The 56,798-nt window shown below is 65.1% G+C and carries 49 protein-coding genes and 2 tRNA genes (1 of these 51 only partly in view); 27 read left to right on the top strand and 24 right to left on the bottom strand.

Features of this window, described 5'->3' with window-relative positions; genetic code table 11:
* The 4 genes from QX124_RS14005 to QX124_RS13990 all read right to left on the bottom strand — a co-directional run.
* Positions 1-518 carry the 5' portion of a cysteine synthase A gene (locus tag QX124_RS14005; protein ID WP_315797454.1) on the bottom strand. It extends 517 nt beyond the left edge of the window, so only the first 518 of its 1,035 coding nucleotides appear in the window; its start codon is at positions 516-518; its stop codon lies off the left edge, out of view.
* An 81-nt stretch (positions 519-599) separates the two neighbouring features.
* Complete coding sequence (locus QX124_RS14000) at positions 600-1,832, bottom strand: cyclopropane-fatty-acyl-phospholipid synthase family protein (RefSeq protein WP_315797453.1); 1,233 nt, start codon at positions 1,830-1,832, stop codon at positions 600-602.
* A 109-nt stretch (positions 1,833-1,941) separates the two neighbouring features.
* The gene (locus QX124_RS13995) at positions 1,942-2,787 is read right to left on the bottom strand and encodes a DUF1365 domain-containing protein (RefSeq protein WP_315774825.1); all 846 of its coding nucleotides are present in this window, start codon (positions 2,785-2,787) and stop codon (positions 1,942-1,944) included.
* 7 nt (positions 2,788-2,794) lie between these two features.
* Entirely contained in the window at positions 2,795-4,108 is a 1,314-nt protein-coding gene (locus QX124_RS13990) for an NAD(P)/FAD-dependent oxidoreductase (protein WP_315738044.1), read from the bottom strand.
* 367 nt (positions 4,109-4,475) lie between these two features.
* On the opposite strand from QX124_RS13990, the gene QX124_RS13985 reads away from it, so the two are divergent.
* The 6 genes from QX124_RS13985 to QX124_RS13960 are packed head-to-tail and all read left to right on the top strand — an operon-like array spanning position 4,476 to position 14,577.
* Positions 4,476-5,930: an efflux transporter outer membrane subunit gene (locus QX124_RS13985; RefSeq protein ID WP_315797452.1), complete on the top strand. Its 1,455-nt coding sequence runs from the start codon at positions 4,476-4,478 to the stop codon at positions 5,928-5,930.
* Positions 5,920-7,314 carry an efflux RND transporter periplasmic adaptor subunit gene (locus QX124_RS13980; RefSeq protein ID WP_315797451.1) on the top strand — a complete coding sequence of 465 codons (1,395 nt, stop codon included), beginning with the start codon at positions 5,920-5,922 and terminating at the stop codon, positions 7,312-7,314. The genes QX124_RS13985 and QX124_RS13980 overlap by 11 nt, the downstream gene beginning before the upstream one ends.
* Before the next feature lie 29 nt (positions 7,315-7,343).
* Positions 7,344-10,472 carry an efflux RND transporter permease subunit gene (locus tag QX124_RS13975; protein WP_315797450.1) on the top strand — a complete coding sequence of 1,043 codons (3,129 nt, stop codon included), beginning with the start codon at positions 7,344-7,346 and terminating at the stop codon, positions 10,470-10,472.
* Positions 10,472-13,576: an efflux RND transporter permease subunit gene (locus QX124_RS13970; RefSeq protein WP_315797449.1), complete on the top strand. Its 3,105-nt coding sequence runs from the start codon at positions 10,472-10,474 to the stop codon at positions 13,574-13,576. Before QX124_RS13975 ends, QX124_RS13970 begins: the two co-directional genes overlap by 1 nt.
* A 39-nt stretch (positions 13,577-13,615) precedes the next feature.
* Entirely contained in the window at positions 13,616-14,353 is a 738-nt protein-coding gene (locus tag QX124_RS13965) for a tRNA-uridine aminocarboxypropyltransferase (RefSeq protein WP_315797448.1), read from the top strand.
* Between the two features lie 50 nt (positions 14,354-14,403).
* Complete coding sequence (locus QX124_RS13960; RefSeq protein ID WP_315797447.1) at positions 14,404-14,577, top strand: hypothetical protein; 174 nt, start codon at positions 14,404-14,406, stop codon at positions 14,575-14,577.
* A gap of 50 nt (positions 14,578-14,627) precedes the next feature.
* Here QX124_RS13960 and QX124_RS13955 read toward each other — a convergent pair.
* A tRNA-Cys gene (locus QX124_RS13955) sits at positions 14,628-14,701 on the bottom strand.
* 451 nt (positions 14,702-15,152) lie between these two features.
* Between QX124_RS13955 and QX124_RS13950 the strand changes: the two genes are divergently transcribed.
* A complete protein-coding gene (locus tag QX124_RS13950; RefSeq protein WP_315797446.1) occupies positions 15,153-15,728 on the top strand; it encodes a ubiquinol-cytochrome c reductase iron-sulfur subunit in 576 nt (191 codons plus the stop codon).
* 92 nt (positions 15,729-15,820) lie between these two features.
* Positions 15,821-17,563, top strand: a complete 1,743-nt coding sequence (locus tag QX124_RS13945; RefSeq protein WP_315797445.1) for a methanol/ethanol family PQQ-dependent dehydrogenase — start codon at positions 15,821-15,823, stop codon at positions 17,561-17,563.
* 120 nt (positions 17,564-17,683) lie between these two features.
* Here the strand turns inward: QX124_RS13945 and QX124_RS13940 are convergent, their stop codons facing one another.
* The 6 genes from QX124_RS13940 to QX124_RS13915 all read right to left on the bottom strand — a co-directional run bounded on the left by QX124_RS13940 (position 17,684) and on the right by QX124_RS13915 (position 20,914).
* A complete protein-coding gene (locus QX124_RS13940) occupies positions 17,684-17,863 on the bottom strand; it encodes a hypothetical protein (RefSeq protein WP_315711867.1) in 180 nt (59 codons plus the stop codon).
* A gap of 364 nt (positions 17,864-18,227) precedes the next feature.
* Positions 18,228-18,632, bottom strand: a complete 405-nt coding sequence (locus QX124_RS13935) for a response regulator (protein WP_315797444.1) — start codon at positions 18,630-18,632, stop codon at positions 18,228-18,230.
* The gene (locus tag QX124_RS13930) at positions 18,610-19,074 is read right to left on the bottom strand and encodes a response regulator (RefSeq protein ID WP_315797443.1); all 465 of its coding nucleotides are present in this window, start codon (positions 19,072-19,074) and stop codon (positions 18,610-18,612) included. Before QX124_RS13930 ends, QX124_RS13935 begins: the two co-directional genes overlap by 23 nt.
* Before the next feature lie 215 nt (positions 19,075-19,289).
* A complete protein-coding gene (locus QX124_RS13925; RefSeq protein ID WP_315797442.1) occupies positions 19,290-20,135 on the bottom strand; it encodes an EamA family transporter in 846 nt (281 codons plus the stop codon).
* 15 nt (positions 20,136-20,150) lie between these two features.
* Complete coding sequence (locus QX124_RS13920; RefSeq protein WP_315738032.1) at positions 20,151-20,873, bottom strand: NUDIX domain-containing protein; 723 nt, start codon at positions 20,871-20,873, stop codon at positions 20,151-20,153.
* Positions 20,840-20,914: transfer RNA gene (locus QX124_RS13915), tRNA-Asn, on the bottom strand. Before QX124_RS13915 ends, QX124_RS13920 begins: the two co-directional genes overlap by 34 nt.
* A 257-nt stretch (positions 20,915-21,171) precedes the next feature.
* On the opposite strand from QX124_RS13915, the gene QX124_RS13910 reads away from it, so the two are divergent.
* The 5 genes from QX124_RS13910 (at position 21,172) to QX124_RS13890 (ending at position 28,123) form a co-directional block, all read left to right on the top strand.
* Positions 21,172-21,357 (top strand): hypothetical protein, encoded by a 186-nt coding sequence (locus tag QX124_RS13910; RefSeq protein WP_315774806.1) that lies wholly within the window; start codon positions 21,172-21,174, stop codon positions 21,355-21,357.
* 132 nt (positions 21,358-21,489) lie between these two features.
* Positions 21,490-22,155: a protein-L-isoaspartate O-methyltransferase gene (locus tag QX124_RS13905; protein WP_315738030.1), complete on the top strand. Its 666-nt coding sequence runs from the start codon at positions 21,490-21,492 to the stop codon at positions 22,153-22,155.
* A 282-nt stretch (positions 22,156-22,437) separates the two neighbouring features.
* Positions 22,438-23,823: a TolC family outer membrane protein gene (locus QX124_RS13900; RefSeq protein ID WP_315797441.1), complete on the top strand. Its 1,386-nt coding sequence runs from the start codon at positions 22,438-22,440 to the stop codon at positions 23,821-23,823.
* 379 nt (positions 23,824-24,202) lie between these two features.
* Positions 24,203-24,949 (top strand): DUF2497 domain-containing protein, encoded by a 747-nt coding sequence (locus QX124_RS13895; protein WP_315797440.1) that lies wholly within the window; start codon positions 24,203-24,205, stop codon positions 24,947-24,949.
* Between the two features lie 309 nt (positions 24,950-25,258).
* The gene (locus QX124_RS13890) at positions 25,259-28,123 is read left to right on the top strand and encodes a valine--tRNA ligase (RefSeq protein ID WP_315797439.1); all 2,865 of its coding nucleotides are present in this window, start codon (positions 25,259-25,261) and stop codon (positions 28,121-28,123) included.
* 108 nt (positions 28,124-28,231) lie between these two features.
* On the opposite strand, the gene QX124_RS13885 is transcribed toward QX124_RS13890, so the two are convergent.
* Positions 28,232-28,855 (bottom strand): DNA-3-methyladenine glycosylase, encoded by a 624-nt coding sequence (locus QX124_RS13885; RefSeq protein WP_315779987.1) that lies wholly within the window; start codon positions 28,853-28,855, stop codon positions 28,232-28,234.
* Positions 28,856-28,990: 135 nt separating this feature from the next.
* Between QX124_RS13885 and lipA the strand changes: the two genes are divergently transcribed.
* Both lipA and QX124_RS13875 read left to right on the top strand, forming a co-directional pair.
* Positions 28,991-29,950, top strand: a complete 960-nt coding sequence (gene lipA, locus QX124_RS13880) for a lipoyl synthase (RefSeq protein WP_315738025.1) — start codon at positions 28,991-28,993, stop codon at positions 29,948-29,950.
* A 10-nt stretch (positions 29,951-29,960) separates the two neighbouring features.
* Entirely contained in the window at positions 29,961-30,434 is a 474-nt protein-coding gene (locus QX124_RS13875) for a type II toxin-antitoxin system RatA family toxin (RefSeq protein WP_315738024.1), read from the top strand.
* Positions 30,435-30,782: 348 nt separating this feature from the next.
* Here the strand turns inward: QX124_RS13875 and QX124_RS13870 are convergent, their stop codons facing one another.
* Entirely contained in the window at positions 30,783-32,045 is a 1,263-nt protein-coding gene (locus QX124_RS13870; RefSeq protein WP_315738023.1) for a methyl-accepting chemotaxis protein, read from the bottom strand.
* Positions 32,017-32,370, bottom strand: coding sequence for a hypothetical protein (locus QX124_RS13865; RefSeq protein WP_315738022.1), 354 nt, complete (start codon positions 32,368-32,370; stop codon positions 32,017-32,019). The genes QX124_RS13870 and QX124_RS13865 overlap by 29 nt, the downstream gene beginning before the upstream one ends.
* 228 nt (positions 32,371-32,598) lie before the next feature.
* Here QX124_RS13865 and QX124_RS13860 point away from each other — a divergent pair, with 228 nt between their 5' ends.
* The 3 genes from QX124_RS13860 to QX124_RS13850 all read left to right on the top strand — a co-directional run bounded on the left by QX124_RS13860 (position 32,599) and on the right by QX124_RS13850 (position 34,063).
* Positions 32,599-32,859 carry a hypothetical protein gene (locus QX124_RS13860; RefSeq protein ID WP_315738021.1) on the top strand — a complete coding sequence of 87 codons (261 nt, stop codon included), beginning with the start codon at positions 32,599-32,601 and terminating at the stop codon, positions 32,857-32,859.
* Between the two features lie 46 nt (positions 32,860-32,905).
* The gene (locus QX124_RS13855; RefSeq protein WP_315738020.1) at positions 32,906-33,463 is read left to right on the top strand and encodes an HD domain-containing protein; all 558 of its coding nucleotides are present in this window, start codon (positions 32,906-32,908) and stop codon (positions 33,461-33,463) included.
* Positions 33,464-33,712: 249 nt separating this feature from the next.
* A complete protein-coding gene (locus QX124_RS13850) occupies positions 33,713-34,063 on the top strand; it encodes a DUF1127 domain-containing protein (protein WP_315738019.1) in 351 nt (116 codons plus the stop codon).
* Positions 34,064-34,099: 36 nt separating this feature from the next.
* Here the strand turns inward: QX124_RS13850 and QX124_RS13845 are convergent, their stop codons facing one another.
* From QX124_RS13845 to QX124_RS13825, 5 genes are all read right to left on the bottom strand, one after another.
* Entirely contained in the window at positions 34,100-34,831 is a 732-nt protein-coding gene (locus QX124_RS13845) for an alpha/beta hydrolase family protein (RefSeq protein ID WP_409997700.1), read from the bottom strand.
* A 480-nt stretch (positions 34,832-35,311) separates the two neighbouring features.
* Positions 35,312-35,674, bottom strand: coding sequence for a hypothetical protein (locus QX124_RS13840; protein ID WP_315738017.1), 363 nt, complete (start codon positions 35,672-35,674; stop codon positions 35,312-35,314).
* 266 nt (positions 35,675-35,940) lie between these two features.
* A complete protein-coding gene (locus QX124_RS13835) occupies positions 35,941-36,450 on the bottom strand; it encodes a hypothetical protein (RefSeq protein WP_315738016.1) in 510 nt (169 codons plus the stop codon).
* A 159-nt stretch (positions 36,451-36,609) separates the two neighbouring features.
* Positions 36,610-37,221: a CinA family protein gene (locus QX124_RS13830; RefSeq protein ID WP_315738015.1), complete on the bottom strand. Its 612-nt coding sequence runs from the start codon at positions 37,219-37,221 to the stop codon at positions 36,610-36,612.
* A gap of 69 nt (positions 37,222-37,290) precedes the next feature.
* Positions 37,291-38,472, bottom strand: coding sequence for a bifunctional 2-C-methyl-D-erythritol 4-phosphate cytidylyltransferase/2-C-methyl-D-erythritol 2,4-cyclodiphosphate synthase (locus QX124_RS13825; RefSeq protein ID WP_315738014.1), 1,182 nt, complete (start codon positions 38,470-38,472; stop codon positions 37,291-37,293).
* A 449-nt stretch (positions 38,473-38,921) separates the two neighbouring features.
* Here QX124_RS13825 and dusB point away from each other — a divergent pair, with 449 nt between their 5' ends.
* The 7 genes from dusB (at position 38,922) to hflX (ending at position 48,338) form a co-directional block, all read left to right on the top strand.
* A complete protein-coding gene (dusB, locus tag QX124_RS13820) occupies positions 38,922-39,875 on the top strand; it encodes a tRNA dihydrouridine synthase DusB (RefSeq protein WP_315797538.1) in 954 nt (317 codons plus the stop codon).
* Positions 39,872-41,047, top strand: coding sequence for a nitrogen regulation protein NR(II) (locus QX124_RS13815; protein ID WP_315779974.1), 1,176 nt, complete (start codon positions 39,872-39,874; stop codon positions 41,045-41,047). The genes dusB and QX124_RS13815 overlap by 4 nt, the downstream gene beginning before the upstream one ends.
* 9 nt (positions 41,048-41,056) lie before the next feature.
* Positions 41,057-42,499: a nitrogen regulation protein NR(I) gene (gene ntrC / locus QX124_RS13810; RefSeq protein ID WP_315711890.1), complete on the top strand. Its 1,443-nt coding sequence runs from the start codon at positions 41,057-41,059 to the stop codon at positions 42,497-42,499.
* Between the two features lie 180 nt (positions 42,500-42,679).
* Entirely contained in the window at positions 42,680-45,025 is a 2,346-nt protein-coding gene (locus QX124_RS13805) for a PAS domain-containing sensor histidine kinase (RefSeq protein WP_315738012.1), read from the top strand.
* 17 nt (positions 45,026-45,042) lie between these two features.
* Positions 45,043-46,413 (top strand): sigma-54 dependent transcriptional regulator, encoded by a 1,371-nt coding sequence (locus QX124_RS13800; RefSeq protein WP_315738011.1) that lies wholly within the window; start codon positions 45,043-45,045, stop codon positions 46,411-46,413.
* Between the two features lie 269 nt (positions 46,414-46,682).
* A complete protein-coding gene (gene hfq / locus QX124_RS13795) occupies positions 46,683-46,931 on the top strand; it encodes an RNA chaperone Hfq (protein WP_006613906.1) in 249 nt (82 codons plus the stop codon).
* A 27-nt stretch (positions 46,932-46,958) separates the two neighbouring features.
* The gene (hflX, locus tag QX124_RS13790; protein ID WP_315738010.1) at positions 46,959-48,338 is read left to right on the top strand and encodes a GTPase HflX; all 1,380 of its coding nucleotides are present in this window, start codon (positions 46,959-46,961) and stop codon (positions 48,336-48,338) included.
* A gap of 64 nt (positions 48,339-48,402) precedes the next feature.
* On the opposite strand, the gene QX124_RS13785 is transcribed toward hflX, so the two are convergent.
* The 3 genes from QX124_RS13785 to QX124_RS13775 are packed head-to-tail and all read right to left on the bottom strand — an operon-like array spanning position 48,403 to position 53,227.
* Positions 48,403-50,136: a thiamine pyrophosphate-requiring protein gene (locus QX124_RS13785; RefSeq protein ID WP_315738009.1), complete on the bottom strand. Its 1,734-nt coding sequence runs from the start codon at positions 50,134-50,136 to the stop codon at positions 48,403-48,405.
* Complete coding sequence (locus QX124_RS13780; RefSeq protein ID WP_315797438.1) at positions 50,133-51,833, bottom strand: FAD-dependent oxidoreductase; 1,701 nt, start codon at positions 51,831-51,833, stop codon at positions 50,133-50,135. Before QX124_RS13780 ends, QX124_RS13785 begins: the two co-directional genes overlap by 4 nt.
* Before the next feature lie 20 nt (positions 51,834-51,853).
* Positions 51,854-53,227 carry an MFS transporter gene (locus tag QX124_RS13775; protein WP_315779964.1) on the bottom strand — a complete coding sequence of 458 codons (1,374 nt, stop codon included), beginning with the start codon at positions 53,225-53,227 and terminating at the stop codon, positions 51,854-51,856.
* Between the two features lie 128 nt (positions 53,228-53,355).
* On the opposite strand from QX124_RS13775, the gene QX124_RS13770 reads away from it, so the two are divergent.
* Positions 53,356-54,258, top strand: coding sequence for a LysR family transcriptional regulator (locus tag QX124_RS13770; RefSeq protein ID WP_315797437.1), 903 nt, complete (start codon positions 53,356-53,358; stop codon positions 54,256-54,258).
* Positions 54,259-54,281: 23 nt separating this feature from the next.
* Here QX124_RS13770 and mazG read toward each other — a convergent pair whose 3' ends face one another.
* The gene (gene mazG, locus QX124_RS13765) at positions 54,282-55,100 is read right to left on the bottom strand and encodes a nucleoside triphosphate pyrophosphohydrolase (RefSeq protein WP_315797436.1); all 819 of its coding nucleotides are present in this window, start codon (positions 55,098-55,100) and stop codon (positions 54,282-54,284) included.
* Positions 55,101-55,234: 134 nt separating this feature from the next.
* Between mazG and queC the strand changes: the two genes are divergently transcribed.
* A complete protein-coding gene (gene queC, locus QX124_RS13760; protein ID WP_315770720.1) occupies positions 55,235-55,951 on the top strand; it encodes a 7-cyano-7-deazaguanine synthase QueC in 717 nt (238 codons plus the stop codon).
* A 52-nt stretch (positions 55,952-56,003) separates the two neighbouring features.
* Here the strand turns inward: queC and QX124_RS13755 are convergent, their stop codons facing one another.
* Positions 56,004-56,771, bottom strand: coding sequence for a hypothetical protein (locus QX124_RS13755; RefSeq protein ID WP_315797435.1), 768 nt, complete (start codon positions 56,769-56,771; stop codon positions 56,004-56,006).
* Between the last annotated feature and the right edge of the window lie 27 nt (positions 56,772-56,798).

Genomic DNA, 56,798 nt, shown 5'->3' with positions numbered 1-56,798 from the left:
GTCTGCTCCCAGATCTCGGGTCCCGTGGACTCATAATGCGCCTTGGCGTTGTCGAGGTTGTTCCACTGGTCGGCGAACAGCACGCCGTTCGGCTCGGTCTTGCGCAATTCGTCGGCGAGCCTGCGCCCGACATGCTGATAGTTGTTGGGATTGCTGAACGGCAACGCCGGCACCTCGACCAGCTCCGCACCGCACAGCCGCAGCATGTCCTTCTTTTCCTGGCTCTGCGTCTCCGGGATCACGATCAGCGTGCGATAGCCGCGCGCGCTGGCGACCACGGCCAGACCGATGCCGGTGTTGCCGGCTGTGGCCTCCACCACGAGGCCGCCGGGCTTGAGATCGCCGCGCCTCTCGGCCTCCAGGATCATCCACTTGCCGGCACGGTCCTTGACCGACTGGCCCGGGTTCATGAACTCGGCCTTGCCGAGAATGGTGCAGCCCGTCGCCTCCGAGGCGCGATTGAGCTTGATCAGGGGCGTGTTGCCGATCGCCGCGACGACGTCGTTGTGAATGGTCATTTTGCAGATACCGTAGGAGTTTCCTCGAGCACACTTAAGAGGACCCTAGCCTGATATCCAGGGCAGCGTAAGCCGGCCGGATCAGCCCCCTGATTTCGCAAAGACGACCTGGCGAACATCGATGTTCCCAGAGAGGAAACCTGCTTCGCAGTAGGACAGATAATATTCCCAGAGCCGCCTGAAGCGCTCATCGAATCCTGCGGGCGTGAGGTCCGGCCAGGCCTCCCGGAAGTTCTTTCGCCAGATCGCGAGCGTCCTGGCATAATCTTCCCCGAAGATGCGCTCGCGGATGACGGGTATGCCAAAGCGGTCGCCGAGCGACTTCAGGATCTGCGGCGTCGGCAACATGCCTCCCGGGAAGACGTAGCGTTGGATGAAGTCGACCTCGCGGCGGTAGTGCTGGAACAGGCTGTCCTGGATGGTAATTGCCTGGACACCGGCCAATCCGCCCGGCAGCAGACGGTCTCGCAGTTGCGAGAAATATTTCGGCCAGAACTGTTCGCCGACCGCCTCGATCATCTCGATCGAGGCGATGCGATCGTAGCGGTCACGCTCGTCGCGGTAATCCTGCAGGCGGATTTCGACTTTCTCGGCGAGCCCGGCCTCGTGGATGCGGCGCTGCGCGAAGTCGCGCTGCTGTTGGCTGATCGTCAGCCCAACGACCTGGGCGCCGAACGTCTTGGCGGCATATTCGGCAAAGCCGCCCCAGCCGCAGCCGATCTCGAGCAGCTTCTGCCCGGGCTGGAGATCGATCGCCTCGGCCAGCCGCTTGTACTTGTTGGTCTGCGCGGCGGTGAGGTCGGTGGTGTCCTCCTCGAACAGGGCCGAGGAGTAGGTCATGCTCGGATCGAGCCACGCCGAGTAGAACGAATTCCCGATGTCATAATGGGCGTAGATGTTGCGCTTTGCCTGACGCTTGGTGTTGCGGTTGAACCAGTGCCGGACCAGCTGGGCAAACCGGATCAGCGGCTTGTCTTCCAGCATCGACTGCAGCAGGTGCTGGTTGACGCAGAACAGATAGAGAAACTGCGTCAGGTCCGGCGTGTCCCAGTCGCCATTCAGATAGGCCTCGGCGATGCCGATGTCGCCGCCATTGAGAAGGCGCGATGCGAAGCTGTAATTGGCCAGGATCATTGCGGCGGCCGGTCCGGGCTCAACGCCGCCGAGCCGGATCACCCGTCCGTCCGGCAGGGTCACATCGAGCGTGCCTTTCCGCAAGCGCGAGCCGAAGCCGAGGGCAAGGCGGGGCAGGCGGGGAAGATCGGCAAGCACCTTGTCGATGGTGTCAGGGGTGACTGGGATGACGTTCGGCATGGCAGGTCCATTCACACAAACGGCTCGAGCCCACGTCCCCGTCGGCTGGCCGGTGTGGCACCTGTGCGGGCAGGGAATCACGGACGCAGAGCGCGCCGGCCGTTTCCGGTCAGCGTCGTGAAATATAAGCGTGGCTGCCGTTCCCCGCCAAGTCGGTATTGGTTCCAGGGCTTGCGCTGATTTCGCCGCGCGGGACGAGGCGGACGCCTTTGGCCCACAGCCGCAGCGCCTCCCAATGGATCGCGGCAAAGATTTTGACAGTCACCAGCGGGAGCGAGACGAAGGCGGCGAGCAGGGAGCCAGAGGTCAGCGTGCGACGGCGGCCGGAGAAGGTTGCGGCAAGCAGGGGGCCGTCGGCCCCAGTTTCGAGAATCCGCAGCTTGACATTGTCGCCAGGCGGCATGACCCGGAAATGGTAACGCATCGCCATGTCGATGAAGGGCGAGACGTAGAAGGTCTTGTCCTGCGCCTGGCGGAGCCCTGCTGCCGATAGCTCATCCGGCCTGACCGGCAGCACATAGGGCTTGATCTCGCCGAAGGTGTTGCGGACCTCGTAGATCATCAGCGCCAGGGTGTCGTCGCTGCGATAGCAGAAATAGACCGACAGCGGATTGAACACGTAGCCGAGCAGCCGCGGATAGCACAGCAGCAGCACGCGCCCACCGCTGAGATCGATCCCCTGATCCGCCGCACAGGTCTGCGCATAGGCCAGTAGCGACGAGCCGTCGCCCGGACCGTGGTCGGCCTCGTGGAAGCTGTAGAGCGCGCGCCGATTGACCCCGAACAGCGAAGCCTGCCGGTCCGCCTGGTCGAGCCGACCGAGATCGATCAGCAGGCTCATCACGCGATAGCGGAAGCGATGCGTGGTCGGGCGCATGCGGGCATGCATGACCTGTCCGACATAGAGCGCGGCCGCTTCCGTTCTGTCATCTGGTCCCGAGTGATCCATGTCCATATCGCGCCTATTCCGCAGCCTCGGCGAGCTCGGTGGGAAGCCCGCGCCACGGCACGTTCGCGCCGAGCGCCTCTGCCACGGCGAGACCCGAGCGTAGCCCGTCCTCATGAAAGCCATAGCCGGTCCAGGCGCCACAGAACCAAGTATGGCGCTGCCCCTGAATCGCTGCCAGACGCTTCTGCGCCGCAAAGGCGGCAGCCGTGTATTGCGGGTGCTCACAGATATACTTGCCAAAGGTTAGCTCCGGAGCCGGAGCGAAGGGTGGGTTGAGGCTGACGAACAGCGGCTTGGCATTGTCGATGTCCTGGAGGTTGTTCATCCAATAGGTGACGGCGACGTCGTTCATGGGAACGCCCTCACGCTGCCAGCGCAGGAAATTCCACGAAGCCCAGGCGCGGCGACGCTTCGGCATCAGCCTGCTGTCACGGTGCAGATAGATCGTGTTGGGCGAATATTTGATCGCCCCGAGGATGCTGCGCTCCCGCTCGTCCGCATCGGTGAGCATCGACAACGCCTGGTCGCTGTGTGCGGCGATCACGACATGATCGTAGGTGTCGCGACGGCCGCTGCTGTCCTGAACGACGACGCCGTGGGCAGTGCGTTCGATGCTGGTCACGGCGCTGCCGAGCCGGATGTGCTTGCGGAAGCTCGACGTCAGCTTCTCCACATAGCGGCGGCTGCCGCCCTTGACGGTGCGCCAGACCGGACGGTCATATTGCAGCAACCTGTGATTGCTGAAGAACGCGACGAAGTTCTCGGCCGGAAAGTCCAGCATCTCGGACGCCGGGGCTGACCAGATCGCGGCACCCATTGGCGCCAGATAGTCGGTGAGCAGTCGCGGGGCGAAATGGTTGCGCCGGAAATAATCCCGGAGCGTAAGGCCATGCAGGCGCCCGGCCTTGAAGTCGGCTGTACTCTGCTCGTTGAAGGTCAGGATGTCCCTGAGCATCCAGAGATAGGATGTCGACAGCAGATTGCTCGGCTGCGCGAACAGCCCCTTGGCGGTGTCGAGCCAGGTGTTGCCGCCCCCCTTCCATTCGAAGCGGCCGGCATCCGCGGTGACGGCAAAGCTCATGCTGCTGTCGACCGTCTCGACCCCCAGATGGTCGAACAAGGCGGTGAGCTCAGGATAGTTCAGCTCGTTGTAGACGATGAAGCCGATGTCGACAGAGACCGGAGCGCCGTCATAGTCGATCGTCACGGTGTGGCTGTGGCCGCCCGGACGGAGATCGCGCTCGTAGACGGTGATCGGATAACGCTTCGCCAGGGACCAGGCCGCGGCGTTACCCGCAATACCCGTTCCGACCACCGCAACTCGCATGAATGCCCCCCTGAAGTTCACGTGCAAGTTACGGAGTCGCCGCCAAAGGGTTTCACGGGCGCGCTCCCCGCGTCACACCCCGTCCAAAACGGCATTCGACAGATGAAATCTTGGTAAGGCGGCAGCCCGTGGCCCGTGGCCGTGCCTGCACGAAACTCCGCTGATTTACGGGAGATTCGTCGATTCGGTGGACTTTATCGGCACCATCGCTGCTGGGGGGACGGGGGGCTGCAGGGCTGTCCGGCGCCGTGGGCTGCGGCTAGAATGATTCCCAAGACTACAGGGAAGCATCACGCCAGTGTCCATCGTGCCGATCGCCGTCGACGAGCCTTGCCGCGCGTCCGCTGACCCGCGGATCGTCGCCGGGATGCGGGAGCGCCGTGTGCCGGCTGCCCTGCGGCGATTTGTCCACTGGCTGGCGGCGATCGGATTGGCGGCGAACTCGGCCGGCTGCCTGCTGACCCAGGATATTCCCGATCCGGCCCTCGACTTGCCCCAGCGCTACAAGGCGGCGTCCGGTTCCGATATGGCGGCGCCGCCGCCGCTGGATTGGTGGCGCGGCTTCGGATCACGCGAGCTGACCCAGCTGATGGAGGAGGCGCAGAGCGTCAACCTTGATATTGCCGCTGCTGTGGCAAGGTTCCGGCAGGCCGATGCGCTGGCGCGGCAGGCCGGCGCGGCGCTGCTGCCAAGCCTGTCGAGCACGGGGCAGGAGACCTATTCGCGCACGTCCGGGTCGAGCTCCAGCGGGCTCACCAATGGCGGCCGCGAGGTCGTCAATTACCAAGCCTCGCTCTCTGCGAGCTACCAGCTCGACTTCTTCGGCCAGAATCGCGACGCGCTGCAGGCGGCCGAGGAAACCGCGGTGGCCAACCGCTTCGACCGCGACGTCACGCAGTTGACGACGCTCGCCACCGTCGCCAATGCCTATTTCCAGGTGCTGGCCGCGCAGGATCGGATTCGGACGGCTGAGCGCAACATCGCCAGCGCCACGCGTGTGCTCGATGCCATCCGCGAACGGCAGAAGGCAGGCACCGGCAATGATCTCGACGTCGCGCAGCAGGAGAGCGTGCTCGCCAACCAGAAGGCGGCGGTGCCGCCGCTGCGCCAGACGCTCGATCAGAACGTCAACGCGCTGGCCGTGCTGGTCGCGCGATCGCCCGAGGGCATTCGCATTGCCGGCGGCTCGCTCGACCGGATCAGGACGCCGCGGGTCACGCCCGGGCTGCCGTCCGAACTCTTGACGCAACGGCCGGACATCCGCCGGCAGGAAGCGCAGCTGGCGTCGGCCACCGCCAATGTCGGCAGCGCGCGGGCGCAGTTCTTTCCCAGCATCCAGCTGACCGGCAATGGCGGCTACCAGAGCGCAGCACTGATGTCGCTGTTTCAGCCGCATGCGGCGTTCTTCAGCCTCGCCGGCAGCCTGACCCAGCCGATCTTCGATGGTGGCAGAATCCTGGGCAATTTCGAGAACGCCAAGGCGCGGCAGGACGAGCTGCTGCAAACCTACCGCAAGACGGTCATCCAGTCTTTCACCGACGTCAACAATGCGCTGTTCTCGATCAAGCAGACCACGATCAAGTTGCAATTGCAGCGAGAAGTCGTTGCCGCCTCCCGCCGCGCCTTCCAGCTCTCCGAGCAGCAACTGCGCGCGGGAACTGCCGACATCGTGACAGTCTTGAATACGCAATTGACGCTGTTCCAGGCCGAGGACGCGCTATGGCAGGCGCAACTGGCGCGCCTGCAGGCGTTCGTGAGCCTCTATCAGGCGCTCGGCGGCGGCTGGGAGCCGCGCATGGAGAAGTCGGCCGATGCTCTTTAAACCGGACGAGAAGGGAGCAGCGGCAGTGAAGCGCGCGCGGTCCAGCGTGGCACGGCGGCTGGTGTCGATCACGATCACGCTGCTGATCCTGGGCGGCCTCGGTTATATCGGCTGGTCGGCGATGCAGCAGAAGCAGCAGGCCAATAACCGCTTCGCGCGGCCCGACCTTCCGGTTCCGGTCCTGGCCGCCTCGCCTGTCATCAAGGACGTGCCGGTCTATCTCGACGGCGTCGGCGCGGTGCGCGCGCTCAACACCGTCACGGTGCGCTCCCAGGTCGACGGCAAGCTGATCGCGGTCAATTTCGTCGAGGGGCAGGACGTCAAGAAGGGCGACGTGCTCGCCGAGATCGATCCGGCGATCTACCAGGCGCAGTACGACCAGGCCGTCGCCAAGAAGGCGCAGGACGAGGCGCAGCTCGCCAACCAGAAGCTCGACCTCGCCCGCTACGAGCAGCTGGCCGCCAGCAATGCCGGCTCCAAGCAGCAGGCCGACACGCAGCGCGCGGTGGTGGCGCAGCAGCAGGCGCTGATCAAGGCGGATCAGGCCGCGATCGATAATGCGGCGACGACCTTGAGCTACACCAAGATCGTGGCGCCGCTCTCCGGCCGCGCCGGCCTGCGCCAGGTCGACCAGGGCAACATCGTTCATGCCTCTGACGCGACCGGTCTCGTCGTCATCACGCAGCTTCAGCCGATCGCGGTGCAGTTCAGCCTGCCGCAGCAGCAGATCATGCGCGTCAATGCGGCCGCTGCCAAGGGGCCGCTCGCTGTCGACGTGTTCGGCAATGACGGCGTCACCGTCATCGACACTGGCACGTTGCGGGGCATCGACAACCAGGTCGATCAGACGACGGGCACGCTGAAACTGAAAGCAGAATTCCCCAACGGCAAATTCCAGCTCTGGCCCGGACAGTTCGTCAATGTCCGCCTCAAGGTCGAGACCTTGTCGCAGGCGATCACGGTGCCGACCTCGGCGGTGCAGCGCGGGCCGGCAGGCACGTTCAGCTACGTGATCGGCGAGGGCGACATCGCCTCGGCGCATCCGGTGACGGTCGTGCAGCAGAACGAGAGCGAGGCCGTGATCGCCAGCGGCTTGAGCCCGTCGGACCGCGTGGTGACGACCGGCTTTGCCAATCTGGCCGACGGTGTCAAAGTCGTGGTCGGACGCGCCGAGCAGACGCCGCAGGCCGATCTGGCGCCGCGCAAGCGCAGCCGCAATCCGCAAGGAAAAGAGCAGGCGAAGGAGGGCGGAGCGCCACCCGAAGGCGCGCCGAAGGACGGCGAGCGGCGCCGCAGGCCTGAGGCTGGGGGGCAGACCGACGCCGGCGGTGCAGCACCCCAGGGAGGGAGTGAGGCAGGTCGCGGTGCGAAGGCACAGCCATGACGCAACCGCAAGAGTGACGAGCAGTCGCGATGAGCGTCTCCGAACCCTTCATCCGCCGTCCCATCGCGACCTCGCTGCTCGGCGTCGCCCTGCTGATCGGCGGCCTGCTCGGCTATCTCGCGCTGCCGGTCTCGGCGCTGCCGCAGGTCGACTTCCCGACTGTCCAGGTGACGACGCAACTGCCGGGCGCCAGCCCTGATGTGATCGCCTCGCTGATCACGGCCCCACTGGAGCGCCAGCTCGGCCAGATCCCGTCGTTGTCCGCGATGAACTCGACGAGCTCGTTCGGCGTCAGCCAGATCTCGCTGCAGTTCGATCTCGGACGCGACATCGACGGCGCCACGCAGGACGTCCAGGCGGCAATCAATGCCGCCGCCGGCGTCTTGCCAAAGTCGCTGCCCTATCCGCCGACCTACGCCAAGGTCAATCCGGCGGATGCCCCGGTCATGACGCTCGCGCTGACCTCGGACACGATCTCGCTACGCGCGATGAGCGACATGGCCGACACGATCCTGGCGCAGCGGCTGAGCCAGGTCTCCGGCGTCGGCCGCGTCTCGGTGCTCGGTGGACTGAAGCCCGCGGTGCGCGTGCAGGCCGACCTGGCGCGGCTCGCGGCCTATGGCATCTCGATAGAGGACCTGCGCGCCGCCATCGCAGGCGCCAACGTCTCCGGACCCAAGGGATCGCTGGACGGGGCGCAGCAGGCCTATCTGATCACGGCCAACGACCAGATCGGGGCCGCAGACGCTTACAAGCCGATCATCATCGCCTACCGCAACGGCTCGCCGGTCACGATCGCCGATGTCGCAACGATTCTCGATGGTCTGGAGAACGATCGGACCGGCGGCTGGTACCAGGGTGTCCCTGCGGTCATCCTCGACATCCAGCGCCAGCCGGGTGCCAACGTCATCGAGGTCGTCAAGCAGATCCGTGCCGAGATCCCGAAGCTGCAGCGCATGATTCCGGCCGGGGTGAAGCTCGCTATCGTCAGCGATCGTACCGTGACCATCCGCGCCTCGGTGCACGACGTGCAGTTCACGCTGCTGCTCAGCGTGGTGCTGGTGACGCTGGTCGTGCTGCTGTTCCTGCGCTCGTTGCGGGCCACGATCATCGCCGGCGTCGCGCTGCCGCTGTCGCTGATCACGAGCTTCGGCGTGATGTACTTCGCCGGCTTCAGCCTCGACAATCTCTCGCTGATGGCACTCACGATCGGCACCGGCTTCGTCGTCGACGACGCCATCGTGATGATCGAGAACATCGTGCGCCACATGGAGAATGGCGAGAGCGCGATGAACGCCTCGCTGCGAGGCGCGCGCGAGATCGGCTTCACCGTCATCTCGCTGACGGTATCGCTGATCGCAGTGTTCATTCCACTCTTGTTCATGTCCGGTCTGGTCGGCCGCATGTTTCGGGAATTTGCGCTGACGCTGACGATTGCAGTGGTGACATCGGCGGTGGTGTCGTTGACCTTGACGCCGATGATGTGCTCGCGGCTGTTGAAGCACGCCAGCGAGGAGTGGGTGCTGCCGGGGCTGAACGCCGTCAGCCGCTTCATCGACCGTACCGTGGCCGTCTATCATCGCAGCCTGCTGTGGGTGCTGGATCGCCAGACCGAGACGCTGGTCGTGACCTTCGCGACCTTGGCGGCGACCTTGGCGCTCTACGTCGTCGCGCCCAAGGGCTTTCTGCCGCTGCAGGATACCGGCTCGATCACGGCGGTGACCGAGGCCGGCCCCGACGTGTCGTTCGCCGAAATGACGAAACGCCAGGCGGACGTCGCCGCCGCGATCCAGGCTGACGCCGACGTCGTCGGCGTCGTCTCGGTGATCGGCGCCGGATCGGTCAACCCGACCACCAATGTCGGCCGTCTCGTCATGACCTTGAAGCCGCTTGGCGAGCGGCAGGATGGCGTCGCCGAGGTGATCGATCGGCTGAAGCAGAAGACCTCGGGCGTGCCCGGCATGACCGTGTACTTCCAGCCGGTCCAGGACGTGCAGATCTCGACCCAGGCGAGCCGCTCGCAATATCAGTACACGCTGACCGGCGCCGATGCCACCGAGGTGTCGAAATGGGCGAGGCAGCTTGTCGGAGAAATGCGCCGCGACCCTCTATTCCGCGACGCCTCCTCCGAAGCCCAGGAGGGCGGCCTGCGCGCGGAGCTGACCATTGACCGCCAGCGCGCCGGCCAGCTCGGCGTCAGTCTGCAGGGCGTCACCGACACGCTCAACGACGCCTTCGCGCAGCGGCAGATCTCGACGATCTATGGTCAGGCCAATCAGTACCGCGTCGTGCTGGAGGCGCTGCCGATGTATCAGCGCGATCCCTCGATCCTATCGAAGCTCTATCTGCCTGGCGCCGGCGGCCAAGTGCCGCTCTCGGCGGTGGCGAGCCTGAAGCGCACCACCGCGCCGCTCGCCATCTCGCACCAGGCGCAGTTTCCGGCGGTGTCGCTGAGCTTCAATCTCGCGTCCGGCGCGGCGCTGAGCGAGGCGGTCGAGGCGCTCCATGCGACCGAGAACCGCATCGGCATGCCCGGCAGCATCATCGGTGTCTATTCGGGCGATGCCGCCGAGTTCGCCAAGTCGCTGGCCGGCCAGCCCTGGTTGCTGCTGGCGGCCGTGGTCACGATCTACATCGTGCTCGGCGTGCTCTATGAGAGCTACATTCATCCGATCACGATCCTGTCGACCTTGCCGTCGGCGGGCGTCGGCGCCATCCTGGCCTTGATGCTGTTCGGCCAGGATCTCTCGGTCATCGGCTTGATCGGCATCATTCTGCTGATGGGCATCGTCAAGAAGAACGCGATCATGATGATCGACTTCGCGCTCGAAGCGGAGCGTCACGAAAACCGCACACCCTACGACGCGATCGTGCAGGCGTGTCTCCTGCGCTTCCGCCCGATCATGATGACGACCCTGGCCGCGCTGTTCGGCGCGCTGCCGCTGGCGATCGAGAGCGGCACCGGCTCGGAGCTGCGCTTTCCGCTCGGCATCTCCATCATTGGCGGCCTGCTGCTCAGCCAATTGCTGACGCTGTACACGACGCCGGTCATCTATCTCGCGCTCGACCGCATCAATCGTCGCTTCGAGCGCGCGCTGCCGCCGGCGCCGAACCTGCCGTCGCCGCCGATCGCAGGTGCGACCGAAGGCATCCAGTGATGGCCTCGATCTCCGAGCCGTTCATTCGCCGGCCGGTCGGCACCACGCTGCTCTCGATCGGCTTGTTCCTGGTCGGGATCGTCGCCTATATCTTCCTTCCCGTCGCGCCCGTGCCGAACGTCGATTTCCCCGCGATCTTCGTCAGCGCGTCGCGCCCGGGTGCGGACCCGTCCGTCATGGCGGGGACGGTCGCGGCGCCGTTGGAGCGGCGGCTCGGCGAAATCGCAGGTGTCGACCAGATCACATCGACGAGCTCGCTCGGCACCACCAACATCCAGATCCAGTTCTCGATCGGCCGCGACATCGACAAGGCCGCGCGTGACGTCCAGGCGGCCATCAACGCCTCGCTGTCGGACCTTCCGAGCGACCTGCCGGCGCTGCCGCGCTTCCGCAAGGCGAACACGGCCGCGGCTCCCGTATTCGTTCTGGCCCTGACCTCGAAGACGATGACGCCGAGCGCGATGTACGACGTCGCCGACACCGTTCTGGCGCAGCGTCTGTTCCAGGTGCCCGGCGTCGGCAATGTCACGGTCAGCGGCGCCGATCAGCCTGCCGTGCGCATCGCACTCAATCCGGTCTCGCTCGCCAATGCCGGGATTTCGACCGACGATGTCCGGACGGCGATCATCAATGCCAATCCGATCGGGCCGGTCGGCATCTTCGAGGGCGCGCGGCAGAGCGAGACCATTGCCATCAACCGGCAGATGCGCAGTGCGGCCGAATTCCGCGACATCCTGATCAAGAGCAGCAATGGCAGCTTCGTGCGGCTGTCGGATGTCGCCGACGTCGAGGATTCCGTACGCAACGTGCGTTCGATCGCCTGGTTCAACAAGCAGCCGGCGGTGCTGATCCAGATCGCGAAACAGGGCGACGCCAACGTGATCGAGACCGTCGACCGTGTGAAGGCGCTGATCCCCGAGCTCAAGCAATGGCTGCCGGCTGGCATCGAGATCGCCACTCTGGTCGATCGCACAGGGACCATTCGCGCCTCGGTCGAGGACATGCAGTGGACCTTGCTCGCGACCGCCGTGCTGGTGATGGTCGTCGTGTTCCTGTTCCTGCGCCGCCTGGTGCCGACGGTGGCGGCCGGCGTCTCGGTTCCGCTGGCGCTGGCCGGCACCTGCGCGGCGATGTGGCTCGCAGGCTTCTCGATCGACAATCTCTCGCTGATGGCGCTCGCGATCTCCGTCGGCTTCGTCGTCGACGACGCCATCGTCATGATCGAGAACATGTACCGCAATCTCGAGCATGGCCTGTCGCCGATGCGCGCCGCGCTCGATGGCGCCCGCCAGATCGGCTTTACCGTGTTGTCGATCAGCCTTTCTTTGATTGCAGCCTTCGTGCCCTTGATCTTCATGGACGGCGTCGTCGGCCGTCTCCTGCGTGAGTTCTCGCTGACGCTGACCTTCGCAATCGTCGTTTCGACATTGGTGTCGCTGACGGTGACGCCGATGATCTGCGCGCATTACATCAAGGAGACGCTGTCCGATCGTGCCACCTGGTTCGACCGTATCGTCGAAGGCGCGCTGTCCGGCATGGTCCGCTTCTATGCCTGGACGCTGCGCGGCGTGCTGGTTTATCCGTTCCTCACCTTGATCGTGTTCTTCGCCACCATCGCGCTCACGGTGACGCTCTACATCAAGGTGCCCAAGGGCTATTTCCCGACCGACGATTCCGGCTTCGTCATCGGTGCGACGCGCGCCTCGGCCGACATTTCGTTCCAGTCCATGCTGGGCCTGCAGCAGCGGCTCGCCGACATCGTGATGGCCGATCCCGCCGTGGCCGGGATCGGCTCGACCATCGGGGGCGGCGGCGGGCCGGGCGGCGCGACGTCCAACCGCGGCACCATGTTCATCAACCTCAAGCCCCCGGCGGAGCGCGAGGGCATCTCGACTGAGCTCGTGATCAACCGCCTCAGGCGGAGCCTCGCGATGGTCCCTGGCATTCGGCTCTTCATGTTCGCCGCGCAGGACGTGCGCACCGGCGGTCGTCAGAGCGATTCCGACTACCAGTACACGTTGAGCAGCCCCGATCTCGACCTTCTGCAGAAATGGGCGCCGATTGTCGCCAAGCGCCTGGAGACGGTCGACGGCATCACCGATATATCCAGCGACCGCGATCCCGGTGGCCTCCAGCTCGCGCTGCGGATCGACCGCCAAAAGGCGGCGAGCCTCGGCGTCCGTGTCCAGGACATCGACAACGCGCTCAACAACGCCTTTGCGCAGCGGCAGATCTCGATCGTCTACAGCCAGCGCAACCAGTACATGGTCGTGCTGGAGATCGACCCGAAATTCCAGACCGATCCCTCGAATCTCGACCGCATCTATGTGGCGGGGGCAGGGGACGCGCAGGTGCCGCTGTCGGCACTGGTCAAGGCCGAGCGCGGCCTGTCACCGCTGGCGGTGTATCACTCACAATCGTTCCCTTCGACCACCGTGTCGTTCAACCTGCTGCCGGACGTGCCCTTGCAGACCGCGACGGCCAACATTCAGCGCGCCGTCGATGAGCTGCACATGCCGGAGGGCATCCGCGGCAGCTTCGACGGCAATGCCGGAGACTTCAACAAGAGCAGCGGCCGCCAGCCGCTCTTGATCCTGTTCGCCCTGGCCGCGATGTATATCGTGCTCGGCGTGCTCTATGAGAGCCTGGCGCATCCGCTGACCATCATCTCGACGCTACCGTCGGCGGGGCTCGGCGCACTGCTCGCGCTGCAGATCACCAATACGCCGCTGACCGTGATCGCCTTCGTCGGCATCATCCTGCTGATCGGCATCGTCAAGAAGAACGGCATCATGCTGGTCGATTTCGCGCTCGAGGCCGAGCGCCAGCGCGGCATGTCCTCGGCCGACGCGATCTTCGAGGCCTGCCGGGTGCGCTTCCGTCCGATCCTGATGACGACGCTCGCCGCGCTGTTCGCCGGTCTGCCGCTGGTGATCGCGACCGGTCCCGGCACCGAGCTGCGCCGTCCCCTCGGCATCACCATCATTGGCGGCCTCCTGGTGTCGCAGATCCTGACGCTGTACACGACGCCGGTGATCTATCTGCTGATCGACCGGCTGCGCCGCCGGCCTGCGCCGGAGCCGCTTGCCGCGCCCGCCGAATGAGCCGTTGTGGCGCTGTCCGCGGGCGCGTATAGCCGCCGCATGCCAGAACCACACGACCATCCGCCGCTCGCCACCGAGGCGCCGCCCGATTGCCCGCGTTGCCAGAAGCCGCTGCCGCTGTGCATCTGCGACAGCGTCACACCGCTGGATAGCCGGCTGGGGCTCCTGATCCTGCAGCACCCGCAGGAGCAGGACCGCGCCCTCGGCACCGCGCGGCTCGCCGCGCAGCATTTCAAGACTGCGGTGGTCAAGGTCGGGCTGTCCTGGCCGAGCCTCGCCAAGGCGCTGGGACGGCCGGTCGCCGATCCCTCGCGCTGGGCCATTCTCTATCTCGGCTCGGCGAAGGCGGCCGAGCTCGATCCCGAGAGCGAGGTGGTCGCGGTGACCCGCAAGGGTGAGGTGGCCGACAACCAGCGCACCATCCTCAAGTCGATCGAGGGCGTGATCCTGCTCGACGGTACCTGGAGCCAGGCCAAGGCGCTGTGGTGGCGCAATCCATGGATGCTGAAATGCCAGCGTGTGATCCTCGGGCCGCGGCAGCCGTCGCGCTACGGTCGGCTGCGCCGCGAACCGCGCCGCGACGGGCTGTCGACCATCGAGGCGGCCGGGAAGCTGATGGCCGCGCTGGAACGGCGGCCTGAGATCGCCACGGTCCTCGACGCGAGCTTCGAGCGCATGCTTGCGCGGTATCGGGAGGTGGAGAAAGAGCATCCGGAGCTCACGCCCCGCCCAAAGGCCCGCAAGCCGGATTGGCGCAGCCGCAAACGGCGGGTTTAGGAACCAAGGGTACGCTTCTTGCATTGCAGCATGGAACGAGGATGAGAGCCATGCAGGAAGCAGAAAAGTCCAATGTGGTGCAGTTCCGGGATTACGCGCCCCGGCTGGCCGGCAGGTCCGGCTCGGATCGGACGGGCGTCTCGGCCGGTGAACGAGGGGCAATTCTGACCTGGCCGCGCGCGCAGGTCAGCTATCCCGGCGGCATCGACGATCTGCCCATCTAGGGCCGGTTCGCGGCCCCAATGGGTAGTCCAACCGCTTGATTTTGATTGAGTGGAGGCCACGACCAGAATTGAACTGGTGTAAACGGTTTTGCAGACCGCTGCGTAACCACTCCGCCACGTGGCCCCTGTGGGCGGAGCAATATAGGCAATCTCGCGCTTAGGCAACCACTCTCGTCGCGAAGCCGACTCCATCGATCCGGACCGTTAGCCAAGTGGAAGTTCGATGCCCCGAGCCGCGTTTCGAGCTGGTCGGCATCGGGCCACGGCAGCGCATAGGGGGGTTGTCGCGCCGCGCTCATCGCGACCCTGCTCCACATCTCGCTTTGTCGCAATTCCAGACGGCGCTGGCGACACCGTCGGTCTCGATCGCGAGGACCTTTCGCCGAACCGCTTCACCGGCAATGACGCGCAGCAGCGACGATAGTCGAAAACATCGTGGCGAAATCGCGCAGCGCGCCTTGATTTTTTAAGGTTGTGTTGTTCTAATTGTTCTATGTGGGGCTGTGTTGCGGGACGCCGGGCTGTAGAGCAGCACTCCCACGACTCACACACGACTTCACACGCAAAGATCTGTCATGGATGATCACCCGACGCGCCGCTCGGTGGTTTTCGGCACGCTTGCCGCATGCGCAACAGTCACCAGCGCAGCGGCCGATGACGACGATCCGCGCAAGGAGAAGCGGCCGCAAAAAGGCGACCTGATCGTGTTCTCGGAAGGGGAACGCGAAGGGCAGACGATCACGCCTGATGACTTGAAGATCGGCGAGCCACCGGTTCATGCGTGGCCGAAGGATCCTGCGAATGCGATCGTGCGTGACGGATCGCGATTGAACGAGGTGCTGCTCGTCAGGCTCGATCCAACCGAACTCGACGAAGACACGCGTCAGCGCGCGGCCGAGGGCATCGTCGCCTACTCGGCTATCTGCTCGCATGCGGGATGCCCGGTCACGGCCTGGATCAAGGCGACCGAGGGCAACGACGATGTCTTCAAATGCATGTGCCACAATTCCGAGTACGACCCGAGGCGCGGGGCGCAGGTCGTGTTCGGCCCCGCGCCGCGGCGGCTTGCCGCGCTTCCCCTCGTGATCAAGGACGGCGCGCTCATGATCGCTGCGCCCTTCATTGGAAGGGTAGGTGGCCAACAGGGCTGATGAGAATCCCATGTGCCGATCGGAACTCGCATCGTCTCGACACCCGTCACGACAACAAGTGAATCCAAAAACGAAGCAGGGGAGGTTTGTCCATGTCCATCACGTCCACCGCGATCAAGCAATGGCTGCTATCGAGCACCGTGGCGTTCACCTGTCTCGCCGCACCTGTAGCCGTGGCCGGCCCCATCGACAACTACAGTCCTGTCACGCCCGCACGGCTCGAAAATCCCGAGCCAGGCAATTGGATGCTCTATCGTCGGACCTATGATGGCCAAGGCTATAGTCCGCTCGACCAGATCAACACCACGAACGTCAAGGACATGGTGCCGGTCTGGACCTTTGCCACCGGCGTCGTCGAAGGGCACGAGGCGCCGCCTCTGGTCAACAACGGCGTCATGTTCATCACGACGCCGATGGGGCAGGTGATCGCGCTGAACGCAAAGACCGGCGACCAGTACTGGCGCTACAAGCGCGAGCTCCCCGAGGATCTGTTCCAGCTGCATCCGACCAATCGCGGCGTCGGCCTCTGGCAGGACAAGCTCTACCTCGCCACGACGGACGATCATCTGGTCGCGCTCGACGCCCAAACCGGCAAGGTGCTTTGGGACAAGAAGGTCCAGGACTACAAGAAGGGACAATATCTCACGCTGATGCCGCTCATCGTCGACGGCAAGGTGATGGTCGGCGGCTCCGGCGGCGAGTTCGGCGTCCGCGGTTATGTTGCCGCTTATGACGCCGAGGACGGCAAGGAGCTCTGGCGCACCTTCACGATTCCAGCCGAAGGCGAGGCCGGGCATGACACCTGGAGCGGCGACGACTGGAAGAACGGCGGCGGGTCCGCCTGGATGACAGGCACCTACGACAAGGACACCCAGACGGTGTATTGGGGCGTCGGCAACGCCGCGCCCTGGCCGGGGGGCTTGCACCCCGGCGACAATCTCTACACCAGCTCGGTGATCGCGCTGGATCCTGCGACCGGAAAGGTCAAGACACATTTCCAGTATCACCAGAACGACTCGTGGGACTGGGATGAGGTCGACGCACCGATGCTGGTCGACCTGCAGCGCGACGGCCGCAGCTTCAAGAGCCTGATCCATCCCGGACGCGACGCCATCTTTTGGGTGCTCGAGCGCACGCCGGAGCGCATCAACTACGTCAACGGCTGGAACTTCGTCCACACCGATGTCTGGAAGGGGATCGAGCCCGAGACGGGACGGCCGATCGTCGATCCCGCGCACAAGCCGACGCTCGGCAAGCGGGTGGACTTCTGTCCCTCGTTGTGGGGCGGCAAGGACTGGCCGTCCGCGGCCTACAGCCAGAAGACGCGCTTCGTCTACGTGCCGGCGAACGAGAATTTCTGCGGCGGCTTCACCGGGGAAAAGCTGTCGCTCGTTCCCGGCCAGCTCTGGCTCGGCACCAAGGCCGAGGACATCGGGCTCACGGTGCGGCCCGGTGCCGACCATTTCGGGGAGCTGCAGGCCTGGGATCCCGCGACAGGCAAGAAGGTCTGGTCGCACAATTTCCCGAAATCCCAGCTGTTCGGGTCTGTGACCGCGACGGCGGGCGATCTCGTCCTGGTCGGCGGCACCAATGACCGGATGTTCCGGGCTTTCCATGCCAACACCGGCGAGCTGCTGTGGGAGCAGAAGACGAATTCGGGCATCATGGGCATGCCGGTCGCCTATGAGGTCGATGGCACCCAGTACATCGCCGTGCAGTCCGGCTGGGGCGTCGACGCGCAGCGCATCCAGGATGCGCTCTCGAAAGGCAACATCGGTCTCGAAGACAACGTCCCGCAAGGCGGCGTCGTCTGGGTGTTCGCAGTCAGGAAGTAGCGCCGGTGATCTGAATGGCGGCGGCCTCGGCCGTCGCCATTCCAGGAAACGAAGACCGCAGTAGTGTTCCGGCCAAGACGTGCCGATCGCCTGGCCTGCATGGCGACAGAAGATCGCGCGTCAGCAGGCCGCGAACCAGCCGTCTGGAAACGGGATCAGCGGCCAGGCGCCCTGGTTGTCGTTGGCTGCCGTGGGGAAATGCAGGATCGAAAACAAGCGGGCCATGGAATCGGTCTCGGTCTCGGGCGCAATAGCCGTTCTCACAACGTCCATCAACAACTCGTATTCGGCTTCGCTCATCTTGCCCTCGCGCAAACTGCGAGCCACGATGGCAAAATTCCACTTTGTTCAAATTGAGCGGATCGCTCAAATTCTAACGATCGGGCGCAAAGGACCTAATCGTTACCGGTGCCCGTTGTTCCAAAAGGTAGCGCGGTCCGCGCTGTTCCGGTGTGAACAGGCTCACACCCCTCGAGACTTCTCGTCTTCCCTTGACCCGTCTCCCTGAGCGCCAGGTGATGTCGTACAGCGACGACGAGCCGGTCTGCAGCCGACCGTGAGCAAGAGATCGACGCGCCTGCCGCGAGTCGCAGGCTGCTTCTCCGGCAAAGGTCGAAGAGGCGATCGGCTCCCGGCTCGACGCGTGCGACCGAATCGCTGGCGGTCAGACCGCGACGGCGAGAGGTTCGGTGTCCTGCGCCAGAATGTCACGCATCAGCTGCGACAGGTCTTTCGGCTTGAACGGCTTCGCCAAACGATGAAGGCCGACCACTCTGGCGGAGGGGCCGAGCAAATCAGCCGTGCCGCGTCCTGATTCCAGCACCATGCCCGACATCATCACGATCGGCATCGTGGGCCGAGCCGCGCGTGCAGCCCGGATCACGTCGTTGCCGTCCATGTCGGCCAAGTTGAGATCGATCAGAGCCGCGGCGAAGTCACCGCGGGTCACCGCATCCATCGCCAGCCGACCGTCGGTGACGGCAGTGACCGCGTAGCCCTCGCGAACCAGAAGGTGCTGGATGACACAGCAAACACCGACTTCGTCATCAACGACCAGGATGTTCATCATGAGGCCTTCCTGACAGATGTGAGCGAGGAGCCACGTGCCGCGCCTCGGTCAGAAGTCGTTGACGCACCTCGATCGAACGATCGACCGCTTCGAGCAGATCGCGGATGTCGAACGGCTTCTGCAACGCAGCCGTCGCTCCGAGCTTGATTGCCATACCGAGGAAGTCCGGAGCGCCCTGTTTCTTGTCGGTGAATGCGTAGCCGGAGATCGCGATGAACGGCACCGTGGGATCGATCTTGATGAGCTCACGAATGGTTGCGATCCCATCCATACCCGGCATGAACATGTCGATCACGACGGCATCGAAGGACACGCTGCCGATCAATCGAATGCCGGTCGGACCGTCCGGCGCGAGAAACACGCAGAACCGCTTCTTCTTCAATGATGCTTCCAGCGCAGCGCGCGTAGCATAGTCATCGTCAATAATGAGGACAGTAGGCATGGGCCACCTCAGTATCAGCGGGACTGAAGGACTCTCACGCTACAAGGACAATGGGTTGAAGCTCGAAAATGACAAAGTGGTTAACACTGAATTAGTTGTTACGATTCTGCAACGAGGAGTTTTACGGAACTTCCCGGCCGCGGGCCGGCGTATGTTGAAGCGACGAAGATGGAACCATGCTTTCCGGACCAATCGCTTCGGCAGTTTGGAGAAGCTCAGCCCGGCTTGAGCAAGGCGATGGCGACCAGCCCGGCTGCGATCAGTGCGGCGCAGCAGAGCCGCCGCGGCGTCGCATGCTCCTTCAAGAACAGCACGCCGATCAGCGTCGCAAACAAGACGCTGCATTCGCGGAAGGCCACCACATTGGCGATCGGATTGCGGCTCAAGGCCCAAAGGAATACCACGAATGACGCCAGCCCCAGGGTTCCTGCGATCAGCACCGGAATCCAGGCGTCGCGGATCTCCCACACCAGCGCAGGCCCTCGCAGCATCATCGCGACGAGGAAGAACGCGACACTGTCGAGCACGATCATCCAGACCGTGAACGAAGCCCAGCCTTCGATCTGCCGGGTGCCTGCCGCATCGACGACCGAATAGCCCGCGACCAGTGCGGCGGCGCAAATCGCAGCCCAGAACGCACGGCGATCGACGGGACCGTGGATGCGGTCGCGCGCCAGGCCGGTGATGCCGAGGACGATGACGGCAATCCCGATCAACTGCCCGCTCCGTGGCGGTTGCTGTAGACCCAGCGAGGCAAACAGCGTTGCGAACAGCGGAACGGCGCCGCGCGCGATCGGGTAGGAGCGTCCAAGCTCGGCCGAGCGGTAGGCCGTTGCGAGGCTCGCCTTGTAGCCTGCGTGCAAGACGAGCGAAGCGACGATGAGCGGCCAAGTCGAGGGGGCCGGAACGGGAACGAGAAACATGAAGGGCAGGATCAGGATGCTGCTCACCAGCCCCATGCCAGCCAGGAGAGAGAGGCTGCTGCCGGTCTTGACGATGGCATGCCAAGTCGCGTGAAGCAGACCGGCCATCAGCATGAGGCTTGCGGCGACAGGATCCAACGTCTTGTGTCCGGATCAGCTCTCGGGCCGCCAGCTCGCGGCAGCGAAGTAGGGGACGGGGTCGTGCTGGAGCGCCTGCCGCGAGATGATTCGGCTCGATGGCGACACCGCGAGCTGTTCCCATTCCGCGCGATCGACAAATCGCAGGCTCGCCATCTCCTCGCCGTCGGGCGCAAGCGCGCCGCCTTCGATGACGGCCTCGAACGCGATGACCGTATAGTAGGTCAGATCACCGTTGGGATAGCGGATGAGGAACTCCGGGCCGCCGAACACCCCGAGCAGACGTTTTGGCCGGACCACCAGTCCGGTCTCCTCGAAGCATTCGCGGGTGGCCGCGTCGGCTGGGTGCTCATTCGGATCGATGGCGCCGCCAGGCAACGTCCAGAGGCCCGTCTCCGCGTCGCGTCCGAGTAGAATGCGTCCTTGGTCGTCGAACACGGAGATGGAAACTGCCGTGGTCGCCAACAGATCATGGCCGATCTTGCTGCGGACGGCTCTCAGATGATCGGAAATCGGCATCGCTGGTCGCCACTTGCAAGAGATCCGTCCCGCTTGCCCGACGCCCCATGCGCCGTCAAGGCGGACAGCCACGCCGCCCAGCCAGATGACGGTCAGGAGGCGCGCGTTCGCCGCGAATCGGCGGGTGCCCAGCGTCACAAGAAAGAGGGAATGTGAGGATAAAGAACCATTCGGCTTGGCCAGAATGGCTCCCCGGGCTGGATTCGAACCAGCGACCATTCGATTAACAGTCGAATGCTCTACCGCTGAGCTACCGAGGAACAGGCGAAGCAATGTTCGCGAATGCGGCTGCGTATAACAAAGCCGTTTCGCCTTGCATAGAACGAAATCGCATCTTTGCGACGATTGCGGGTTCAGGAATAAAATACCGAAGTTTCAGATGGTTAGATTGATTTTGAACGCTTGCTGGGCAGCGGTCGCCCACAGTTCGATGACAGGAAATTCACTTGGAGGGGAGCAAACCGGCCCCGATAGTTTGCTGGAACCGGCCAGTGCCCGCGGTCATGGAGTGTCGTAGATGCCAAACACCGTCATCCCATTCGCTGAAGCAGTCTCCGCGCCCTCGTTGATTCCCGACCAGGTCGAGCGTCTCAGCGACGACGAATGCCTCACGCGGCTGGCCGACATGGTGACGCGCGGTGATTCCGAACATATTGACGAGATCGTGCAGTTGCTCGGACGACTCGCCGTGGTGATCGAGTAGCCGGCGACCGCCCTCGCAGACGCGGCTTCCCAGCGGATCCGTTCAAACCCGCATGTTGCCTTTTCGGGGACCTTGTACCAAAAGATTGCGCAGATCGTCTGCGGTCCATCCACTTTGCTTGCAGGTCTGCTCATGTCTTCATTCGCGACGGCGCGCCAGAAAATGGTCGATGGTCAGGTTCGGACCAGCGACGTCACCGATCACCGCGTGCTGGATGCGTTGTTGACCGTGCCGCGGGAAGCCTACGTTCCCGCAGATCGGCAGGCGCTGGCCTATCTCGACTTGGATCTCGACGTCTCCGAATCCGCTTCCGCCAAGCGGTATCTGATCAAGCCGATGCTGACCGGAAAGCTGCTGCAGGCTGCCGAGATCAAGCCGACCGACAACGTGCTGGTGGTTGGATGTGCGACGGGCTATCTCGCCGCGCTGACCGCCCGACTCGCGGGCAGCGTGACGGCGACCGAGGTCGATTCTGCGGTCGAAGGGCGCGCCAAGCAGCTGCTTGCCGCCGTCGATGGCTGCCCGGTCACGATTCGGGTCGCGCCGGCCGCGCAGGGTGATCCGGCGGACGGCCGCTTCGACGTGATTCTCCTCAATGGGGCCACCGAGGTCCCTGTCGACGGTCTTTGCCGTCAATTGAAGGAGGGCGGCCGCCTGGTCGGTGTCTTCGCCACCGTACGTCCCGCCCGCGCCATGATCTTTACGCGATCGCATGGTGATATCGGCAGCAGGGTCCTGTTCGATGCCGCGGCACCGGTCATTCCCGGTCTCGAACAGCTCCCGGAATTCGTGTTTTAAATCGCCCAACGAAGTTCTTCGCGGCTTCTCTGAACTGGCGGGCCATCCCGTGGCGAGCAGGGTTTGCTGCGTCGTTTTCGCGCCCTCTGGCGGGCGAAATTCTGTTTTAAATCAGAAGTGTGGCCCGGATGCTGCACGTTGACAGTTTTCGGCACAGGTTCCAGGCTTGGGTAGTTCCGTTGCGCATGCATGGGGAATAAGGTGCGAGGTGCGCGGGAGTCTCTTCAACAGGTTACGGCCCGGCTCTGGCGTTCGAGCCGGTAACAAATGAATGGAACAGGGATGTTTGGGGTGAAGCTCGTCACTGCAGCGGCGGCTGCGGTCCTCGTGATGGCTTGTGCGGGCCCGGCGCCAGCGCTGGCCGACACGATCGAGGCTGCGCTGGTGCGCGCCTATCAGAACAATCCTCAGCTCAATGCCCAGCGCGCCTTTGTTCGCGCGACCGACGAAGGTGTCCCCCAGGCGCTCTCGGGGTATCGGCCGAAAGTAAATCTGTCGGCGACGGGCGGGGTGTCGTACACGGATCTGCAGGCTGCTCCCGGTGCCCCCGCTGCCAACGGCCTGCAGCGGCCGCGCAGTGTCGGTTTGACGGTGAACCAGACTCTCTACAACGGTCAGCAGACGGCCAATGGTGTCCGGAAGGCTGAAGCAAGTGTCTCTGGTGAGCGGGAAGGTCTGCGCGTTCTGGAGCAGAACGTGCTGTTGTCGGCGGCCACCATCTACATGGACTACCTGCGCGATGCGGCGATCGTCGAGGTTCAGCGCAGCAATACACGGGTGCTGGAGCAGACGCTCAAACAGACGCGCGACCGCTTCAATGTCGGCGAAGTCACCCGCACGGACGTTGCGCAGTCCGAGGCGCAGCTGGCGGCAGGCCGCACGCAGCAGCTCACGGCCGAAGCGAATCTGACTGCGACACGGTCGAATTTCCGACGCATCATCGGCAGCGAGCCCGTCAATCTCATGCCGGGCTCGCCTGTTGATCGGTACTTGCCACCGACGCTTCAGCAAGCGATCGAGACGGCTTTGACCCAAAGCCCGAGCGTGACGTCCGCGATGTACGGCATCGACGTTCAATTCCTGCTGCTGAAAATCAACGAAGGTGCTTTGCTGCCGACCGTCACGCTTCAGGCCTCGGCGTCCGAATCGTACGAAACGTCGGTTCAGGCCTATAAGACGTTCAATGCCGGTGCGACGGCAACGCTGAACGTGCCGATCTTTCAGGGTGGCGGCGAATATGCATTGATCCGGCAGTCGAAGGAGACGCTGGCTCAACGGCGTCTTACCCTTGAGCAGACGCGCGATCAGGCTCGCTCCGACGTAGTATCTGCCTGGGGCAAGCTGCTTGCGGGCAAGGCACAGGTGCAGTCGGCACAGGCCCAGGTCTCAGCCTCCGAGATCGCCCTCAATGGTGTCCGCGAAGAGGCCAAGGCCGGGCAGCGCACCACCCTCGACGTGCTCAACGCTCAGCAGGCGCTGGTCAACGCGCGGAATTCGCTGGTGAACGCCCAGCATGACCGCGTGGTGGCATCCTATACGGTGCTTCAGACCGTGGGGCGGCTGTCACCGCAGGTGCTGAACCTGCCGACCACCACCTACGATCCCAGCGTGCACTACCAGCAGGTCCGGGATAACTGGGCAGGTGTACGGACGCCGGATGGTCGTTAGTACATTCTTAATATCGACCCTGATCCCTCGGTCCTTGGCCGGGGGATTTTTTTGTGGCACATGCTGTGGTTGTGACGAATGGGCGACGCTTGACGGGCGACCTCCGTGCTCCACCGGGTTCGCGGCCAGCGTTGCTTGCATTCATTTGTTGCCATGACATAGCCTCAAAATGGCCGCCGAACGATTCGGACTGCGTCGGAAGTTCTTCCAAGAATAGACTCCGACATGGGCAGTATCGTTCTGTTGTTTTGCATCGATCAGGCCTTGTCCGGAGACAAGTTGGCATGTCCGTTGAGAAGTCCAAGCCACTTGGGGCCGGCGCCCGGGACTTTTGCGCTGAGCCGGTTCGTACGGCAGCGTTGCTGATTTGGAGTCGGAAATGACGCAGCCTGCGAAGGTCCAAGAACCCTCCATGGAGGAGATTCTGGCGTCGATCCGGCGTATCATTGCCGACGACGAGGGTAAGCCGCCGGCGGCAGACAAGGCCGCAGCGCCGGAGCCGGTCAAGGCCGAGAAGCCGGCGGCCCCGGCAGCGAAGTCGGCGATGAACGACATCCCACCTTCGAAGATCGCCGCTGCGGCTCCCGCCAAGCCCGCACCGCCGCCGCCAGCGCCTGCGGCCGCCGCGAGCAACAACCAGGACGACATTGACGCATTGCTGGCGGGTTTGGATGAAACGACTCCGGTCGCAGAGGTTCGGCCGGTAGCACCCGAGCCCGATCCCGAACCTGAAGTACTCGAGTTGACGGACGACATGGCAGTGGCCCCACCGACTCCCGCTCCAGCGCCAGCCCCCGCCGCGGCATCCTTCCGAAAGGTGGATCCGCGGGACGATATCGAGTTCATCGAGGCCGGGCGGCTCAATCAGAAGGCTGCCAGCTTCGAGTCCGCGTTCGAGCAAGTCACGCCGAAGCAGCCGATCCTGGCCCCATCGACGGTGAACGCCGTCGAATCGGCGTTCAACGCGCTGGCCAATACGGTGCTGAGCAACAACGCCCGGACGCTTGAGGACCTCGTCAAGGAGATGCTGCGTCCGATGCTGAAATCGTGGCTGGATGACAATCTTCCGGCCCTGGTGGAGCGCATCGTCAAGGCGGAGATCGAGCGCGTCTCGCGCGGCCGCTGACGCCAAGACGGCACGATCTCCCGTTCCGTTCTGGAGTGAGCCGCGGCAGGCGGTAGACGCTATCCGTCAATGTTCGCCGCTGCTGTTGACTTGGCGCGCCGCGGCGGCTTTCTAGCCCTGTCAAGCTGATCCCTGCCGGACGGATCGAGAGGGCTCTTCCGGGAGCGCGGTCCGCGGTCGGACATCAGTCCGAAAACAGCCCAAGCACCAACAGCTTGCGCGAGCTTTTTCAGGTCGTGTCACAAAAGGCCCGGACGAGTTCCGCGACATCCCGAATTGGACAGCCGGCCCCGCGCCGCTGGAAATGCCATGATCGATAAGAATTATCAGCCCACCGATCTCGAAGGTCGCATGTCCCTGGTCTGGGAGGATGCCCGCGCGTTCTCCGCCGGTCGCCCCGATCGGCGCAATGCGGATCCCTTCACCATCGTGATCCCGCCGCCGAACGTGACCGGCTCGCTGCACATGGGGCACGCGCTCAACAACACGCTGCAGGACATCCTGTGCCGTTTCGAGCGCATGCGCGGCCGCGACGTGCTGTGGCAGCCGGGCACCGACCATGCGGGCATCGCGACCCAGATGGTGGTCGAGCGTCAGCTGATGGAGCGCCAGCAGCCCGGCCGCCGCGAGATGGGCCGCGAAAAGTTCCTCGCGCGCGTCTGGCAGTGGAAGGACGAGAGCGGCGGCACCATCATCAACCAGCTCAAGCGCCTAGGCGCCTCCTGCGACTGGGGCCGCGAGCGCTTCACCATGGACGAGGGCCTGTCCAAGGCCGTCGTGAAGGTGTTCGTCGAGCTGCACCGCGCCGGCCTGATCTACAAGGACAAACGGCTGGTCAACTGGGACCCGAAGCTCCTGACCGCGATCTCCGACCTCGAGGTGCAGCAGATCGAGGTCAAGGGCAATCTCTGGTACCTGCGCTATCCGATCGAGGGCACGACGTTCAGCCCCGAGGATCCCACGAGCTTCATCGTGGTCGCCACCACGCGTCCCGAGACCATGCTCGGCGACAGCGCGGTCGCGGTGCATCCGGACGACGAACGCTATCAGCATCTCGTCGGCAAGCGCGTGATCCTGCCGCTGGTCGGGCGTGAGATCCCGATCGTCGCCGATACCTATTCCGATCCTGAGAAGGGCACCGGCGCGGTCAAGATCACGCCGGCGCACGACTTCAACGACTTCGAGGTCGGCCGCCGCCACGGCCTGCCGCAGATCAGCATTCTCGATCGCGAAGGCTGCATCGCGCTGGTCGACAACGAGGACTATCTGCGCGGCTTGCCTGAGGGCTCCGAGGAGTTTGCCAGGGAGTTCCACGGCATCGAGCGTTTTGCTGCGCGCAAGAAGATCCTGGAGCGGCTGGAGTCCTTCGGCTTCCTCGAGCGCGTCGAGCCGAACACGCACATGGTGCCGCATGGCGACCGCTCCGGTGTCGTCATCGAGCCGTACCTCACGGACCAGTGGTACGTCGACGCAAAGACCCTGGCGCAGCCGGCGATCGCAGCCGTCAGGTCGGGCGCGACGACGTTCGTGCCACGCAACTGGGAGAAGACCTATTTCGACTGGATGGAGAACATCCAGCCGTGGTGCATCTCGCGCCAGCTGTGGTGGGGCCACCAGATCCCGGCCTGGTACGGGCCCGACGGCAAGGTGTTCGTCGCCGAGACCGAGGAAGAGGCGGTGTCCAACGCACTCGGCTACTACGTCGAGCAGGAGGTCATCACGGCGGAGCAGGGCCGCGAGATGGCGCTCGACCGCAACAAGCGCGACGGCTTCATCACACGTGACGAGGACGTGCTCGACACCTGGTTCTCCTCGGCGCTGTGGCCGTTCTCGACGCTCGGCTGGCCCGACGCCACGCCGGAGGTGAAGCGCTACTACCCGACCAACGTGCTGGTCACCGGCTTCGACATCATCTTCTTCTGGGTCGCCCGCATGATGATGATGGGCATCCATTTCATGAAGGAGGTGCCGTTCTCGACCGTCTACATCCATGCGCTCGTCCGCGACGAGAAGGGCGCCAAGATGTCGAAGTCGAAAGGCAACGTCATCGATCCGCTCGCGCTGATCGACGAGCACGGCGCCGATGCGCTGCGCTTCACGCTGGCCGCGATGGCGGCGCAGGGCCGCGACATCAAGCTGTCGACCCAGCGCGTCGACGGCTACCGCAAGTTCGCCAACAAGCTCTGGAACGCGAGCCGCTTCGCCGAGATGAACGGCTGCACCGTGCCGGACGGCTTCGATCCGGCCGCTGCGAAGGAGACGCTGAACCGCTGGATCGCCCACGAGGCCGCCGCCGCGACGCGCGAGGTCACCGAGGCGCTGGAGGCGTATCGCTTCAACGACGCGGCCAATGCGATCTACCGCTTCGTCTGGGATGTCTATTGCGACTGGTATGTCGAGCTCTCCAAGCCGACGTTGCTCGGCGAGGACGGCCCGGCCAAAGCCGAGACCCGTGCCATGGTCGCCTGGGCGCGCGACGAGATCCTCAAGCTCCTGCATCCCTTCATGCCCTTCATCACCGAGGCGCTGTGGGAGTCGACCGCCAAGCGCGACAGTCTGCTGACCCTGTCGCCCTGGCCGCACCGCACCGACCGGCCGACGGTCGCCGAGATCGCCGCGCTGTCGGCCGCCAGCTTCGGCGATCCCCTGGTGCCGCCGATGCTGGTGTCGTTCGACGCCGCCAGCTTCAAGGACGAGGCCGCCGAGGCCGAGATCGGCTGGGTGGTCGATCTCGTTACCGCGATCCGCTCGGTCCGCGCCGAGATGAACATCCCGCCGGCGACTCTGATGCCGCTCGCGCTCGTCGCAGCCTCCGCCGAGACGAGGGAGCGCGCGCCGCGCTGGAGCGAGGTGATCAAGCGCCTTGCGCGTCTCTCCGACATCTCCTTCGCCGATACGGCGCCCGAAGGCTCCGCCCAGCTCGTCGTGCGCGGCGAGGTCGCGGCGCTGCCGCTCAAGGGCGTGGTCGATCTCGCCGCCGAGCGCACCCGCCTGGGCAAGGAGATCGCCAAGGCCGAGGCCGACATCGAGCGCGTCGACAAGAAGCTCGGCAACGAGAAGTTCGTCGCCAACGCGCCCGAGGAACTCGTCGAGGAGGAGAAGGAGAAGCGCGAGGCGGCACTGGCCCGCAAGGCCAAGCTTCAAGACGCGTTGTCGCGGCTTCAGGGCGCGTGATGTAGTTCTCTCTCCTTCGCCATTCCGGGGCGATGCGAAGCATCGAACCCGGAATCTCGAGATTCCGGGTCTGGTCCCTTGGGCCATCCCGGAATGACTGCCATGGGCTTAGCGCGCGAACGGCTTGCTCAAAAACCGCGAGCCCTTCAGTCCGAACCGCCAGGGCAGCTCGACGGCCTTGGTGATGCCGATGCGGACGCCGGTGACGACCTCTACATCCTCAGGCCGGGCGAACAGCTCGATCGGTAGAGCATCCAGCGCCAGGCCATTATGCGCGATCGTGATCCCCATCGCCTCGGTCAGCTTGCCCGGCCCCGAGCACAGTGTCCTGACATCCTCCAGCCCGCGCCGCTGCCGCATCTCGTCGATCCCGAACGTCGGCTCGATCGCCCGGATCAGGACCGCGCTCGCCGAGCCCTCCACCTCGCAGACGAAGTTCACGCACCAGTGAATGCCGTAGGAGCGGTAGACATAGGCGAAGCCGGGCGGACCAAACATCACCTGGTTGCGCGGCGTCGGGCCGCGGAACGAATGCGCCGCCGGGTCGGTGTGATGATAGGCCTCGACCTCGACGATGGTTCCGCCGACGCCGTCGACCAGAAAGGTCGCCCCGATCAGCTCCGGCGCCACCGCGAGCACCTCGCGGGCGAAGAACGCCCGCGTCAGCCGTTTGGCCGCGCCATGCCGCCGGGGCCGTGAAACCCCGGGGGCTTTTGCCGGTTTTTGCGCCATTCTTGAGGAAATCCGCCGTGATGAGCGCTGTTCCGCGCTGCCCATATCTGCCATGCCCTGGTATCGTCGGCCAGCCGGTTGCGGCGCGCCGCGGCACGGAATAGCTAGGGCGCAACAGAGGTTTGTGCGAATCCCATGGTCACCATCGTCGACACGCTCTCGAACACGCCGCTGCGCCCGCGCCACCCCGAAAAAGCGAACCGGCCGGACTCGATCTCGCCGGCCAAGCCTGCCTGGATCCGGGTCAAGGCGCCGACCACCCGCGGCTATGCCGACACCCGCAACATCGTGCGCGAGAACGGCCTCGTCACCGTCTGCGAGGAGGCCGGCTGCCCGAACATCGGCGAGTGCTGGGACAAGAAGCACGCCACCTTCATGATCATGGGCGACACCTGCACGCGGGCCTGCGCCTTCTGCAACGTCAAGACCGGCCTTCCCGCCGCGCTCGACGCCGGTGAGCCCGAGCATGTCGCGGAAGCGACCTTCAAGCTCGGCCTGGCCCATGTCGTCGTCACCTCCGTCGACCGCGACGATCTCGCCGACGGCGGAGCCGGCCATATCGCCGCGACCATCCGTGCCATCCGCGCGAAATGTCCGACCACCACGATCGAGGTGCTGACCCCGGACTTCCTGCGCAAGGACGGCGCGCTGGAGCAGGTCGTCGCGGCCAAGCCCGACGTCTTCAACCACAATCTCGAGACCGTGCCGTCGCGCTACCTCTCGGTCCGTCCCGGCGCGCGCTACTTTCACTCGATCCGGCTGCTGCAGCGGGTCAAGGAGATCGATCCGACCATCTTCACCAAGTCCGGCATCATGGTCGGCCTGGGCGAGGAGCGCCACGAGGTGCTGCAGGTGATGGACGACCTGCGCTCGGCGGAGGTCGATTTCCTCACCATCGGCCAGTATCTGCAGCCGACCAGGAAGCACCACGCCGTGATGCGCTTCGTCACGCCGGAGGAATTCTCCGGCTACGAGACCGTCGCCTATACCAAGGGCTTCCTGATGGTGTCGGCGAGCCCGCTCACGCGCTCCTCGCACCATGCCGGCGAGGACTTCGCCAAGCTGAAGGCCGCGCGCGAAGCGATCGCGCGCTGATCGAGACCAGATGCCGAGATTTTCCAACAAGCGCCGCGTCGCGCATACGGCCGAGCAGATGTTCGACCTCGTCGCCGATGTCGAGCGCTATCCCGAATTCGTGCCGCTGTGCGAGAAGCTGGTGGTGCGCCAGCGTAGCCAGAAGCCCGATGGCACCGAGGTCGTCGTCGCCGACATGACGGTGTCGTTCAAGCTGGTGAAGGAGACCTTCACCAGCCGGGTTACGCTGGATCGGGCCAAGCGCAACATCCTGGTCGAATATGTCAGCGGGCCGTTCTCCAGCCTGGAGAACCGCTGGAGCTTTGAGCCGCGCGAGCAGGGCGCCTGCGAGGTGACGTTCTTCATCGCCTACGAGTTCAAGAGCCGCATGCTGGCGATGCTGATGGGCTCGATGTTCGACACCATCTTCGCGCGCATGTCGGCGGCGTTCGAAAAGCGCGCGGATGCGATCTACGGCCGCAAGCCGGCGGTGTCGTCGACGTAAGTCCTTGCCAATCCCTGCCGATGGTAGACCACGGCCGGCGCCCCAACCTCAGCTGTCATCCCCGCGAAGGCGGGGATCCATGGCCACAGGATGCGGTGTGGCTGCACCCGCGAAGTTCCAGTCTCGTCTCACCATAGCCGCCGCGGAGTATGGGTCCCGGGTCGGCGCCTCCGCGACGCTCTGGCTTGCCCGGGACGACAGCGTGAGGACGCTCCTCGTCATCTCACCCCGCGCGTTCCGAGTGCGAAGCCCGAGCGCTTTCCTTCCTATCCACGTCTTCAAACAGCTGCTCCGCGACATCGTCGCGGAGTCGTTCTGATCGCGGACACGTCGCGCCGGCGATCGAAACTACGCCGCCTGCACGGCGCTCAAAAAGTCCTTCACCTTGCCGCGCAGCTCGTCCGCGTGCTTGGCGAGCTGGCCGGCCGCGCCCAGCATCTGCCGCGCGGCGCCGCCAGCTGATTCCACGGTCTGGCTGACCGAGCCGATGTTGGTGGCGACCTCGCGGGTGCCGCTGGCGGCCTGGCTGACCGAGCGGGCGATCTCCTGCGTCGCGTGGCCCTGCTGGTCGACCGCGGTCGCAATGGTCTTGGCGATCTCGCTGATCTGGCCGATGGTGCCGCCGATGCCCTGGATCGCGGCCACCGTGTCGCTGGTGGCGCGCTGCATCGCGCTGATGTGGGCTGATATCTCGTCAGTCGCCTTTGCGGTCTGGCTCGACAGGCTCTTCACCTCCGAGGCGACCACGGCGAAGCCGCGGCCGGCATCGCCGGCGCGCGCCGCCTCGATGGTCGCGTTCAGCGCCAGCAGGTTGGTCTGGCTCGCGATCGCATTGATCATGTCGGTGACCGCGCCGATCTTGGCTGCGGCGTCCGCGAGGCTGTTGACGAGATCGTTGGTGCGCGAGGACGCCTCGACCGCTTCGGCTGCGATGGTTGAGGAGGTCGCGACCTGGCGGTTGATCTCGCTGACCGAGGTCGAGAGCTCCTCGGTGGCGCCGGCCACCGACTGCACGTTGGACGATGCGGAGTTCGAGGCGGAGGCGACCAGCGCCACGCGCTGCGCGGCCTGGTCCGCCGTGGTCGTCAGCGACGCGGCCGTCGTCTCGACTTCGCGCGAGGCGCCAGAGATCGCATTGGCGATGGCGCCGACGCTGGTCTCGAAATCCTTGGCGATCTGGTCCAGCGCGCGCTTCTTCTCCTCGCGTGCGGCGACGAGGTCGGAAAGATCGCGGCGGAAGCTCATGACGTAGGTCTGGCCCTCGACCTGGGTCGGCACCAGCGTGATCTGCACCAGGGCCGGGCTGCCGTCGGCGCGCTTGGTGGTCCACTCGAACGTCGCGTGGCCCTCGCGCCTGGCCTTGGCATCCATCTCCTTCACCACGTCGGCGGAGCGCTTGCCACTGGGCTGAAACTCCGGCGCCATGGTCGCCGGCGAACGCGACAGCAAGTCCTGCTTGCTGCGGAAGCCGCCGAAGCGAACCGCGGTCTCGTTGCAGGCGATGATCTTGCCGTCGGACATCACCAGGATGGCGTCGCGATGGCGTTCGAACAGCTCCGTCATCAGGAGGTTATGCGTGCGATCAGCCGACTTGCCGGAGAAGAAAGCCATGGGGTCCCGAATCCACTGTCAGAGAAGAATGCGCGAGACGTAGCAGGACAAAATTAACCAAAACCTTTAGGCCGTGGAGGGGCGAGCGATAATGGTCGGCGATCGCGGTCCGGACGGTGAGGGACGGCATCCAGCGGGCACGCAGCCGCATCCTCCGCGGCGCAATCACGCCCGGGCTGTGCATCTCGATCGACCCTCTGAAATCACGAGGGCGCAGGGAATGCCGGGTGCTGGCCGCAACCCATGGCCCGCCTGCAACAAAAAGCAGGCGGCAGTCACCACAGGTCCAGCCGACATCCGGCATTCCCTGCGCGATGGTCTTCACGTTTATACGCAGTCTCCCCGGGGACCGGGCTGTCTTGCCCCCGTGACCGGCGGATCATCATCTCCACCGGCGTGACACCAGCATCGGGGTGCCAGGACGCTGCGACTTCACGTCCGCCAAGAGCCGTTCGTCCGCACGTCATCAGACGTGCTGCGGCCCATCGGCGGCCATCGCCTCCCCACCTCGCGTGTCGTGACGATCGCGATACGCCCCTCGTGTCGAGGCGGGATGACGAGAGGGAAGCATGAATTCTGGAAAATAGAAACGAGAATATTTTCGTCGGCAGGACTGGACAGTGAGTCGGACATTGAACGGATTGAGGAAATCAGTGTCTTGGCGCACGCCCTCGCGATGCGCTTCGATCGCAGCAAGGCACCGGAGGCGGGCTCTCCGCTATTCCGCACGCCAGCTGATTCGCCCGACGGGTCGGCTAGGATGATGCTCGACGTGGTGCCCAATGATTGGAACAATGCCGACAATCCCCAATGACGAACCATCGGTCTGACCCTGCGTCAGCCAGAGAAGAAAGCAAGCAATGTTACTCTCCCATCTCTACGACGAAGTGCTCGTCTATGCGACAAGGCTGCACCGGACCCAATTGAGAAAGGGCAGCAACGTGCCCTACATCGCGCATCTGCTGAGCGTCTCCAGCCGCGTGCTGTCGGCGGGCGGCAGCGAGGTGCAGGCTATCGCGGGACTGTTGCATGACGCCGCCGAGGACCAGGGCGGGCAGGCCACGCTGGATGAGATCCGCCGGCGTTTTGGCGATCGCGTCGCCGGGATCGTCGCGGACTGCACGGATTCCTGGGGCGATCCGAGGCCGGCCTGGCGCCCGCGGAAGGAAGCCTATCTCGCCCGGCTGCCGCTCAAGCCGGCGTCATCGCTGCTGGTCTCGCTCGCTGACAAGGTTGACAACGCGGAAGCGATCGCGAGCGACCTTGATGAGGTGGGCGACGTCGTGTGGCAACGCTTCACCGGTGGAAGGGATGGGACGATCTGGTATTACCGCACGCTGAGCCGGATTTTCGATGAGGCTCTGCCCGGACCGTTGGCGCGGCAACTTGCGCGGACCGTCGGTGCTTTTCCCTCCTGACCAGATCGGGCAAGGCGCTTGCCCGCCTCGCACCGGATTCGATGATGACAACCTCAGGGCGATCAGCTATAGAGCCGGCCATGATCACCGTCGCTTCCCATCGTTTTGGTCGCATCACGCACCGTAGCTCGCTGGCGGCGGGAGGATCGCGCTCAATCTGACGATTTGCAGCAAATGATCCGATCAGCCGCCAGAACCTGGCGGCTTTTTTTGTTGCCGGCAGGTTCTTCATTTGAAGGGGAGCCCGCCATGCCGAGCACGACCGACGATCCGAGGGGCAGCGCCATCGAGGAGCGAACTCCGCTCCATCATGTGCTGCGTTTCCAGGAACTCGACGAGCGGCGCCGTGGTCCCTCGGCGAGCCATCCCATCTCGCCCAAGCCCGGCGCCGAGATCTACTACTTGGCGCGACCGGCGCCTGATCAAAGCTGCGCCGAGCTGCAGCCAGTGTCATTGCTGCGGCTCTGGTGGAAGCGCTGGCGCGAGCGCGGTCGCTTCGCCCGGGAGTTGCCGTGGATCGCCGACGAGGTGCTGCAGGACTACGGCCTGACACGCGACGAGGCGCGGCGGCTGTGCCGGCGCCCGTTCTGGCGCGCATGAGAGCGACGCGGCGGAACGCAGGTTCTGCCACGGATCCTACTTGCCCAGCTTCTCGGAGAAGAACCTGACGACCTGGGCGTCAAACTCTCGGTGAAACGCCGCGCGGTCGAAATCCGCAGGCGTATCAGCACAGATGCGCGGGACGGCGGCCGCGAGCTCCGCGGAGCACGGCGCGAGGAAAGCAAAATGCGCGGCGGGCACGGTGTGGACCTCGGGCGTGCCGGGAAGGCTCGCGGTTACGCGGGCGGTCCCTTCCGGATCGACCCCGTTGCCGCCGAGCTCCGAGCGCCAGACCTGGAGGGGAATCTTGATGCTCGCGAGATTTGCTCGCGTGAATCCGACCGTGTGGGCGGCGTCGGCCAGCACGGCCGCCTTGATCCTCTCGTCGTGCGGCCAGCTTCTGGGAAACTCGCCATTGCGGACCTGCTCGCAGAACGGGTTCTGTTGCGTGCAGTAGTGCGCCACCCTTTGAAAGTCCGGGTCGACGCCGGCGAGAACGGTTCCGGTGTAGCCACCGCGCGAAAAGCCGAAGAAGCCGATACGGTCCGGATCAATCGCGGCTCTGCTTGTCCAATCGTTCAACATGAAATCGATCAGATGCATCATGTCCTGCGGCCGTGAGAGCCAGACCGACAGGCTGTCGCGCAGCGCCAGGTCGCCGACACTGTCGCCGGGATGGTTGATCGCCGCGACGATGAATCCCGCGTCCGCCAGCGCTTCCGCAACATCGTGGTTTCCACCGATCCAGCCGCCGCGCCCGTGGGACATGACGACCAATGGCAGCTTCGTGCCCTTGATTGGACAATTCTTTACCCCGGGCAGTGTCTCCAGCCCTGGGATCGCGAGGCTTCCAACCGGCACCCTACCGGCGTCTGCGGCGCAAGGCGTCCAGATGATGCCGTGGAATCCATGATCGACCTCTAAGAGCTGCAAGCCAGCGGCGTGGGCGGAGGAGGTCAGGAGTAGGAGGACGAACGAGAGGGCAGCGAATGTGCGGTCTAGCAATATGATCTCCTCCTGACATGTAGCTCGGCGCGCTCTCGCGAGGGTTGCGTCGATCAAGTTCGCGGTGCGCAATGGTCTAGCGAGCTTGTCATGCTGTCAGGAGCGCTTCGCGTCCGTCGTCGCGATGTCCTTGACGGTTCAACGCCAGCCCAAGCTTGATTCATGACAACATTGTTAAATCACGCTTTCGAGATCGTGCGGCAACTCTCCGTTTATCATCATTGCGAGGCGCACTTTCGATGCTCAATTGATCGTGCCTTCAGCGTAACCGATCAGGAGGAATTCAAAATCGGCACATTGCAGAGATAGCAACTGCGATTCGTCATCGACCACCTCGAAGCGTATTCCCTCCCGCTGCCAATGACCGATGTCCCTGACGTCCAGACGGAAACCGTCCATGCGGTCCAGGTGTCCGATCCTGACCTCGACCGCGCCGATGAAGCGCAATTCCAGCCGCGGTTCGGTTCGCGATCGATCCGTCAGGAGCACCAGCTCGACGATGCAAGTCGGTTGTCCAGAATACAGATGCTCGACCGTCAGCCGGCGAATCTCGTGAAACGCCCATGGCCGCAGCGCATGGAATTTGTCTATCTTCGACTCGCTCATTGGATCGAGAGCCTTGTATCACGCGAGGTTGCTAACGACGGACGGATTGGATGAGCCCAGCGTCGCCGTCCGTTCTGGCATGCGTGAGAGATGTGTAGGGTGGGCAAAGGCGCCCCAATTCTTTTGCTCTTGTCCGCGACCGTATGAGCGCGCCGTGCCCACCATTCCGGTGCACCGTTGCCGCTGGTGGGCGCGCGTCCACCTTGCGGCGGACGCTTTGCCAACCCTACGGACTACGCGTTTGCTGCGGCTACCCCGCCGACGAGCTACGACATGGCGATGCTGGCGCGCAACTCCGCAAGACCCAAACGAAATATGTGGGACATCTGCTTCATGTCTTCTTCGGACCAAGCTGGATCATAGTGCGTGCCGATCGGCGTTACGGAGGGGAGATTATTGGCCCAGAACAACTTGTCGTAAACGTATCCTGCCTCACTCAAACTGTGCTCATGAAGGCTACGCACACCTGATTTAAAGCTGTGCGCGTCATCGAGCATGTTCCAGGCATTGAGGAATGCCGCGGGATCAATATCCCGAATCGCAGCATTCGTACACCACGCTGCAATACGATCGAAGTCATAGACCACGGCTGGCTCTGCCATGAGCGATATGCCAGCTACGCGACAGAATTCGGCGGCCCCGCTTTCGTCTCGGAAAGTAGCGATCTTTCCATTCGACAGACGTATCAACTCGTCCGTATTGTTCGACGCCCAAATGACGTAGGGGCGTTGCCCGTCAAATAGAAATTGACAGAGGTAGTAGTTGCGTTGACCCATGGATAGTTTTCCGATCAGTAACTTCGGCAGAGCTCCTCAATCATTATTGCCAAGCGCGATTTGGTCGATGCAATCTAGTACGGATGCCTTGGCAAAAACTGGATTGCGTCGCTGCGCTCGCGATGACGATGCGGCGAGAGCCGCGCGCGTCACTTCCAACTACGTCCGGGGCCGCCTCGGCCGCTTGACCGGATGCAGCCGCGGCGTGCGGGCGACGCGCGGACGTAGTCGCGTCGCCGCCGCGCGTTTCGGCTTGGCGGGGACCTGTGGCCGGGCCAGCTCCATCAGCAGGCGCAGGGCCTCGATGACGGAGCGCGTGCGCACGGCGCTGCGGCCGATGGCGCCGAAGCGGTGCTCGCGGTGGGTGATGCGGCCGTCGCGGGCGGCGACGGCGAAATGGACCAGGCCGACCGGCTTGCCGGGGGTGGCGCCGCCGGGGCCGGCAATGCCGGTAATGGCCACCGCGAGGTCGACGTCGGCGCGCTCCAGGGCGCCGACCGCCATCTGAATCGCGGTCTCCTTGGAGACGGCGCCGAAGGTCTGCAAGGTGGAGGCCTCGACGCCGAGCATCGCGCGCTTGGCCTCGTTGGAGTAGGTGACGAAGCCGCGGTCGATGACGTCGGACGAGCCGGGGATGTCGGTCAGCGCTGCGGCGACCAGGCCGCCGGTGCAGGACTCGGCGGTCGCGATCATCAGCTTGCGCGACCGGCAGAGGTCGAGCAGCGAGCGGGCCAGCGCGCTGGTAGAGCCGATTTGACGTTCGCTGGCCATGGCTGCGTTGTCCTCATCCGACCGTCAGATCGAAAGCTCCACGAGCGGTGACAGGGTGGTGGTGCGCCTCTAGGCGCTCCACGGCAGACGAATCGTCGCGCTCGCGGTCGCTGCGATGCCTTCCTCGCGGCCGGTGAAGCCGAGCCGCTCGCTGGTGGTGGCCTTCACCGCGATGCGCGAGATGTCGACGCCGGTGATCTCGGCGATGCGGGCGCGCATCTGGTCGCGCAGGGGGCCGATCTTCGGGCGCTCGCAGATCATCGTGACCTCGAGATTGGCGACCCGGCCGCCGCGCGCGGTCACGCGCTCGATGGCGTATTTCAAGAACTGGTCGGAGGCGGCGCCTTTCCACTTCATGTCGGAGGGCGGGAAGTGCGAGCCGATGTCGCCATCGGCCAGGGCGCCCAAAATTGCATCAACCAGAGCGTGCAGACCGACGTCACCGTCGGAGTGGGCAAGGAACCCCTTGCTATGCGGCACACGCAGGCCGCACAGCCAGACATGGTCGCCTTCGCCGAAGGCGTGGACGTCGTAGCCGGTGCCGGTCCGGATGTCGCCGAGCTGCGCGGCAAGGCGCGCTTCCTCGCGCACGAAATCTTCCGGTGTGGTGAGCTTCATGTTGGCAACATCGCCCTCAAAGGTCGCGACGGTCAATCCCGCCCATTCGGCGATCGCCGCATCATCTGTGAACTCGGTGAGGCCGTCGCGCGCGGCGCGGCGGTGTGCCTCCAGGATCGTGTCGAACTTGAAGGTCTGCGGCGTCTGGGCGATGCGCAGCTTCGCGCGCTCCGGTGTCGCGGTGATGTCGCCGCCCGTGCCGACTTCCTTGATGGTGTCGGTGACCGGCACCACGGGAATCGCCGCACCAGTCTTGCCGGCCGCTCGAATCGCGCGCGAGATCACGGCGGGCGTGACGAACGGACGCGCGGCATCGTGGATCAGCACGATGTCGGGCTTGTGCGGCGCCAGCGCTTCCAGGCCTGCGAGCACCGAGGCCTGGCGCGTCGCACCGCCATGCGCCGGGACCTCGTGGCGCAGGCCGAAGACGGCTGCGTTGAAGATGTCGATGTCGTCGGGGTTCACCACCGGCTGGACCACCGCCACCTCGGGGTGATCGGCGAAGGCGGCGAGCGCGCGATGGATGACCGTGCGGCCGCCGATCATGCGGTATTGCTTCGGACCGCCGGCGCCGGCGCGCAGGCCACGTCCGGCCGCGACGAGAATGGCTGCAGTCCGCTGAGAAGTCGTCATGGGAACAGGGTATCGATGCAAAGGGAGATGATGGGTTCGCGGCTTCTTACATCTGCAGAACATGTTAAGCGAGCAGGATCACACGTTGCCTGAGCGGCAACTGCGATCGCGCTGCATGTGCCGGGATGCGCCGTGGCCTCGAGCGGGCCGATTGCCCTGCCGCCTGTGGGCATCCTCGGTGAGCCATGCAAAAATCCGGCGGCTCACGGGTTTACCATGACTGCCGAACAAGCATATTTTGCTGCACTGCACTTGAAATGCTGATTGTCTTGGCTAAAGTGTAGGCATGACGCTTGACTGCCCAAGATTTGTGCTTGAGAGTACAGCGCAGACGCGATGATGCGTCCGAAGAGCTTTAAGAGTCGTTCGTGACCGGTCCGGCCAATACACACGCCAAAGCCTTGAAGATAGGCGACGTTTCACTCGCCAACCGGGCCATTCTCGCGCCGATGTCGGGCATCACCGACGCGCCGTTCCGCCGACTCGCGGCCGAGCTCGGCGCCGGGCTGGTGGTGTCCGAGATGACCGCGAGCGACGATCTCGTGCACGGGCGGTGGATATCCCGGTTGCGCTGCGAGGCGAGCGGCGTCGGGCCGCATGTGGTGCAGCTCGCCGGCTGCGAGGCGCATTGGATGGCCGAGGGCGCGAGGGTCGCCGAGGAGGGCGGCGCTGATATCATCGACATCAACATGGGCTGCCCGGCGCGCCACGTCACCGGCGGCCAGTCCGGCTCGGCCCTGATGCGCGATCTCGATCACGCGCTGACCTTGATCGAGGCGACGGTCGAGGCGGTCGACGTGCCCGTGACCTTGAAGATGCGGCTCGGCTGGGACGAGGGCAGCCTCAATGCACCGGAGCTGGCGCGCCGCGCCGAAGCCGCGGGCGTGCAGTTGATCACCGTGCACGGCCGCACGCGGCAGCAGTTCTACAAGGGCGAGGCCGACTGGAGCGCGGTGCGCGCGGTGAAGGACGCCGTCGATCTGCCGGTCGTCGTCAACGGAGACATCACCACCTACGAAGACGCGCGCGAGGCGCTCGATACGTCCGGCGCCGATGCCGTGATGATCGGGCGCGGCGCGCAAGGACAGCCGTGGCTTCCCGGCCAGATCGGCCGCCGGCTCGACGGCGGTGCGGAAGAGGGCGCGCCCGAACTGGCTCAGCAGCTCAGTCTTCTCGCAGCGCTCTATGACGAGATCTGCCGTCACTATGGCGCGCGTGTCGGCCTGCGCCACGCCCGCAAGCATCTCAGCTGGGGGCTCGACGTCGCCGCCCAGCACGCCCAGGCGCCGGCCGAAAAACTGAAGGCGTGGCGCGACCGTATCCTGACGTCCGAGCAGCCGTCCTTGGTGCATCGGGCGCTGCGTGAGGCTTTCGACGATTTTGCCTGGAGTGCAGCCGCATGAGCTCAGCCGCAGAACAGCGCAAGCGACTTCCGTCGGATGGCGACGCCATCCTCAACGCTTTGCCGAATCCGGTCCTCGTCATCGGCCCGGACGGCATGATCATGGACGCCAACATGGCGGCGGAATCGTTCTTCGATTCCTCGACGCAGTTTTTGCAGCGGCAGTCGCTGAAGAAGCTGGTGCCGTTCGGCAGCCCCTTGCTGGCGCTGATCGACCAGGTCCGTACCACCAGCGCGCCGGTCAACGAGTACAAGGTCGATCTGGGCACGCCGCGCACCGGCGCCGATCGGCTCGTCGACCTGCACGTCGCGCCGCTGCCGGAGCGGCCCGGCCATATCGTGGTGATGCTGCAGGAGCGCACCATCGCCGACAAGATGGACCGCCAGCTCACCCATCGCAGCGCCGCGCGCTCGGTGATCGCGCTGGCCGCGATGCTGGCGCACGAGATCAAGAACCCGCTGTCGGGCATCCGCGGCGCCGCGCAGCTTTTGGAGCAGCAGGCCTCCTCCGAGGACCGCATGCTGACCCGCCTGATCTGCGACGAGGCCGACCGCATCGTCACTTTGGTCGACCGCATGGAGGTGTTCGGCGACGACCGCCCGGTGGCGCGCGGGCCCGTGAACATCCATTCCGTGCTCGATCACGTGAAGCGGCTGGCGCAGTCGGGCTTTGCCCGCAACATCCGCTTCGTCGAGGATTACGATCCGTCGCTGCCGCCGGTGCTCGCCAACCAGGATCAACTGATCCAGGTGTTCCTGAACCTGGTCAAGAATGCCGCGGAAGCGGTCGTCGATCTCGGCTCGGATGCCGAGATCCAGCTCACCACGGCCTTCCGCCCGGGCGTGCGTCTGTCGGTGCCCGGCAAGAAATCGCGGGTGTCGCTGCCGCTGGAGTTCTGCGTCAGGGACAACGGCCCCGGCGTGCCGGAAGACCTGATGCCCAATCTGTTCGATCCGTTCGTGACCACCAAGCCGACCGGAAGCGGCCTCGGACTTGCATTGGTCGCGAAGATCGTCGGCGACCATGGCGGGATCATCGAGTGCGAGTCGCAGCCGCGCAAGACGACCTTCCGGGTGCTGATGCCGATGTACAGCGCAACCAGACAACCAGACCACGGCCATCGCGATGACGTTTCGGGGACGCCGTTGCATGCCTCACAGGGATCAAATTGAGGACCACCTATGCCTGCAGGTAGCATTCTCGTTGCCGACGACGATACGGCCATCCGCACGGTCCTGAACCAGGCGCTGTCACGCGCCGGCTATGAGGTGCGGCTGACCGGCAATGCCGCGACGCTGTGGCGCTGGGTGAGCCAGGGCGAGGGCGATCTCGTCATCACCGACGTGGTGATGCCGGACGAGAACGCGTTCGACCTGCTGCCGCGGATCAAGAAGATGCGGCCCAACCTGCCGGTCATCGTGATGAGCGCGCAGAACACCTTCATGACCGCCATCAAGGCGTCGGAGCGCGGCGCCTATGAGTATCTGCCGAAGCCGTTCGACCTGAAGGAGCTGATTGCGATCGTCGGCCGTGCCTTGGCCGAGCCGAAGGAGCGTGCGGCGAGCCAGCCCGACGACGGCGAGTTCGAATCGATCCCTCTGGTCGGCCGCTCGCCGGCGATGCAGGACATCTACCGCGTGCTGGCGCGACTGATGCAGACCGACCTCACGGTGATGATCTCCGGCGAGAGCGGCACCGGCAAGGAGCTGGTGGCGCGCGCGCTGCACGATTACGGCAAACGGCGGAACGGCCCGTTCGTCGCGGTCAACATGGCGGCGATCCCACGCGACCTGATCGAGTCGGAACTGTTCGGCCATGAGCGCGGCGCCTTCACTGGCGCTAACACCCGCGCCTCCGGCCGTTTCGAGCAGGCCGAGGGCGGCACGCTGTTCCTGGACGAGATCGGCGACATGCCGATGGAGGCGCAGACGCGGCTCTTACGCGTGCTGCAGCAGGGCGAGTACACCACCGTCGGCGGCCGCACCCCGATCAAGACCGACGTGCGCATCGTCGCCGCCTCCAACAAGGACCTGCGCATCCTGATCCAGCAGGGGCTGTTCCGCGAGGATCTGTTCTTCCGCCTCAACGTCGTGCCGCTGCGGCTGCCGCCGCTGCGCGAGCGCATCGAGGACCTGCCGGACCTCGTCCGCCACTTCTTCGCGCTGGCCGAGAAGGACGGGCTGCCGCCGAAGAAGCTCGATGCTGCGGCGCTGGAGCGGCTCAAGCAGCACCGCTGGCCGGGCAACGTCCGCGAGCTGGAGAATCTCGCCCGGCGTTTGGCCGCGCTGTATCCGCAGGACGTGATCACTGCCTCGGTGATCGATGGCGAGCTGGCGCCGCCGGCAGTCACGACCGGCTCGAACACGCCGACCTCGATCGACAATCTCGGTGGCGCCGTGGAGGCCTATCTGTCGTCGCACTTCCAGGGATTTCCCAACGGCGTGCCGCCGCCGGGGCTGTACCACCGCATTCTCAAGGAGATCGAGATTCCGCTGCTGACGGCAGCGCTGGCGGCGACCCGCGGCAACCAGATCCGCGCGGCCGATCTGCTCGGCCTCAACCGCAACACGCTGCGGAAGAAGATTCGCGACCTCGACATTCAGGTGTACCGCAGCGGCGCTTGATGGTGATTTGATACCTTTCCGGCGGGCTCAGGCCCGCCTCAGGTGAGAATTAATGTAGACAAATCCGCGACGCGCTCCGGCGCCGCGGATTTGTCGCAATTTGGCAACAGCGTGGTAGGAATGCATCAGTCCGATTCCCGGACATGCCGCGTTCAGCATCACCCACCTTGCCTTGCCGGAATGACCAGCGCAGAGACCTCGGCCACCCCCTTCGATTCGTCGTCCACCGACGGCCGGCGCTGGACCTGGCGCACCTGGCTGGCGCCGGTGGCGGTGGCGCTCGCGCTGCTGTCGGCCTTCCTGACCTTCATCGTGCTGGTCGGGTTGACCCCGGTCGAGCCGACGACCGACGTCGTCAAGACCTTCTACCTGATCGACGCCGGAACGATCCTGGTCCTGGTCGGGATCATCATCCGCGAGGTCTGGCAGGTGGTGCAGGCCCGCCGGCGCGGCCGGGCGGCGGCGCGGCTGCACGTGCAGATCGTCAGCCTGTTCTCGGTGATCGCGGTATTGCCGGCGGTGCTGGTCGCCGTGGCGGCCAACGTCACCATCGATCGCGGCCTCGACCGGCTGTTCTCCGGACCGGCCAAGGTCGCGATCCAGAACTCGCTGACCATCGCGCGCGCCTACATGCAGGAGCACGCGCAATTCATCCGCGGTGACATCATCGGCATGGCGACCGACATCGCACGCGCGCGGCCGCTGTTCGACCAGGACCGCGCCAGCTTCCGCGAGCTGCTCACCACCAGCGCCGCCTCACGCAACCTGCCGGGCGCGATGATCATCGACAAGAACACCAATCCGATCGTCTGGGCCGAGACCGGTGGGGTGCAACTGGCCTATTCGCCGCCAGCGCCCGAGTTCCTCAACAATGTCCGGGAGGAGGAGCCCGAGATCGCGGTCCTGCCGGAATCGAACTACGTCGCCGCGGTGATCCGGCTGCGCGCGTTCAACGACACCTTCCTCTACGTCGCGCGCCCGCTCGATCCGCAGGTCGTCGAGCAGCTCAAGCAGACCGAGCTGTCGGTCGCCGAATACGCCCAGGTCGAGGCGCGGCGCTTCGGCATCCAGATCGCCTTCGCGCTGATGTTCGCGGTGATCGCGCTGACCATCCTGATGGCCTCGGTGCTGATCGGGCTGAACTTCGCCAACTGGCTGGTGGCGCCGATCCGGCAATTGATGAATGCCGCCAACACCGTCTCGACCGGCGATCTCAACGTCCAGGTCCCGGTGCATCGCTCGGAGGGCGATCTCGCCCAGCTCGGCCAGACCTTCAACAAGATGACGCAGGAGCTGCGCACGCAGCGCGACGAGCTGGTCAGCGCCAGCGAATTGATCGACAGCCGCCGCCGCTTCATCGAGGCGGTGCTGTCGTCGGCCTCCGCCGGCATCATCGGCGTCGATGCCTCGGGCAGCGTCGGCATCCTCAACCGCTCGGCCGAGAAGCTGATCGGACATGCCGAGCAGGAGGTGCTGGATCATCCGCTCTCCGACGTGCTGCCCGAGCTCGACGACATGATGAAGACGGCGCGCGAGGGCAAGCAGCGGCTGGTGCAGGGGCAGATCACGATCCAGCGCGACGGCCACGAGCGCAATCTGTCGGTGCGCGTCACCGCCGAGCAGACCAACCAGGCGCGCGACAGCTACATCATCACGCTGGACGACATCACCGAGCTGGTCTCGGCGCAGCGCACGTCCGCCTGGGGCGACGTCGCGCGCCGCATCGCGCACGAGATCAAGAATCCGCTGACGCCGATTCAACTCTCGGCTGAGCGCATCCGCCGCAAATTCGGCAAGGTCATCACCGAGGACAAGGCGGTATTTGAGCAATGTACCGAGACGATCGTGCGGCAGGTCGACGACATCAGGCGAATGGTCGACGAGTTCTCGCGATTCGCGCGGATGCCGAAGCCGGTGATGGAAGGCGAGGACGTCGCCGACACCGTGCGGCAGGCCGTGTTCCTGATGAAGGTCGCGCATCCCGAGATCGACATCGAGACCGAGATCAAGCAGGACCCGTTGCGCGCGCAGTTCGACCGCCGCCTGATCTCGCAGGCGCTGACCAACATCATCAAGAACGCCACCGAGGCGATCGAGGTGGTGCCCGAGGCGGAGCTCGGCAAGGGCCGAATCGATGTCGTCGCCTCGCGCGAGGGTGAGGACGTGCTGATCGACGTCATCGACAACGGCATCGGTCTGCCGAAGGTGGCGCGGCAGCGGCTGCTCGAGCCCTACGTCACGACGCGCGCCAAGGGCACCGGCCTCGGGCTCGCCATCGTCGGCCGCGTGCTGGAAGACCATGGCGGCAAGCTCGAGCTGAAGGACGCGTCCGATTTCCGTCCCGGCCAGCGCGGCGCCTGGATGCGGCTGCGCTTTGCCGTCTCCGGCCAGGCCGCGAAGACGGGAGCGAAGGAGCAGGCGGGGGCGTCTGACAATGCGCAGAAGACCGAGGCCGGCGGCGAAACCGCTGACACAGTTCAAACGACCAATGATGAACCAAAAATCCAAGCCGCAACCGGCAGCTGACGAGACAGGCGTGACCCATGGCGAGTGATATTCTGATTGTCGACGATGAAGCCGATATCCGGGAGCTGGTCGCCGGCATCCTGGATGACGAAGGCTTCACGACGCGAACCGCGCGCGACAGCGATTCGGCGCTCGCGGAGATCACGAGCCGCCGTCCCAACCTGGTGTTCCTGGACATCTGGCTGCAGGGCTCCAAGCTCGACGGTTTGCAGCTCCTCGAGCAGATCAAGAAGGACCATCCCGACCTTCCGGTCGTGATGATCTCCGGCCACGGCAACATCGAAACGGCGGTCGCCGCGATCAAGCGCGGCGCCTATGACTTCATCGAGAAGCCGTTCAAGTCCGACCGGCTGATTCTGGTAGCGACGCGTGCGCTGGAGAATTCCCGGCTGAAGCGCGAGGTTCGTGAGCTCAAGCAGCTGGCGCCGACCGCGAGCAGCATGACCGGCCGCTCGCCATCGATGAACCAGTTGCGCCAGACCATCGAGCGCGCCGCCAAGGCCAACAGCCGCATCCTGATCGTCGGCCCGCCGGGCTCGGGCAAGGAGCTTGCCGCGCGTTCGCTGCACGCTCAGTCGCCGCGCTCCGAGGGCCCGTTCGTCGTCATCAACGCCGCCGCGATCACGCCGGAGCGGATGGAGGAGGAGCTGTTCGGCATCGAGCAGTCGAACGGCGAGCAGTCGCGCAAGACCGGCGCGCTCGAGGAGGCCCATGGCGGCACGCTGTTTGTCGACGAGATCGCCGACATGCCGCGCGAGACGCAGAACAAGATCCTGCGCGTGCTGGTCGATCAGACGTTCCAGCGCGCGGGCGGGACCACCAAGGTGCACGTCGACGTGCGCATCATCTCCTCGACCGCACGGAATCTCGAGGAGGAGATTGCCGCCGGGCGTTTCCGCGAGGACCTCTATCACCGGCTGTCGGTGGTGCCGATCCGGGTTCCGCCGCTGTCGGAGCGCCGCGAGGACATTCCCGAGCTGATCGACTATTTCATGGAGCAGATTTCGGCCACGACCGGCCTGCCAAAGCGCCAGATCGGCCAGGACGCCATGGCCGTGCTGCAGTCGCATGTGTGGCCCGGCAACGTCCGTCAGCTTCGCAACAACGTCGAGCGTGTCATGATTCTGGCCGCCGGTGGACCGGAGGTGATCATCACCGCCGACATGCTGCCGCCGGATGTGGGATCGATGGTGCCGGCGATGCCGACCAGCAACAATGGCGAGCACATCATGGGCCTGCCGCTGCGCGAGGCACGCGAGGTGTTCGAGCGCGACTATCTGATCGCCCAGATCAGCCGCTTCTCGGGCAACATCTCGCGCACGGCCGAGTTCGTGGGCATGGAGCGGTCGGCCCTGCATCGCAAGCTGAAGGCGCTCGGCGTCGGCTGAGGCTCCAGCTCGGCCAAACCTGCCGACTGGACGAATTTACATTGGAAAATTCGTCCATTTCCGGAATTTTACGGATGAATCCGGCTCTTTTGGAACCGGCTTCCTTGCAAGCGGCTTGCCTAATATGCTCGCCTGTCTTCTAATCCGGCATCCCGTGGTCCCTCGAGGGGGATCTCAATGGACCATGGGCCACCTCGATGAATCCGGGGCCTGCGATCGGGACATCGAAGGTTCAATAAGAAAAAGCACAAGACTGCGAGACAATAACAATGGCGGCAGACCGCGCACAAAACCTACAAGACACCTTTCTAAACCATGTCCGCAAAACCAAGACGCCGCTCACGATCTTCCTGGTCAATGGCGTGAAGCTGCAGGGGATTGTCACATGGTTCGACAATTTCTGCCTGCTGCTCCGGCGCGACGGTCACTCGCAGCTCGTCTACAAGCATGCGATCTCCACCATCATGCCAGGCGCGCCGATCCAGTTGTTCGAAGGCGGCGAGGACGCGTCTGCGTGAGTGTGACCTGACGTGAGAGTGACCTGATTGGAACCCCGCGATCGCGAAGGGACCATCGGCCTGTCGAGGCCGGATGACAATAAGGGGACCGGGCTCGTCATCGTGGTCGGCCCCTACTTGCGAGCGCGCCGCGGCGACGATGGCGCGCAAGCAGGCCAATCCGACATGCGTGATTTCGAGGCGCGGATCGACGAGGCGGCGGGCCTCGCGCGGGCCATCGACCTGACCGTGGCCGAGGCCATTCTCACGCCGATCGGGCAGATCCGCCCCGCGACCTATCTCGGCAAGGGCAAGGTCGAAGAGATTGCCGGCGTGATCGCCGGCCATGGCGTCGAGCTGGTGGTGATGGATTGCGCGCTCTCGCCGATCCAGCAGCGAAACCTCGAGAAGGCCTGGAACACCAAGGTGCTCGACCGCACCGGCTTGATCCTGGAGATCTTCGGCCGCCGCGCCAAGACGAAGGAGGGTGCGCTGCAGGTCGAGCTCGCGCATCTCAACTATCAGCGCAGCCGCCTGGTGCGGTCCTGGACCCATCTCGAACGCCAGCGCGGCGGTTTCGGCTTCATGGGCGGTCCCGGCGAGACCCAGATCGAGGCCGACCGCCGGCTGATCGGCGACCGCATCACGCGGCTCGAGAACGAGCTGAAGAAGGTCCAGGCGACGCGGCGGCTGCATCGCGCCGGACGCCAGCGCGTGCCGTATCGCGTCGTGGCGCTGGTCGGCTACACCAATGCCGGCAAGTCGACGCTGTTCAATCGCCTGACGCGCGCCGACGTCCAGGCCGCCGACATGCTGTTCGCGACGCTCGATCCGACCTTGCGCGCGATCACGCTGCCGCATGGCGGCAAGGCGATGCTGTCGGACACCGTGGGCTTCATCTCCAACCTGCCGACGCAGCTCGTCGCCGCCTTCCGCGCCACGCTCGAGGAGGTGCTGGAGGCCGACGTGATCCTGCACGTCCGCGACATGTCGCACGAGGATGCCGAGGCGCAGCAGCACGATGTCGAGCTGGTGCTCAGCCAGCTCGGCATCGATCCCGAGGCCACCGACACCATCATCGAGGTCTGGAACAAGATCGATCGCCTCGACGAGGCGGCGCGCGAGAACCTCGCCAACATCGCCGCACGGCGGCCACCGGAGCGCCCGTGCCTGCTGGTCTCGGCCCAGACCGGGGAGGGCGTCGACGCGCTCCTGCAGACGATCGAGGACCGGCTCGCGGCGGCGCGGACGACGCTCGATCTCACCATCGATGCGGCCGACGGCGCCGGCATCTCCTGGCTGCATCGCAACGCCGAAGTGCTGGCCAAGGAGCTGCACGAGGGCCACTACGACATGACCGTGCGCGTCGATGCCACCAAGCGCGACATCGTGGTCGAGCGCTATCACGGCGTGCCCCGCGTGGCGTGAGCCTCGCGCGACGTCGTTTGCCTCTCGTGCAGGATGACATGCATCGCTGCGCCTATCCATCTGGCTACAAGGGCGTGATGTCGACGTGCAGCACGGCGGCTCGGCCGTCACCGAGGGCGGCGAGGCAGCGCTCGATCGCCGCATCGAGCTTGTCGGGATCGTCGACCCGCTCGCCATGGGCGCCGAATGCGCAGGCGATGTCGGCGAGACGACGCTGCTCGCCCTGGCGCCCGGTGCTGAGCCTAGAGAGGAAGGAGTCCGTGCGCTGTGCGGCGCCGTCCGGATAGACGCGCTGCACCGATGCCTTCACCGCCTGCCATCCGTTGTTGTCGAGGATCACGGTCAGGATCGGGAGCTGGCACTGCTGCGATAAGGCGTAGACGGAGTCCGGCGCGGCGAAATGATAGGCGCCGTCGCCGACGATCTGCACCACTCGCGCTGAGGGATTGGCGAGCTTGAGTCCGAGCGCCATGCCGCCGCTGAAGCCGAGGCCGCCGCCGGCCAGGCCCACATAGGTCATCGGCTTGGTGCGGCGAAGCTGCTGTTGCAGGATTGGCGCGTTGCGGACCGCCTCGTTGAGGACGATGTCGTCCTCCGACAGCAGCGCCTGCAACCGCGCAAACAAATAGGCCGGGTTGATCGCTCCGATCCGGCCCTTCTGTGCCGCCGCGGATATCCGTTTCGCCTGCGCGGCCTCGCGTGCCGGCTGCCAGCTCGCGATCCGGTCGCGCACTCTCGTGAGATAGGCGTCGTCGCCACGGGCAACGATGATCTCCAGCACCTGACGAAGAATGACGGCCGAATCGCCCTGAATACGGAGGTCGGTGGCAAATCCCCACATCGGGATGTCCGCCTTCAGGGCGTCGATATCGATCTGGATCCAGCGCAGCCGATCGGCGGCCTTCAGCATCTGCGGAATGAATGGCACGTCGATGTCGATGAGCAGCCCGAGATCGGCGCCGGCGACCAGCGCGGCCGGGTCGGAGCCGGCAAAGCAAGGGGAGTCCTGGCAGATGTTCATCGTGACGGGGTTGAACTCCGCGACACGGATTCCGCAGACCAGCGCCAGCCGCTCCAGCACAGAGACGGCCTCGGCGCTGCGTCCGAGATAAGCGGTCAGCGCGATCGGATTCTCCGCCTTCATCAGCGCGTCCGCGATGGCACGCGCGCGCTCCGGCTCGATCCCTCCCGCCTTGACGCTGCCACGGCGCGCGGGCGGGTAGGCCGGCATCGCCGCCTCGTCCCAGGTCTCGGCGAGGGTCTCGCGCGGCAGCATCATGTAGACCGGGCCGGGCGGATCGCTGTGCATGAACGCGGCAGCGCGGGCGACCGCCTCCTTGACGACGACACCCGACGGCAGCGTGTATTCCCATTTGACATAAGGACGCACGATGCTGCCCTGATCGAAACTCTCCTGCACGAAGTGGACGTAGGTGTCACGTCCTCCCGGCAGCTCGCCATGCATCGCGAACGGAGCCCGCCCTGCAAACAGCAGCACCGGCAGCCGGTAGCGAAAGGCGTTCTGAATCGCCATGCACGCATTCGCCGTGCCGGCATCGACATGGACGAACACGGCCTGGCCGCGGCCGGTCGCGCTCGCATAGCCCATTGCCATGTGCACCGCGACCACCTCGTGGGGACACAGGATCACCTCGGGGTGCCGTCGACCTTCGCTGTCCCAGCGTGCAATCTCCTCGATCAGCGAGACATGATCGGTGCCGAGATTGGCGAAGATGTAATCGATGCCGATCTCGACGAGCGCCTCGAGGAAGTAATGCGCGGTGGTGTGGCGGGTCATGGCGCGATGACGCGGGTCAGGGCGACGACGGCATCGTCACGGCGCATGCTCTGACTTGCCTGTCCACGCAGGCGATCGAACAGGTCGTTGGGCTCGAGCGGTGCGGCCAAGCCGCGCCAGGCAATGTGCGAGTCCGGCCGCAACACGAGCAGGCTGTCCGGGAAGCCATAGCCGGCCTTTGCGCGCTCGACGTCGACGAGCGTCAAGGGAAGGCCCTGGTGGGCCGCGGCGTCGACCAGTGGCATGACATCGACGGCCGGATCGAACCGCACCAGCGTGTAGGCCGGGCCAAGCGCATCCAGCAGCGATCGGCCATCGGCCAGCCAGACGTGCGGCGCGCGTGCGCCGGGCACTGTGGACGCGCTGAAATGGCCCATGCCGTAGGGCGGCGGCGTCTCGCCATCGTATGAGATCGCCGGAGACCGGTCGTAGTAATAGCCGAAATTCAAGCCGGCGCAGCAATATTGCTGCACGTTGAGATCATAGGCGGCCTTGCCGACCTTGCTGCGCGCCGCGTCGCCGACGGGGCCATCGATCTCCACCTCCGCAGGCACGGCGCGTCTCTGGCTCATCACCGCGAGCGCGTGGTTCATCGCGAAGTGCGACACCTGCTCGGTGATCGGCTGCCGCTCCGCTTCGTACGCGTCGAGCAGGGCAGGGGTGGCCCAGCCGTGGAGGACGCCGGCAAGCATCCAGCACAGGTCGACCGCATCGGCGATCCCTGCATTCATGCCGTAGCCGGCATAGGGGATCCACAGATGCGCCGCATCACCGCAGATGAAGGCGCGGCGATCGCGGAAGCGATCCGCCACCAGGCGACGTCCGATCCAGTCCTCCTTGCTGATGATCTCATACTGGAAACGGTCGTCGACACCGAGAATGGTGCGCAGTGCCCAATCGCGATCGACACTGTCGAACTCGAGCTCCTCGGCCGCGAGGTGGTTGTGGATCAGCCAGTTGTCGCGGCCGTCGATGGAGACGGTGGTGCCGCAGCGCCGCGGGTTGAGCGACATCGTCATCCAGGCCGGCTTCTGGGTGATCAGCTCCTTCAGCGCGGGAGCGTGGATGTAGGTCGACTGCACCCGCTGCACGACATCGGTGCCGCTGAGCCGTGAGCCGATGAGCTTGCGCACCGTGGAGCGGCCGCCGTCGCAGCCAATCAGATAGTCGGCTGAGATGGTGATGTCCCGGCCGGCGTCGAGATCGCGCGCCCGCGCGATCACGCCGTTTTCATCCTGGTCGAACCGATCGACCTGGACGCGGTTGAGAATCGTGATGCCGCGCTGCGCCTCTGCGCAAGCGAACAGGATCGGCTCGAGATAGATCTGATTGATGCGATGCGGCGGCTCGGGCGTCGGCCAATCGGTGTCCGGCCCACCGGTTGCCGTGTAGCGGTCCTGGCGGCATGGGATCGGGATGCGCGTCAGCTCGCGGCCGACGACGGCGGTGCGATAGGCGCAGTCGTTTGGAAAATCAGCCGGCAGGCCGCCTTCGCGCACCTCGCGGACGATGCCGAGGCGGCGGAACACCTCCATCGAGCGCGCGGAGACGTGGTTGCATTTCACGTTGGGCGGCTCTCCGGCGCGCCTGATCTCCGCGACCACGACGTCGATGCCGCGCGAGGCGAGATCCATGGCGGCGGTCAGTCCGACCGGGCCGGCGCCCACGATGAGCACCTGGGTTCGTATCGTCTTCATGTCGGTTCTCTTGCTTTGATCTACGCGCGCTCGGGCGTGGAGAGCGCACTGCGTTGCGCATCGTCGGCGCTCGGAAGACTGCCGCGCATGCCGAGGACAGCGAGGCCGAGGATCACCAGCGCCGAGAACAGTTGCGGTACCGCGCTGGCCTGAAACAGCGAGGAGACGTCCCATTTCGCCGCGAGCATCAACCCGCCGATCGTGACGCCGAGGATCGAGCCGAAGCGGCCGATGCCCAGTGCCCAGCCGATGCCGGTGCCGCGGATGTAGGTCGGATAGATGCGCGCCGCATAGGCGTTGCAGCCGATCTGTCCGCCGATCACCGCGACGCCGGCAATGAAGACGGCCGGCACGAGAATCGGCAACGAGGCTCCCGCGATACCGATGGTGATGATCGAGAGGAAGCCGGCAACGTAGGTCGCGAACAGGACGCGATCGAAGCCGAACTTTTCGATCAGCAGGCCGAGCCCGACGGTGCCGAGCATGCCGCCGAGCTGGAAGGCGATGCCGACGGCGATCGCCGCCTGGACGTCGAGCCCGACACCATGTGTGAGCGTCGGCAGCCAGCTGTTGAGGAAATAGATGTCCATCATGTTCATGAAGAACATGACCCACAGCAGCAAGGTCGGCAGCAGACGCCGCTTGGTGAACAGCTGTGGCAGCAGAAAGCCCTTGCCGCTCTCCTCGATGATCGTAAAGCGCGCGTCGGCGGGGAGGCGGTCCGACGGATCGATCCGCGTCAGCAGCGCGCGCACGCGATCATTCTTGCTGTCGTCGAGGGCCAGCAGCGAGAGCGATTCCGGCAGCCAGATAATGAGGACCGGACAGAGGATGAGCGGCAGAATGCCGCCGATGAGAAAGATGATCTGCCAGCCATAGGCGGTGATGAGCTTTGCCGCGACCGCTCCGCCGATCGCCGATCCCAGCGACACCGTCATGAACATCAGCATGATCAACAGAGTCCTGCGACGCTGCGGCGAATATTCGCCGGTCAGAGCGATCGTGTTGGGCAGGACGCCGCCGAGCCCGAGGCCGGTGAGGAACCGAATGATGACGAGGTCGGACACGCTCGTGGCCTGGGTGGTCGCCAGCGATCCAAGCGCGAACACGAGAACCCCGGCGACGACGAGCCATTTGCGCCCGAGATAGTCGGCCAGGGCGCCGAACACCAGCGAGCCGATCATCACGCCGAACAGGGACGCGCCAAACACCGGTCCCAGGGCGCCCGGCGCCAGGTGCAGGTCCTTGCTGAGGGCAGGGGCGACGAAGCCGAGCGCCTGGGCATCGAAGCCGTCGAGCCCGACGACCAGCGCGCACAGGCAGATCACCCTGATCTGGAATCCCGACAGCGGCCGCTCGTCGACGTAGCGCGTGAGATTGATCGCTTGCGTCAAATGTCCCTCCCCATGTGCTTGTTGTTGCCTGGCCGCTTCACCGCAGCCGCCGGCTGTTTGCAAATATGTTGCATGATCAAACTCTTTCGATTAGCCACAAAAATCTCATTCATTCATGAGGAAAGCTAATGCCCCCGACCTTGCGGCAATTGGAGGCCCTGGTCCTGGTGTATCGGCTCGGCAGCATCACCAAGGCGGCCGCCGAGCTGCGCGTCACGCAGTCGGCGATCAGCCTGCTGATCCGGCAGATCGAGGAGAACTTTCAGCTCAAGCTGTTCGATCGCACGACGCGGGCGCTGCACCCGACGGCGGCCTGCCGCGAGGCGATCACCGCGGCGGAACGCATCCTGGCGGGGACGCAGGGGCTGTCGCAGCGGATGCGCGACCTGGCCGAGATCAAGGCCGGCCGAATTTCCATCGCGGTCTCAGCGGGCGTCGCGTCGGCGCTGCTTCCACGCGTGTTTGCGACGTTTCGATCGCGCCATCCCGAGGTGCGCATCGATCTGCGTGATGTCGCGCCCGACGAGCTGCTCGCGATCGTGATGGCCGGGCATGCGGAGTTCGGCCTCGGCAGCGTGGAGGACGAGGGCGTACCGGAGGTCAGGATTGAGACGCTGATGCAAAGTCCGCTCTCGGCGATCGGCATCAAGGACGGCCGGTTCGAGAGGCACCGCCGTCTGACGTGGGACGGCATCATGAGTTCCGACCTGATCACGATGCGTCACGGCACGCGCATCCGCCGCCAGATCGACGAGGCGCTGGCGGAGACCGGGCGGTCGCTGAAGCCTGCCTGGGAAGTGTCGCTGATCACGACCGCGCTGGCGCTCACGGCGGAGGGCGCCGGCATCAGCATCCTGCCCGCGCACATGTTGCCCAAGGCACAATTTCCGACCTTGGCCGCGATCCCGCTGTCGCAGCCGACGATTCATCGGCACGTCTCGCTGCTGAGCCGCGCCGACTTTGGATTGTCGCCGGCCGCCCAGCGCTTCGTCGAGATCGCAAGGGCCGAGCTGTCGCGCAAGGGCGGCTGATCACGACCTCGGAGCCGGGGACGCTACTTCTCCAGCCGCTTCGCCTCGTTCCACAATTCGTCCATCTCGTCGAGCGACGCTTCTTCGAGTGTGCGGCCCTTCGCCGTCAACGCCTGTTCGATGTGCGCGAAACGGCGCTCGAACTTGGCGTTGGTGCCGCGCAATGCGGTCTCCGGATCAACCTCGGCGTGGCGGGCAAGATTGACCAGCGCGAACAGGAGATCGCCGGTCTCTTCGGTCAGCTCGGTCGCATCCTTGTTGTCGAGCGCGGCCTCGATCTCGTCGGCCTCCTCGCGGATCTTCTGCAACACCGCGCGCGGGTCGTTCCAATCGAATCCGACGGTCGCGGCCTTGCGCTGCAGCTCCATGGCGCGAACCAGCGCCGGCTGTCCGGCCTTGATGCCTGATAGCAGCGAGGACTTGCTCGTCTGCGCCTCGGGCGGCCGCCGTGCGGCGCGCTCGGCCTTCTCCTCGGCCTTGATGCGGTCCCAGGTGCCTTTGGTGGGCTGGGTGACGTTGCCGTCCTTGTCCGGGAACACATGCGGATGGCGGCGGACCATCTTCTTCGTGATGCCCTCGACGACGTCGCCGAATGCAAACGCGCCTTGTTCCTCGGCGATGCGGGCGTGATAGACCACCTGCAGCAGGAGATCGCCGAGCTCCTCGCGCAGATCGTCGAGGTCGTCGCGCGTGATCGCGTCCGCCACCTCATAGGCTTCCTCGATGGTGTAGGGCGCGATGGTCCGGAACGTCTGCTCGATATCCCACGGGCAGCCGGTGACCGGCGTGCGCAGCGCCGCCATGATCTCGATCAGGCGTGAGATGTCGCGGGAGGGGATCATGGGCAGGTCCTGACAGCATCGTTCGATCGGGTCCTGTATGCCCCAAGCCGCGCGCGGCTCCCAGCGAAAAGGGCGACTGCACGGGATGCGCCCGGCGGGTTGGCCCGACCCGTCGATGATGCTAAGCGGGGGCCATGAGTGAGCAGGACACGACGGCCCTGGTGCTGTTCTCGGGCGGGCAGGATTCCACGACGTGCCTGGCCTGGGCGCTCGACCGCTTCGCGCGCGTCGAGACGATCGGATTCGCCTACGGCCAGCGCCATGCGATCGAGCTCGCCTGCCGCGACCGGCTGGTCGAGGGCATCGCGCGCCTGCGCCCCGACTGGGCAGCCAAGCTCGGTGACAGCCACACGTTGGACATTCCAACGCTGGCTGCGATCTCCGAGACCGCGCTGACGCGCGACGTCGCGATCGAGATGGGCGCCGACGGCCTGCCCAACACCTTCGTGCCGGGCCGCAACCTGGTGTTCCTGACCTTTGCGGCGGCGCTCGCCTATCGCCGCGGCATCCGCCATATCGTCGGCGGCATGTGCGAGACGGACTATTCGGGCTATCCGGACTGCCGCGACGAGACCATCAAGGCGCTGCAGAATGCGCTGAGCCTGGGCATGGCGCGCGCGTTCGAGCTGCACACGCCGCTGATGTGGCTGTCGAAGGCCGCGACCTGGCAGCTGGCGCATGACCTCGGCGGCGCCGGCCTCGTCGACCTGATCCGCGACCAGTCGCACACCTGCTATCTCGGCGAGCGCGGCGCGCGGCATGACTGGGGTCACGGCTGCGGTCACTGTCCCGCCTGCGAGCTGCGCGCCAAAGGATGGCGCGCGTACATCGCGGCGGGCGGGCCATCCTGAATCGGAAGCGGGGCCCTCGGGCCCCGCGGAGAGTTGCGCGACAGACGAGCGCTCAGGCGGCTTCGTTGTCGGACGGCTCACGCTGGCCGACGATGACGAGATCCGCATCGGCGAGGTCGTGGCCGTCATCGGCCGCATTGGCTGCAGCGGATGCCGCCTGCGCGACGAGGCGCGCGGTGATGTCGTGATTGGCGTCCCTGCCGCTCTTCTCCCAGGCAGGCGCGTTCAGCACCACGATGTCGTCGTCGTGGGCGGCACCGTCGTGATCGGCGGGCACGATCGACGGCGACTTCACTGGGGTGTCGACGATACGCAGGGTGGGGGCCTCGGCTTCGACCGGCTCCGCTGCGGCTGCGGCCGGCTCGTCCTCGGCCATTTCCGCCTGCTCCGGCGCCGGGTCCACGGCCTCTTCGGCGGGGGCATCGGTGTCGGCGCTCGCAGCGCGGGCCACAGCTTCGGCGGGCTGTTCGGCGGCCGCGGCAAGGCTCTCTGTGGCCGGCGCATCATCATGCGGCGCGAGGCCGAGATGCTGCGAGATCTCCTTGATCACGCGGTCGATCGCCACCAGCACGCGATATTCCGGGATCGAGGCCATGTGCTGCTCGAACCGGTTGCGCGCATATTGCAGCGAATCGATCACGTCGGTGGCGATGGAGGAGCCCGACGCCTCGGTGCCGTGCAGGGCTCCCGCAGCCTTCTCGGTCGAGCTCTCGATCAGCAGGAAGGCCTCGTATTGCGGAATCGATTTGAGCTTCTCGTGATAATCCTGACGCACGCCGGCGAGCGTGTCGACGATGGTGGCGAACTCTGGCGCGGGCATTTCGACGTCCCCCTCAACTTCAGCAAA

Origin of the sequence: Bradyrhizobium sp. SZCCHNRI3043, assembly GCF_032377735.1 — a bacterium.
Taxonomy (GTDB): Bacteria; Pseudomonadota; Alphaproteobacteria; order Rhizobiales; family Xanthobacteraceae; genus Bradyrhizobium.
Note: the sequence above shows the minus strand (reverse complement) of the source record. Positions and strands in the feature narration are given on the sequence as shown.

Excerpts from the sequence above, each read along its gene's own strand:
- mazG (WP_315797436.1), bottom strand. The coding sequence starts at position 55,100 with ATGATCCCCTCCCGCGACATCTCACGCCTGATCGAGATCATGGCGGCG.
- QX124_RS13975 (WP_315797450.1), top strand. The coding sequence starts at position 7,344 with ATGAGCGTCTCCGAACCCTTCATCCGCCGTCCCATCGCGACCTCGCTG.
- QX124_RS13850 (WP_315738019.1), top strand. The coding sequence starts at position 33,713 with ATGCCGAGCACGACCGACGATCCGAGGGGCAGCGCCATCGAGGAGCGA.
- QX124_RS13755 (WP_315797435.1), bottom strand. The coding sequence starts at position 56,771 with ATGCCCGCGCCAGAGTTCGCCACCATCGTCGACACGCTCGCCGGCGTG.
- QX124_RS13825 (WP_315738014.1), bottom strand. The coding sequence starts at position 38,472 with ATGACGACTTCTCAGCGGACTGCAGCCATTCTCGTCGCGGCCGGACGT.
- QX124_RS13860 (WP_315738021.1), top strand. The coding sequence starts at position 32,599 with ATGACGAGAGGGAAGCATGAATTCTGGAAAATAGAAACGAGAATATTT.
- lipA (WP_315738025.1), top strand. The coding sequence starts at position 28,991 with ATGGTCACCATCGTCGACACGCTCTCGAACACGCCGCTGCGCCCGCGC.
- QX124_RS13835 (WP_315738016.1), bottom strand. The coding sequence starts at position 36,450 with ATGGGTCAACGCAACTACTACCTCTGTCAATTTCTATTTGACGGGCAA.
- QX124_RS13875 (WP_315738024.1), top strand. The coding sequence starts at position 29,961 with ATGCCGAGATTTTCCAACAAGCGCCGCGTCGCGCATACGGCCGAGCAG.
- QX124_RS13780 (WP_315797438.1), bottom strand. The coding sequence starts at position 51,833 with ATGAAGACGATACGAACCCAGGTGCTCATCGTGGGCGCCGGCCCGGTC.
- QX124_RS13990 (WP_315738044.1), bottom strand. The coding sequence starts at position 4,108 with ATGCGAGTTGCGGTGGTCGGAACGGGTATTGCGGGTAACGCCGCGGCC.
- QX124_RS13995 (WP_315774825.1), bottom strand. The coding sequence starts at position 2,787 with ATGGACATGGATCACTCGGGACCAGATGACAGAACGGAAGCGGCCGCG.
- QX124_RS13805 (WP_315738012.1), top strand. The coding sequence starts at position 42,680 with ATGACCAGCGCAGAGACCTCGGCCACCCCCTTCGATTCGTCGTCCACC.
- QX124_RS13960 (WP_315797447.1), top strand. The coding sequence starts at position 14,404 with ATGCAGGAAGCAGAAAAGTCCAATGTGGTGCAGTTCCGGGATTACGCG.
- QX124_RS13950 (WP_315797446.1), top strand. The coding sequence starts at position 15,153 with ATGGATGATCACCCGACGCGCCGCTCGGTGGTTTTCGGCACGCTTGCC.
- queC (WP_315770720.1), top strand. The coding sequence starts at position 55,235 with ATGAGTGAGCAGGACACGACGGCCCTGGTGCTGTTCTCGGGCGGGCAG.
- QX124_RS13940 (WP_315711867.1), bottom strand. The coding sequence starts at position 17,863 with ATGAGCGAAGCCGAATACGAGTTGTTGATGGACGTTGTGAGAACGGCT.
- QX124_RS14000 (WP_315797453.1), bottom strand. The coding sequence starts at position 1,832 with ATGCCGAACGTCATCCCAGTCACCCCTGACACCATCGACAAGGTGCTT.
- QX124_RS13980 (WP_315797451.1), top strand. The coding sequence starts at position 5,920 with ATGCTCTTTAAACCGGACGAGAAGGGAGCAGCGGCAGTGAAGCGCGCG.
- QX124_RS13985 (WP_315797452.1), top strand. The coding sequence starts at position 4,476 with ATGCGGGAGCGCCGTGTGCCGGCTGCCCTGCGGCGATTTGTCCACTGG.
- QX124_RS13815 (WP_315779974.1), top strand. The coding sequence starts at position 39,872 with ATGAGCTCAGCCGCAGAACAGCGCAAGCGACTTCCGTCGGATGGCGAC.
- QX124_RS13840 (WP_315738017.1), bottom strand. The coding sequence starts at position 35,674 with ATGAGCGAGTCGAAGATAGACAAATTCCATGCGCTGCGGCCATGGGCG.
- QX124_RS13845 (WP_409997700.1), bottom strand. The coding sequence starts at position 34,831 with ATGTCCCACGGGCGCGGCGGCTGGATCGGTGGAAACCACGATGTTGCG.
- QX124_RS13895 (WP_315797440.1), top strand. The coding sequence starts at position 24,203 with ATGACGCAGCCTGCGAAGGTCCAAGAACCCTCCATGGAGGAGATTCTG.
- QX124_RS13935 (WP_315797444.1), bottom strand. The coding sequence starts at position 18,632 with ATGATGAACATCCTGGTCGTTGATGACGAAGTCGGTGTTTGCTGTGTC.
- QX124_RS13970 (WP_315797449.1), top strand. The coding sequence starts at position 10,472 with ATGGCCTCGATCTCCGAGCCGTTCATTCGCCGGCCGGTCGGCACCACG.
- QX124_RS13900 (WP_315797441.1), top strand. The coding sequence starts at position 22,438 with ATGTTTGGGGTGAAGCTCGTCACTGCAGCGGCGGCTGCGGTCCTCGTG.
- QX124_RS13885 (WP_315779987.1), bottom strand. The coding sequence starts at position 28,855 with ATGGCGCAAAAACCGGCAAAAGCCCCCGGGGTTTCACGGCCCCGGCGG.
- QX124_RS13920 (WP_315738032.1), bottom strand. The coding sequence starts at position 20,873 with ATGGTCGCTGGTTCGAATCCAGCCCGGGGAGCCATTCTGGCCAAGCCG.
- ntrC (WP_315711890.1), top strand. The coding sequence starts at position 41,057 with ATGCCTGCAGGTAGCATTCTCGTTGCCGACGACGATACGGCCATCCGC.
- QX124_RS13965 (WP_315797448.1), top strand. The coding sequence starts at position 13,616 with ATGCCAGAACCACACGACCATCCGCCGCTCGCCACCGAGGCGCCGCCC.
- QX124_RS13800 (WP_315738011.1), top strand. The coding sequence starts at position 45,043 with ATGGCGAGTGATATTCTGATTGTCGACGATGAAGCCGATATCCGGGAG.
- QX124_RS13905 (WP_315738030.1), top strand. The coding sequence starts at position 21,490 with ATGTCTTCATTCGCGACGGCGCGCCAGAAAATGGTCGATGGTCAGGTT.
- QX124_RS13930 (WP_315797443.1), bottom strand. The coding sequence starts at position 19,074 with ATGCCTACTGTCCTCATTATTGACGATGACTATGCTACGCGCGCTGCG.
- QX124_RS13855 (WP_315738020.1), top strand. The coding sequence starts at position 32,906 with ATGTTACTCTCCCATCTCTACGACGAAGTGCTCGTCTATGCGACAAGG.
- QX124_RS13910 (WP_315774806.1), top strand. The coding sequence starts at position 21,172 with ATGCCAAACACCGTCATCCCATTCGCTGAAGCAGTCTCCGCGCCCTCG.
- hfq (WP_006613906.1), top strand. The coding sequence starts at position 46,683 with ATGGCGGCAGACCGCGCACAAAACCTACAAGACACCTTTCTAAACCAT.
- QX124_RS13830 (WP_315738015.1), bottom strand. The coding sequence starts at position 37,221 with ATGGCCAGCGAACGTCAAATCGGCTCTACCAGCGCGCTGGCCCGCTCG.
- QX124_RS13945 (WP_315797445.1), top strand. The coding sequence starts at position 15,821 with ATGTCCATCACGTCCACCGCGATCAAGCAATGGCTGCTATCGAGCACC.
- QX124_RS13870 (WP_315738023.1), bottom strand. The coding sequence starts at position 32,045 with ATGGCTTTCTTCTCCGGCAAGTCGGCTGATCGCACGCATAACCTCCTG.
- QX124_RS13890 (WP_315797439.1), top strand. The coding sequence starts at position 25,259 with ATGATCGATAAGAATTATCAGCCCACCGATCTCGAAGGTCGCATGTCC.
- QX124_RS13785 (WP_315738009.1), bottom strand. The coding sequence starts at position 50,136 with ATGACCCGCCACACCACCGCGCATTACTTCCTCGAGGCGCTCGTCGAG.
- dusB (WP_315797538.1), top strand. The coding sequence starts at position 38,922 with ATGTCGGGCATCACCGACGCGCCGTTCCGCCGACTCGCGGCCGAGCTC.
- QX124_RS13770 (WP_315797437.1), top strand. The coding sequence starts at position 53,356 with ATGCCCCCGACCTTGCGGCAATTGGAGGCCCTGGTCCTGGTGTATCGG.